The sequence below is a fragment of the Psychromonas ossibalaenae ATCC BAA-1528 genome (assembly GCF_000381745.1).
Lineage (GTDB): Bacteria > Pseudomonadota > Gammaproteobacteria > Enterobacterales > Psychromonadaceae > Psychromonas > Psychromonas ossibalaenae.
Map to the genome: position 1 here is coordinate 1 of NZ_KB906991.1, position 57,671 is coordinate 57,671.

A 57,671-nucleotide genomic window follows, 5' to 3' on the forward strand; every position below is an offset into this window, starting at 1 on the left:
GAAAAGTGCGCTTGGAAAAGCCGTCAGTTACAGCATTAATCAGTGGCCTAAGCTGGTGCAATATATTAATGACGGTCAATTATCTATTGATAATAATCGTGCAGAGCGGGCGATCAAACCATTTGTTATTGGTCGTAAGAACTGGTTGTTTGCTAATACTAAAAATGGAGCTGTAGCCAGTGCGATTCTTTATAGCGTTATCGAAACGGCGAAAGCAAACGGGTTAATGCCCTTTAACTACTTAATGCACTGCCTTGAACAGTTATCAAATCAGCCAGATGAGATAGATTCGCTCTTGCCATGGAACGTAAAACTCGAGCCAGTGTAGTTGGCCGGACGCTTACTAATCATTTACCTCTACATAAGCGAGCAAAACTATTGTGCCACTATAATGTTCATAGAAGGATGCCAATTATTTCACTGATTTTTGCCAGAAATATGTCATGAATTGTAATGACAGGGCATTATAAAAAGTTAACTTAGATAGAAGATAGGTTGACTGTTTTCTGTGACACATAGAAGCACATACAGCCTTAGAATTTTTGTAGTATTTATCTGTTGAGGTTACCCCCATAGTGGCTTAGCAATATATATGAGGGCAATTTTTCTATTCCCAACTTAACTATCCAATCAAACAGTTAAGTTGAAGTCAGGTTAGATTTATAAATACCTAATCAAGTCAATGCAGACTACATGTCAGTGCTGTGCTTACGATTATCACTTGATCTTACCAATACGTCCAAAGCGTACTGCACTCGGTATCCAGGTTGGTAAAAATCCGTTCGCATCCCGATCAAGCTCAAAGCTTATCCAAGTAAACACGGCTTTACCTACTAAGTTCTTTTCCGGAACAAAACCCCAGAAGCGACTGTCCTCACTATTATCACGGTTATCGCCCATCACAAAGTAATGACCTTGCGGAACAACCCACTCATACTGATAGGTTACGGTATCCTGCTGCTGGAAATACCTGCTGATACGCTCACCCGCTATCGGAGTGATTAATATTTGATGTTCAGTTTTTCCTAAAACTTCATTGTATATTTTCTGCACTCCTCTTTCATCGCTAAAGGTTTTATCTTGTAAAAAGTGAGTATCCAATTTTTTGTAGGATCCACATTGCTCTTTCGCGCAGTTGGACACTAAATACATCTGCTTATCTTTATAAACGATACGATCTCCGGGCAGCCCAATCACTCGCTTGATAAAATCTATACGAGTGTCTTCAGGGTATTTAAAAACAGCAACATCACCGCGTTTAGGTTTACTTGTCGGAATAAGAGTATTGTGCCAGAGTGGCTCCTTTACACCGTAGGAGTATTTTTCCACGAGAATAAAATCACCAATCAACAGAGTTGGCATCATCGAACCCGACGGAATCTGGAAAGGTTCATACAAAAAGGAACGTAATACAAACACCACAGCTATTACCGGAAATAGAGAGCGTGCATTTTCTATCAGAACATTCTCAGGCTGAATATTATTCCGCATTTTCTCATTAAGAGGCTCCCCAACCTGAGCTCTCTGACGCGCTTTATCACGCACAGGGGCCCATCTGACTTTATCGATGACCCAGACAATACCGGTGAAAAAAGTTAAAATTACTAATATTAGTGCAAACGTATTTGCCATTATTAAATCCTTTTAAATTGTTGTTAATTCAATTGACTATGTAGGCAACAAAAATTTGACTTAGTTCGCTATGGTATTAATTAATATGATTTTTAATGATCTGCTTAAATGTAGCTATTGACTGTAGTGTTTTAGTTAAAATGACCACGCCATTAGCGTTGTTATGATAATAATTTCTATGGTGGTTGGTGATCCAAAGCGCTTTAGTAATTTTCTGGTATGGCTATTATTCTGTTCTATTTAGAAGCCATGCGATAATACGTTTCCTATATCGTCATTAAAATTGTGCCCAAAGATGGTAAATGCAGAAGCATCATTTCAATAACTTTACAAACAGCTAGCTGTGTATCACAACCTGTTTAAGCGGGTAATTATGAGCTTTTCTTCTATCATTGCTTGTTTCCACGTTGTTTGTTGAAATAATTAAGAACTTCAGTTTTCAATTTTTCATGAAAAGCCTCTCGATCAAATCCATCGGGATCTTGTGATGGAGAAAAGTATTTATTTCGCATGCTCTCTGGGAATGGTGCAAGAAAAGATAAGTGGCCGGCATTTTCAACTGTTTTTAAAGTGATGAGCGCTGGGTTCTTTACGTTTTGTTTTATCAGGTCGGCTTGCCAATAAGGTGTGAGAGTGTCGTGCTCCGCTGAAAAAAACAAAATGGGCAGATTGACATGGTTGAACGAATCAGGCTGCTGGAACCATGCTGCAGCTGGAGCAAAAAGCACAAGCGCCTTAACTCGTTGATCGTTAACAACTTCGACTTGTTTCCTTTCTATCGACCAGGGAACAGCCCCTGCGACGGCAAGCGCAGTGCTCCCCCCCATAGAATGTCCGATCATAAAAATCTGTCGAGAGTCTATACATTCCATCAACTCAGGATCACAGAGCAATGTGTCTGTGACAAGACGTATATGTCTTGTACGCAAGGTTAAATTTTTATTATGTCCTTCAAGGTAATTGTCGTTTCTGTTATTACCATGATGTTCAGGCATCGCCACAATATAACCATTTTCTGCTAAATGCTGAGCTACTATCCGATAAAGCAGATGTGATCCACCGCCGCCGTGGGATATTATCACCAGTGGAAAATTACCTTTTGCCAATTTCCCTTCGGGGCATACATTAATACTATAGGGACCAATCTTTATATCCTGAGAATTATCTATACTCGGATATAAAATCCAAGACTGGAAATTGATATTGTTGATTTCATCTTGTATTTTGATTGTTTTGCTTCCAGCAGAATAATTCATGTTACTAATTATCAAAATAATTTCCTCTAATAATGGGTCGTTCATAACGCCCACTTAAGCGGGCAAAAATTGTTGGCTATAATTGTGTAGCAAAGCGGAACGTAGCCAACTTTTTGTTCCGTTTAAAGTGCTTATGTGCTGGAGCTGACTGCTAGGTTGCTCCCTAAATAAACAAAAACGGTAGCCGCCGCTTCATCGAGTAATACACTAACCAGGCAATGGATCTGCCGTCACCTGATATCAACTTGCTATTTTAGCGGCAGATAGATTTCAGTTAATAATTCACATTCGTCTACTTCATGAACAAAGTTTAGGTAGCGGAAGAAGCATGGAAAATCTCTTAGCTCTTTTCCACTATCCGGCAGCCATTTTTGATACAAGTAATACAGGGTTTCACTAATAAGATCATGACTTCCCTTATGTAGAGCAACGGCACAGCGACCTTCTGGTATTACCCCTGATTTTATTCCATAGACATTTTCGGGAACTTCACCTTTATGGGTTCCACATATATCAAATCGAAACTCTTCATCTGGTGTATCATTTGGATCTGAGTAAGGTATACCGAACGTCTCGCTTGTTTTAATGGGTGATAAGCCAGTTGTTTTTCTCCAGGCAATAAATTTTGCGACTGTCTCAAAAACTAATCGAGGACTGCCTTTATGCTCAATCAAAGCGACATCTCTCTCATTGAAGTCTATTATTTTTACTTTCACAGCACTTTTTCTGTTTATCGGTGGATTAAATTCATATTTTGAGTACCAAGATTGCCACTCTGGCCGATTCCTAAACAGGGAGGGGGACTGTCCAAAAATTCTAGAAAATGCACGTGAAAAAGCTTCTGGACTCTCGAAATGAGCTTCATAAGCAATATCGGTAATACTGTATTCTGGTTCAAATGCCAACCTAAATGAAGCTCGCTTCATTCGTGTTAAGCGAACAAACTGAATCGTACTAATTCCCATGAATGACTTAAATATGCGGTGAAAATGGTACTTAGAGCATGCGGCTGTGTCACTCAACAGCTCTAGAGAGAGGTCTTGATCTAAGTTGCCATTGATAAAATCACACACTTTTCTTATTCGTTCTTCATTTTGTTGAACTACTTTCATTTTCTTCTATTTGCCTCTCAATTCAGAAATCCCAGAAATGATACCTATGGATAAAGAATAGTTCCTGATTGAAATTGCGATATTTATGTAGCCCTGTCATGCTTCGTTCCTCGACTTCATTTGAACTATTGGTTTAATGGTAGGATTCTGAGGGACTAGTGTATTAGTGCATAAAGTTTCATAATTGCAGCATGGAACAGTCAGGTATTCCTGCAGCACAACGCTCGCTTATTCCAGGCGGGGCTAATAACTCTCGAATCTTTAACTAAGCAGAACCTTAAAACACCTTATAAAACGATAAAATATGATCAAATATGATCAAATACATTTAGTCACAACACTCTCAGAAGTGATACTCGTTTCTGTAAATATGATCTAGATAGCAAAAACGCAAAACCCGCATATCGCCACAATTAAAACAAGGTTATATGTACTATATTAGGTTTATCTTATGTAGGTTTTGCTAATCTACATTGAAGGCTGCACCGTTGAGCGTTAAGTCGCCTTATCCAGAGTGAATTTTCGTTGAATTAATCAACAAAAATTCATTGATTTGGTGAGCTCAATTGATCGAGAAGGGATCTTGTTGTAAGGCTAATCTCATGAATAAACTCCGCAATACTATTTTGATTATATTGTCTGCTGTTAGTGTCATGCCCATTGTGAGCATTGCATCACCTCCTGCCGCGCCTTCAATGGAAGATCGTGAAGTATCGAGCGTTGCCGGCACTGCGGATCACTCACAATTTGAAGTTTTGCAGCAGGAATTCGATTACGCGCCAGATGTAACTGAAGCTTGTCTTGAATGCCACACCGAAGCCGCCAAACAGGTCCATAAAACCTTCCACTGGACTTGGAAAAAAGAAGTGGACGGCGTTGAAATGGGGAAGTCAAAAAATGCATTTAACAATTATTGTGTTTCTGCTCTTGGCAATGAAAGCTGTACTCAATGTCATGTAGGTTATGGCTGGCGTAACAAAGAATTTGAGCTGGATGCAGAAGAGAATGTCGATTGTTTAGTGTGTCACGATAAAACCGGCACTTATAAAAAATCGGCGGCGATGTCAGGGCACCCGTATTATGAAGACACTAAAGTTGGGGCCAGAATTGAAAAAGCGGTTGATTTGAGTTTTGTTGCTCAACATGTTGGCGATCCTGGGCGCGAAAACTGCTTAGCTTGTCATGCCGTTGGCGGAGGCGGCAACGGTGTGAAACATGGCGATACAGACCTTTCGCTACTCAACCCTGAGTTTGCACTCGATGTACATATGAGTCCTGATAAACTCAACTTTACCTGTCAAAACTGCCACTCAGCGGATGATCATCAAATATCTGGACGTTACTACGATAGAAAATCTTTTATCGATTATGAATTGGATATGGGCCGAAGCGATCGTGACGGCAGCAATGTTTCTTGTGAATCTTGTCATAGCAGTACGCCGCATAATGATCGTGACATAGATAACCACACCGCTAAAGTAGCTTGTGCATCTTGTCATATTCCAGAAATGGCACGCGGCCCTTATCTCACCAAGTTGTCATGGGACTGGTCGACAGCAGGTGATCTAAAAAACGGCAAGCCGTATTCTATTGATGAAGAATTTGACGGCGTGACCCATCATGCCTACATGAGTAAAAAAGGGACCTTTACGTGGGGACGAAATGTTGTGCCGGAATATCGCTGGTACAAAGGTGAGCTTAAACAAATCACTTTCTTAGATAATATTGATCCAAGTAAAGCGCCCATCGATATCAATCCACCCACTGGCGGCTACCAGGATCCTAAAGCGCGTATCTGGCCATTCAAAATCCACCGAGGCAGACAGCCTTACGATACAGAGTTGAATCATTTCCTGCCGATTAAACTGTATGGAAGAAAAGGGACGGGGGCATTCTGGACCGAGTTTGACTGGCCAAAAGCGCTAACCGCAGGGGCCAGGTTAAACGACGTTGAGTTCAGCGGTCAATATGATTTTATTGAAACTAACGGTTACTGGCCGATCAAACATATGGTCGCACCAAAAGAGCAGGCACTTGAGTGCGAGGCATGTCATGGTAGACCGAGCCGTTTACAGGGGCTCAATGATTTCTACTTAGTAGGGCGTGATCGTTACAACTTGGTGGAATGGTTTGGTGTATTAGCTATTTGGGGAACGCTTGGCGGGATGCTGCTGCATGTAGGTTACCGTGTTGTGAGTGCATATCGCAGAAAGTCTTCTTCACAAGTTCAGTCATAGAAAAGGTATCAAGATGAAAAAGACAACCACGCTTTACAAACGTTTTGAACGTTTCTGGCACTGGGGGCAAGCATTGTTGGTAGTTGCCCTGATATTTACGGGTTTAGAGCTGCACGGCATTACTTCAATTATTGGTTTTGAAACAAGCTCTCATCTTCACCATATTGGAGGATTTGTATGGACTGGATTAGTGGTACTGATTTTTACCTGGATATTGACCACAGGAGAGTGGAAGCAGTTTATTCCTGATATGGATGGCATTGATGGAGTTTTACGTTACTACCTATATGGCGTATTTATAGGCGAAGCACACCCTCATCATATGACAGCGGAAAACAAGTTTAATCCATTACAGCGTATGACCTATTTACTGGTGTTATTCGGCTTAGTGCCGCTGCAGATTATCACCGGATTAGTTTTCTTTTTCTTTCCTGAAATACGCGCCGCAGGTGTGATTGAACATATTGGATTTGTGGCGGCAGTTCATACATTCTGTGCCTATGCAGTCATCGCCTTTTTGATTGTTCATCTATATATGATCACTTTTGGAGCAAAGCTTTCAAGCCACCTTAAGAGCATGTTGACAGGAAAAGAAACGCTTGGAAAATAATTATATAAAGTAAACGCTTAGGTGGGGGACCACCAATAATGGATCAACGCAGAGAGGTACGGGACATGAAAATAATACTCACGGCATTGCTGTTAATGTTTTCTATTAATGCATCTGCCGATGCCACTAAAGGACAAGAATATTACTTAGAATACTTAAGGCCTGTTTTTGGTTATAACGGGCAGGAATTTGCATCTCAATACTTAACAGTGGAATGGAAACGTTACTTTAAAAAAGACGCAAGTAGATTTATTAAGAAATTTTCCAAAAAACATCCTGAATCGGCCGCGTTTCTTGCCAGTGAAAAATTTCAGGAAATAGCGCCGGATATTAAAGATTTTGCTATGAAATATGCAGCAGACAGCGGTGAGTTGGCAGCATGTGATTAACGGTTATTAGGAGAAATTTTATGTGGAACAAAATCATTATTGTCTTGTGTTTAACGATAATGCCTTATTCGCTTCTTGCTGCTGAAGTAGTGGGAAAGGTTCAGTCAATTTCAATAAAGGGTAAGGTCATTAAATACCTAAACCCCAAGACGAAAGAAATCAGCGTGATTAAGTTTAGCGATGAAACGGTACTTGAAAGCGCAGAAGATTTTAAAGATCTGACGGTCAATACTAAGTTCAAGGCGAGTGTAAACGAGCAAGGGGTAGCAACTAAAATAAAACGGATCCTGGTTAAGCTGCCGCCTGAAAGAGTGATCAACACTGAGGAACTTGAAACCCTGATGGAGGGGAGCGGTCCTTACTTTTTAGGAGATGCTCGTCCGGCTAGAATTTATAATTTAGGTCATATTCCAACAGCGATGCCAACCCCTGCTTCAGCACTTGCGAAAAACCTTAAGTGGCTGCCTAAAGACAAAACAACGGCAATTGTTTTTTACTGCGGCGGCGTAACCTGCCCCCTAAGCCCAAAAGCGATGAACATCGCAATGAAGAAAGGCTACACCAATGTACGCGCTTATGTGGAAGGTTATCCTGCATGGAAAGAGGAGGTTTATCCTGCTCATGTTAATGCCGGCTGGCTTTCAAAAAATCTTGATATTCATCATGTGATTCTGGACGTTCGTGACGTGGCACCTAGTTTCATCAAAGGCTCTGCCCATATGCCAGCGTCGACGCTGGCTGCTATGCATGCAAAATGGAATCAAGATAAATATCCAGTGAAAAAACGTTTAGTCATGGCAGTACGTGATAAAAAAGCGCCTATTGTTATTATTGCGAATAGCGATGACAGTGATGAAGCGATTGAAGCTTATGAGATATTAACGTTTTGGAAATATAAAAATGTAACCATTCTTAATGGTGGTTTGGACGCATGGTCTGGGCCGAAAGAGACGGGCAGGATAGCAGACACTCTGGAATATGTGAAAAAACCGATAAAAGGAGCGGTGCAAGAAAGTGTGTTTGTAAAAGCTGTGTTAGAAGGCGGAGCAACCATCCTTGATGTGCGTGATACAGAGGAAGCTGCCACTGGGCGTCTTGCGAAATCGGTACACATTCCACTTGATGATTTAGGTAAAAATTTATCTAAAATTCCGAAGGGTGCTAAGGTGATTGTGCACTGTGCTGGTGGTGCTCGGGCCGCATTAGCCTATGAGATTCTGCTTAAATACGGATACACCGATGTGGCATTCCTTAACGACTCATTTGAAGCAGTGGTGAAGGAAAATAACATTACCTTGTTGTAGTCAACCCATCTTGTTCTACTTGAATGGGTGGTGTCTGAACGGCACAGCCCCTGATTAGGTGACAAAGGTAGTCGCCAGGAAGGTAAAGTAACAACAGTTTGAATATGCGTATCTTTTTGGATCTGTTTGTGTGACAAATGGTACTTCAGAGGCAATGGTTGTTCCATTTGTTAATAAAGAGATTATGAAAATCCCTTTTGAGTAAATATCAAAGGCTAGTGACATTCATACCCCGTCATCTTAGTGACTAGGTAAGGGGGATAGATGATGTTTTGCGTTGAGTTTTAAATCGTTAGTAAAAAGTTGGGATGTCGCTAATTGTTTTCTAGCTAAGATTCATCGTTTTTTCATTCAGGAGATAAACTGAGTCAGATTAACTTTAACCTGACTCAGTCTGCTTTACTCAGCAATGAGGTAATGCCTCGTTACTGATTGATTACGGGTCAATAATTAGGCTTTTATTGCTGCAATATCCTGCTCGATAAAAGCCTGCATTAACTGACAAATTCCCTGGTAAAAACCGGAGTTACTCACCTTTGTGGTTGCCGTTACAAAAAGCCCCAGCCATGGTAAAACCGACTCTTCGATAAACGCTACTTGTGTTTCACTTACCTCACCTCCATCCTGTATGATCAGGTTACCGAGGTAGTCAAGCTGAATGGCAATATGGTCAGCAGGTTCATTAAAAGTCGGATCAACCGCTAAACCCTGCTTTTTAAATATCGCCAGCATATCGTGATGAGGCTGCTCAAAGAGTTGTCCCGTTTCCGATAGATAAACAGATGCGTAGGGTGGTGCACCTTTTTTTGCATCCGTTAAAAACAGCTCACTAAAATCAGCAGCTAACTCTAGCTCAGGTTGTTTAACTGCTAATACCGTTAATAAAGCGGATTTAATCTGCTTAACCGGCTTTTCAAAAACCGCTTCTTCGGCTAATTGATCTAATAACTGCAAACCTTCACCAGAGAAATATAAAGCTAACTGCTCTTTATCCAGCTCTTTAGTGAGCAAGGTGGCAAACCACCAGTACAAACTTGCGCGTGATTCATTAACCACTGAAATATCAGTATCCATCATCGCTTAACTCGCTTCTATTGGGCCAGAAAATGCAGTAACAGCAGGTGCCTGACCTTGGAATTTTTCATATTGCACTTGGCAGGTATTCGCACTGGTTGCCTGCGCAAGCTCTGAGGTTGGTATGTCCTGTGTTAAGGTATTTGGATCGCCATAGGTATCAAGTGAACCTATTTTCTCATCAAGAGGTGCATACCATGCGCCTTCTTCAATACGTGCAACACCTGTCGGGAAATTATCAGAGATAACTGCACCCGCGAGTAATTGTCCGCGTTTATTGAATACGCGTACTAAATCACCATCATTGATGTTACGTTTTTTTGCATCATCACTATTGATATATATAGGCTCGCGGCCTTGTACGGTGTAAGTTTCACGGAACGCTTGTGAATCACACATCTGCGAGTGTAAACGTTTATTAGGGTGGCAAGACTGCAGCCAAATAGGGTGCTTATCTGAACCTGGACCGCCGTGTGAACGTTCTGACTTCTCAAACCACATTGGATGACCTTGGCACTCTTTGTAACCATATCTATCAATTTTACGGCTAAATATTTCGATAAATCCTGATGGTGTACCTAATGCATTAATTTCAGGGTCTTCTCTGAAATCTGCTTGGCGAGTCCAATCTTTACCTTTACCAAAATCAACAAAACCTTCTTTCCAGAATGTTTTAAAGTCTGGCATTGGGAAGTTGGCTTTATTCGATTCTACACAGTCGCTGTAAAGCTCTTCAACCCATTGCATCTCTGTTTTGCCGCGTGTGTAATCTTTTTCTTGACCAAGCTTACGCGCAAGCAGCGTAAATATTTCGAAATCTGTTTTAGATTGAAACAGGGGATCAACCAATTTCTGCATAGCAATAATGCCGCGTGCACTGTAAGAGCCATAAAGATCTAAATCATTACGTTCCCATTGCGTACAAGCGGGTAATACAATATCAGAGAAACGACAGGTTGCAGTCCAAGTAAAATCAACCGAAACAACGGTTTCTAATTTATGAAATGCTTTTTTCATGTTGTTACGGTCTTGGTGATGATGCCAAGGGTTACAGCCTGAAAATACCATCATTTTAAGGTCGGGCAGGGTAATTGTTGCACCATTCGTTTGGATTTTTTTACCCGGCTCTAATATACAATCTATCCAGCGCGCAACAGGAATCGTACTGCTGTAACCTTTAAAGTCTTGATTTTTGTGGATACGATTTTGTGGTTTATCAGGGTTACGCGGGAAACCACCGGGGCCTGCTGCACCAGTTGAAGATACACCCACGGAGCTGTAATGATGTGCGTAACTGATGCCGCCGCCCGGTAGGCCAATCTGGCCTAACATAGTTGCAAGTACCGCGGCCATCCAATAAGGCTGCTCACCATGCTGCTGACGTTGAATGCTCCAACCCACCATAATTTGAGTGCGTTCTTTAACAATGGAGCGTGCAAATTCGCGAATATCATCAGCTTTAATGCCGCAAATGGTTTCTGCCCATTCAGGTGTTTTTTCAACTTTATCTTTTGTCTCACCTAACAAGTAAGGTAGAAAATCTTCAAAACCTAATGCATAGGTTTCGATAAACTTTTTATCGTATAACTCTTCTTTGTACAGCGTATGTGCAATCGCCAGCATAAACGGTACATCGGTTTGCGGGTTAATGTACTGCTGCTCTGAATTTAGGTAATCTTGAGTTTTAGTGACAACCGGATCAACGCTGATCACGCGGATCTCTTTATTAGCAATTTTCTCTTTTAATTGCTCAAGATATTCAAATGATTCGTGGGTTTCACAGTTCCAGCCTACTTGTAGGTTTTTAACTAAATCATTTCCCCACAATACAATGGTTTTACTGTTTTTAAGAATAAGCGGCCATGATGTACCTTGTGCGTAAACTTCAGTCGTACCAAGTACATAAGGCATAATTGTTTGCCCTGCACCGGTTGAGTAGTCTCCCACTTTGTTAACCGTATAACCGTGCATCGCAATAGCACGTGCCATATGATTACCACATGAATGTACTTGGCCTGTTGAACGCCAGCCGGTGCTGCCGGCATGAATTGCCCATGGACCATACTGAGTCTGCATGCGCTCTAGTTCAGCATGGAAAAGCGAAATAGCTTCATCCCAGGTGACACGAATAAAGCGGTTGTCTCCACGTTTAGTCGTATCACTTTTTTCACGGTTTAAATACCACTCATAACGCACCATAGGGTAACGGATACGAGATGGGCTATAGATAATACCTTTGATGCCGTTAAGCATCTCGGTTGGGTATTTATCGGCTTCAAATGCTTTAATTTCTTGCACTTTACCGGCATAAACGCGGGCGCGGAATGCGCCCCAGTGTGAGCCTGATATTTTCCAGGTCCCTTTTGTTTCTGCTGCCGCCGCTTCTGCGACTTGTAATAAACCAGGGCCGACTAATACCGCTGTACTGGAGACCATCAAACCTTTTAAAAAACTACGTCTTGAAATTGACATGAGACCTCCTAATTAATGTGCTTCATCTGAAAAATCAGATGAATGTTTTTGTAGATATTTAAGCACTAGGGCTTGCGTATCGCCATCTAAGTTTACAAACGACAACATACCATTGAACATGCCTGGCCAAGTGTTGCTGTCAAAATGGCCTTCAGCTGGCTGGGTATGACAAACACTACAACTTGTGTCGTAAGTCGTTTTTGCAAAGGTCCATAAAGTATCGCGCGACTCGGTTAATGACTTATTATGCATCCACAGTTCTAGGCTTACTTTCTGCCATGGCAATCCAGTTAAATTATCTTCTTTAGTTTCACCTTTCTGCATGTATTGATCGCTTTGGGCAACTTCTTTGGTTAAGTACCCTTCGTTAATATTCATCGCAAAATCTTCAAACATCACGCGGCCGAAACCTTTGGTCTTACGCCATGTGTCGATTTCAACTTTAATTGCATCACCACTGACTTCAAGTATCTTTACTTCTGTCGCTGCATTTAGCTGTCCAGCTTCAGTGGCCAAACTTTTATCGGTAAATAGCGGCAGTTGACGAACGCTGTAATAGTTTTCACCTTTTTTATAACCCGAGGTTGCCATTGCTTCTAATTTAGCTAATGTGCCTTCACCAGACTCCATATCTTCAGGTAATTCATGGGCAATACCTTTATGACAATCGACACAGCTTTGATCGCGTTCTGCCGCCATTTTCATCTGCACTTGTGCTCGTTCAGACATGATTTCAAAATCCATGCTGTCGTAATTATGGCAGTTTTTACACTCTAATGAGTTGTTTGCAGAGAATCGATCCCACTCATGCTGAGCAAGTTCGCCGCGTTTATCCAGGAATTTTTCGCGTGTATCTATGGTGCCGAATACCGCTCCCCAGACCTCTTTTGACGCCTGCATTTTACGTGCAATTTTATCCGTCCAATTATGTGGTACGTGACAATCAGGACAAGTTGCGCGAACACCAGAGCTGTTTTTCCAATGTACAGTTTCTTGTAGCTCGACATAAACATTTTCTGACATTTCGTGGCAGCCAATACAAAACTCTTCAGTATTGGTGACTTCAAGTGCGGTATTAAAACCACCCCAGAAAATAATACCCGCGAGAAAACCGCCAATGGTGAGGAATCCAAAACTTAAATGGACGCTTGGTTTACTGACAATCTGCCAGAACCGTTTAAATAGTTTATTCATAACTAGACCTTAGTAATGAGAATAATGAAAAGGTAAAAAGAAAAAGGGCTGCTGGTGTGTTTAACCATGACCAGGAGGGCCCATTACAAACATTTGTAAAAACCAAACGGAAAATCCATATCCACCAATAGCGAAAAGGCTTAAGATAGGAAATAATAAGACAGTTAGCATTAAAAAAGTCTTCCATTCGGAAATGCGTGTTATCTGTTCTGATTCTGTTTTTTTATTCGCCATAATGATTCCAATGTCGTGTAGTTATGATAATAAAAGTTAATGGATTGAAACTTCTGTCATTAATTAGAGCAATTAGTGTAATAACCGCACTTTAACTAAGTGATATGAATAACGATGAGGGGAGAAATGTCAGTTTGCGTAAAATTGTGAAAAAATATGAACAGAATGGCGGCGACAAAACGGTTTGTTGTTTTCATACATATTTATAAGTGCCTACTGCAAGATTGATAATAATCAGAACAATTATTTTTGACGGCGTTATCATAGCGGCCAGTTAAGTTAGATGAACACAATATGTAAAAATGTTATTAGATTTTTCGATAACAAGCGAATAGGAAGTAAAGCTTGAACGGTAAACATATTTTAGTGGTTGAAGATGAAGCGATAACGCGAGCCAAGTTGGTTGGTTATTTTCAGCATTCGGGTTATCAAGTGAGTGAAGCAGAAAATAAAGCTCAAATGAATGCGGTCTTAGAAAATCATCACATTGATTTAGTCATGTTAGATATTAATCTACCGGATGAAGATGGTTTGATGATTACGCGAAATTTACGCAGTCAGTCGACTATTGGTATTGTACTGGTGACGGGGCGCAGTGACTCAATTGATAAAATCATCGGCTTAGAAATGGGGGCGGATGATTACGTTACTAAGCCGTTTGAATTAAGAGAGTTATTAGTTAGAGTTAAAAATATTCTATGGAGAATGTCTCTTACTGAACAAAAGCCTGTTACCGCAGCAAAAACGGTTAAAATTGAAGAGGATGATCTGTTTCGCTTCGGTGAATGCTGTTTTGATATTCCAAAACGTAAATTACTTAAAAACAATATTCCGGTAAAATTGACCAAAGCTGAATACGACATGTTAGTCGCTTTTGTGGCTAACCCGAGTCGAGTGCTTAGTCGCGATCGATTACTTAACCTTATTGATCATCGTGTTGATGCGCCCAATGATCGAACTATCGATGTGCTTGTTCGAAGGTTACGTAATAAAATTGAAGATAATGCAAAAGATCCTCAGATTTTCATTACTGTTCACGGTGAAGGTTATTTCTTTGCTTCAGATGTAAGTTAGTTGCTGCCAACTTCATAGGTCGGTTTAAAGTGACTCGGTGATAAAGAGTGCTCAGCATTAAATTTATTTATAGTATTCTGGTCGATGGAAATTATTTCAGGTGCTTGTTCTACATTTAATGCTCCCGTTTGTAAATAATCAACTGCTTGATTGATAGCCATTCTACCTTGCAGTACCATTTGATCTGAATTCGCCATTAATATTTTTTTACGTTTGATACCTCGATAGACACCATGGCTAAGATAATGACTCAGAATTTTAGGCCGCTGCTCTTTAGATAATTGTGCAACTTCACTAATCGCCATCTCTGCCATCACTGCATTACCCGCTAAATAATCGATATTTGAATATTTTTCCAAGGTGTTTTTTAACAAAGAGAATTGAATGATTTTTTCATTTAACCCGTATTGTATTGTCACTATTTCTATATTGCTGTCTGCTAAGGCCGCTTGTAAACCTGCCGTAGATTGTGAACTGCCGCCACCCGTTTTAGGACCTGGGAACCATGCAAGTTGAGCCGTTTTTTGATGAGACTGCATATTGTGATATTTAACCAGGTACTCACCCAGTTTATAGCTCATTTGATACCAGGAAACACCCGTTCTTCCGGTAATGTTTTGTGTGGAAATTTCATTGACGAGGGCAAAAATGGGGGTTTTTTGGTTTACCTGTATTAATTTTTGATTCAATTGTTCAAAATTGACAGAACCAACTAATATAGCACTTGCCTGCCAGTGAATACATTGTTCAATCTGTCTTAATTGTTCATCGGTATTTCCATAACCACCTGCTTCAAGGACTTTTAATTCAATTGATCTTTGTTTTGCTTGTTCAGTCATGCCAAAATTGATACTTAGCCAGTAAGAATCTTTTAGGTGTGGATAGACGGCGCAAATTTTGATAGCAGTTACTGGTTGAGGATTGACTGGTCGAACGCTGATTGGTTGAGGGCTGTTATTTGTTATCTGCTCAGCAGAGTGAACTGCGGATGAAAAACAAAAGAAAAAACTTATCATTGTTAGTGGTAAAACTAAAAATATTTTCACAAAAATCAACTCTATTTAAAGATTAATCAGCCGTTCAGTATAAGAGGATATTACATTGCACTTTCGTCGAAGTATAGGTAACAAGCTATTATTTGCCTTTAGCTTTGTAGCCGGTCTGCTGCTTTTTGTGAGTATCGTTGCTTGGAATGGACTCAGTCTTATTGCCAGTACCGGCGATACGATCACACGGCAAACATTACCCATACTTTCAAGTGCTCGCGAACTGGCAAATATCAGCTTACAAATTACTCATGCCGCGACGTTATTAAAAAACACCACTGATGAAGCGCAGCGAAAAGAAAATAGTCTGCAGCTTAAACAACTTAACTTAACGATTGAAGAGGAATTTACCGCACTTGAATTACTTAACATTAATAATAACAATTTAGTCTACTTGTTAGCGCTTAAAAACGAAATTAGTCAAAACATTGAACAACTTGGTAACTTTTCAAAAGCTAAAATTACCAATAAGAAGCAACTGGATGAAAATTTTGGGGTAGTAAAAACGTCTGTACATGCACTTTCAGTGTTGTCTCAATCACAAGTCGCCAATGCAAGTACTTTTGCATTAGTACGTTTATCTGGGCTTTATGATCTGATAGAGCAAAGCAATAAACTTGTGCAGGCGCAGCAGGAGATTGATTTAATTATTGAGGATGATTTAAATCTACTTGATAAAATGTCAGCGCTGGAACGCCATGCTTTAGAACTCGAGCAAATAGCGAACTTAGTGATGTCTACAGGGCAATATCAGCAGTTAAATGAGCTTGCTAAGCTAAAAAACAGCCACTTGCAGCTGATACACCAACTGGTTGAAGCAATTTCTGATCCCTATAGATTTAACCTGGCGCGTTCAGCGTTGAGTCAGCTAAAATTATTTGATGACTTTATTGCTGACCAACAAAGAGCCATTGATTTAGAACAGCAGCAAAATCAACTGCATCAGCACATTTCAACGCAGTTAGATCAATTAAATCAAGGCATTTTAAGCTTAGTTAAGCGCCAAGGTGAATTAGCCAAGCAAACCAGTTTACAGCATCAAAAATTGGTTTTCTGGTCACAAAACGTTTTCTTAATAACGACCTTAATCTCACTTATTGTTATCGTATTCGTGATGTGGAAAGTGGTATATCAAGGCATCGTTTTTAAATTACAAAAACACACCGATGCAATTGAAAAACTGGCTGCAGGCGATCTTGAAATTACCGTAGCGTCATCTAATGATGAAGAGTTAAAGCATATGGCTGATGCCCTAGGTGTTTTTCGAGAACAGGCCATTAAAAAGCAGCAGCTTGAAGTTGAACAACAGCAGACAGAAAAAGAATTACGTCTGCACAAAGACAACCTAGAACAACTGGTCGGCCTTAGAACTGAGGAGTTAAGCCAAACCAACAAAAAATTAAATAATGAATCTAAAGCACATGCCGCCGCTAAGCTGCAGGCTGAACAAGCTAATAGGGCTAAGTCAGTATTTTTGGCGACTATGAGCCATGAAATACGCACACCAATGAGCGGCATGATTGGTACTTTAGAGCTTTTAGCCGATACAAACCTTACTAACGATCAACAAAAGTACGCTGAGACAATTTTATATTCAGGGGAAAGTTTGCTTGAGATCCTTAATGATATTCTTGACTATTCTAAAATAGAAGCGGGTCATATTGAGCTTTCTTACCGTGCTGTGGATTTAGTTAAATTAGGTCAAGATGTAATCCAGTTGATGCAGGCTAGGGCGGTAAACAAGGGCTTACTGTTACGTTTTGAAATGGGGCTGAATATTGAAATCTGGCGTCATGCTGACCTTGGAAAGTTACGACAAGTATTATTGAATCTGATTAGTAATGCGATTAAGTATACGCAGCGGGGAAGTATCGTTTTATCTATATCTGCCAGTAATGAGAACAAGACAGGCTCATCCGAGATTACCTTTTCAGTAACAGACACAGGCTGCGGCATTGCTAAAGATAAACAAGCACTCGCATTCGAAGCATTTACTCAAGTGGAAAATTTACAAACTGCAACAGGTACAGGCTTAGGGTTGGCAATATGTCAGCATCTGGTTAGTGCAATGCAGGGGAGTTTATCTCTGATAAGTGAAGAAAATCGAGGCAGCTGCTTTTCGTTTACTATACCTGCTGATAAAGCCTCCACTGAGGCGGTTCAGGCACAACAGGTAGTAACCATGCCGTCAAATGCGCTATCACCAAGCTATAACGTTTTAATCGTCGAAGATAATGAAATCAACCTTGATGTTGCGTGTGCTTTAGTTAATAAGCTTGGACATCATGTAACTGCGGCTAAAAATGGGACTAGCGCACTTAAGTACATGTTAGAAAGCAACTATGACTTAGCCTTGCTTGATATCAACTTACCCGATATTGACGGCGTTACGCTCTGCAGGCAGCTCAAAGCGATGGCTAAAGAAAAACAGCATGCGCTTAAAACGATTGCAGTGTCTGCTCATGTTTTTAATGAAGATATTACCAAGTTTATCGCATCAGGTTTTGATGGTTTTGTCGCAAAACCCGTGCAGATGAAAAAGCTAAAACCAAGTGTTGCCCAAGTCATGTTAAACGCTGCAGGTTTGATTAGTCAGCCCCTTGAAAAAGGTAAAACGGCGAGTGAACCCGTCAATGAAAGTAATACTAGTTCAGCATCAGAAGCTAACCCGAACAACGATTTTTCAAAAAATGAAAATGACTATCTAAATTCGTTATTATTCGATCTTGATATCCCTAACCAGGATATCGAGTATCTAGGTTGTGAAAAAGTAAAACAACTTGCTTTGTTATTCTGTCAGCAAGTGGAAAGTGAATACAACCGTTTTTCCACGCTGTCGGCTCATCAACAACAAAAAAAACTCCATAAACTCAAAGGTGCGGCTATCGCTTTAGGTTTAGTGAGATTACACCACTTATGTGAGCAGTTAGAGTCACATTGCCAGACTGAAGCGCTTAATAATAAGCAGCTGCATAGACTCGATGAATTAATCACTCGGTCATCTTTTGAGCTTAATCAATACGCTAAAAATATTTAAATAAGTAAAAATAAATGTAAGGTTGTTGTAGTTATTTTCGGGAAATCGCTATGGGCCTTTATTAAGACTGCAACATATTGTAACTGAGTAATATTTACCGCAAATTTGAAGTTTCTAAGTCATCACAAGACGGTAATGGATGCTATAAGGTTAAGATATCTTATGTCATTGTTTTTGAAGGCTTTGGGGAGTTTTATTAGATGTATGAGGATGTTACTGAAAAAATGGTGCTCGCTACTGGACTCGAACCAGTGACCTACGCCATGTCATGGCGGCACTCTACCAACTGAGTTAAGCGAGCATTATTTTTTGTATGCTGATCAACGTTGCAGAACAAGAAAATGGTGCTCGCTACTGGACTCGAACCAGTGACCTACGCCATGTCATGGCGGCACTCTACCAACTGAGTTAAGCGAGCGTTATTTTCTTTGCTGTTGAAAGCGAGATGATTTTGCTTTGTCCTCGGTAAACTGTCAATAGTTCTTTTAAGTTTCTGGTTCGTTTGATGTTTTTTTGCACGTATCGGATAAAAAACTGTTAAGTTAAGCAAAAGTGATGGTTTTTTAACTTAACAGCTAAGTGTTGCTGTATACCCTTTATTATGGGGCGGGTGTTTAAATCTCATCAAACTGAGATTCTAATTCACTCATTTTTTCTTTATCGTTTAATAATTCATCGAACTTCTCATTACTCTTGTCCCAGACCTCATTACTTTTATCTTTTGCATCATCCCAGATTTGATCGCCGCTTTTTTTTCCCTCGGACCAAATCTCTTCGGAGCTTTTTTTTGCAGAATCCCATAGTTCAGTTGAAGCTTCTTTACTCTCTTCCCATATTTTTTCACCGGAGTCTTTACCAGCTTTTAGTAGATCTTCTCCTGCTTTTTTGCCCTGTGCCCAGGCCTGATCTGTAGATTCTTTTGCTTTATCCCAGTTATCCGGTGTTTTTTCTTTTACTGACTCAGCTGACGGCGCTTTCTCTTCGGCAGCACTTTTCACCGGTGCTGCTTCGGCTTGTTCTGTTTTTTGAATTTCAGCGGACTCTGGCGCTGTTTCAGTTTCTTGAGCATCGCAGGCTGAAAGCGATAATATTAACGGGCTTAACATGACAAGCGGGATATTTATGTTCATAACTAGTGTACCAATGGCGAAGTTGAAAAGAATAAGAAACTTAATTTTGTGCTGATTTGTTTAGCAGTCAGCCGCATTTGTAAGTGCGTTGTTTATGTTAGTCTCTGTTATTGTTGATTGGTTCCACAAACACTGGTTTTACAGTGATTTAATTTGTGTTGTGCTTGAAATTCGAAAATCATTCGACTACTGTGTAAAAAAACAGTCACAAATGAAGGCTTAATGAAACTTTATATTGCTGAAAAACCAAGTCTTGCACGTGCTATTGCGGATGCGCTGCCTAAACCACATCGAAAAGCAGACGGATGTATTCATGTTGGTAATGGTGATGTGGTCAGCTGGTGTATCGGACACTTGTTAACACAGGTCGATCCTGAAGCTTACGATCCTGAATATAAAAAATGGAAGTTTGAACACCTGCCTATAATTCCTGAAAAATGGAAATTAAAATCGACTCCCCGTACCAGTAAGCAGCTTGCAGTATTAAAAAAACTGATTAAACAGGCTGAACAGCTTATTCATGTTGGCGATCCTGATAGAGAAGGGCAGCTGCTGGTGGATGAGGTTATCCACTTCAGTGGTGTTAAAGGTAATAAACTTAAACAGACGCAGCGGTGTCTGGTGAGTGATTTAACTACCAATGCAGTTAAGCGCTCGCTACAACAGTTACGATCTAATCAGGAGTTTGTCGCTCTGTCTACTTCAGCACTGGCAAGAACCCGGGCAGATTGGTTATATGGTTTGAATCTGACTCGTGTTTATACACTGCAGGCGCAGAAGTCGGGTTATAAAGGGGTTATTTCAGTCGGTCGAGTACAGACACCATTATTGGGACTGGTAGCAAGACGGGATCAGCAGATAGAGCAGTTTGTCAGTAAACCTTTTTACGAAGTACTGGCATCATTAATTACTAATGCTGAGAACGGTGCAGAGACGTTTACGGCAAAATGGAAACCCAGCGAAGCGTGTGCTCAGTATCAGGATGAAGAGGGGCGTGTTTTAATAAAAGGGCTTGCTGAGAATGTTGCAGCTCGAATTACTAATCAGCCTGCGGTAGTGAAGAGTTTCACCGCTAAGAATAAAAAACAGGCGCCACCGCTGCCTTATAATTTATCTGCACTGCAGATTGATGCTGCTAAACGTTACGGCTGCAGCGCGCAGCAGGTTTTAGATATTTGTCAGGTTTTGTATGAAAGATATAAGTTAATAACTTATCCTCGTTCGGACTCGCGATATTTACCGCGTAATCATCACAGCCAGGCAAAATCGGTTACTCAGGCCATTTCACACAATGATATATCTCTACAACAAGCTGTGGATAACATTGATTTGTCTATTAAGGGACGCGCCTGGAATGATAAAAAAGTTGATGCGCATCATGCAATTATCCCCACGGACAGTAAAAAGTCGTTAAGCAGTTTAGATAAAATGTCTCAGAATATTTATAACCTTATTGCCCGCCAGTTTCTGTGTCAGTTTTATCCAGATTATCAATATGCAGAGTGTAAGGCTGAGATTGAAATTAATAACGGTTTGTTTATCAGTAAAGCAAAATCAAAACTCAGTGACGGCTGGAAAGTCTTATTTGATAAGCAGGAAAAAGATACATTTCTACCCAAGCTGACTAAGGGGCAGAAGCTGCTTTGTAATAAGGGGGAGGTGATCGAGAAGAATACTCAGCCGCCTGCATATTTCACCGATGCAACTCTTCTGGCCGCTATGAGTAATATTGCCCGTTATGTTAAAGATGCCGAGCTTAAGAAAATACTGAAAGAGACCGATGGATTAGGTACGGAGGCGACAAGAGCAGGCATTATTGAGCTGTTGTTTAAGCGGCAGTTTTTACAGAGAACGGGCAAAGTCATTAAAGCGACGGAAACTGGACGTAAGCTGATTGACAGTTTACCTGAAATGTTGACTTTGCCGGATATGACTGCGCAGTGGGAGATGCAGTTGAATGCGATCAGTGAAAAATCGCAAAGCTATCAGGGTTTTGTGCAGCCGCTGCAGGGACAGTTAAAAAATATTATTGAGAAAGCGATTGCAGACGGACCGCAGGCACTGACTAATTTACCCGCAGGTGTGAATGTGTTTAAAAAGAAAAGAAGAGTCAAAAGAAAGAAACCTTAGGGCTGTTTGTTATTAATGCTTTGCGGCTATCGTGCATACATTTCGTTTTTAGTGCATCAAAACGAGCCGCTCAGCAGCATGCCCCAATAGGCGTTAATTTCAATTCCGATGGCTCGTTTAAAAAAAGCAAAAAAACTATAATAAAATGGGTGTTTTTAAGTTAAATAGTGGATTTTTGATTGATGTTTTTATGTTGAATGTGAGGCGGGATTATAAAGTATGCAGTTTTCAGAACTGCGCCTCTGTTGTAAATGCCGTTAAGCTGATTTTAACATCGCTTATGCTTATGCATAAATTCAAACCCGCCGATAGTGCTTAATTCTTTAGCAGTTGTTTTTATCGTGTCATTTCAGCAAAACAGCCTGCTTGCTTGTCTTTTAAACAGTAAATTTATTTGTGAAATTCTTGATTAGACTGCTTATGTTAAACTGTTATGATGCACTTATAAAATGAGAGCTGAAACGTAATGCTAGTATAGAAATATTGCAAAATATCTATTACTACCGTAACCTTTTTATCCAATTTCAGAGCTTCTTGCTCACAATAAAATGAAAAAAACATGACGACAAAAATAACTCTGTGTGATGATATTTCTGAGCAGTTTGATTCTCCGGCATATCAGCTGCTTGAAAAAATAGGTGAAGGTGGTTTCGGGCGTGTTTATCGGGCCATACAGGTTAATACCGGACAGATTGTTGCTATTAAATTTTTGTCGATCGGTGCTGAGTTTGATTTGTCTAAAAGGACTCGTTATATTGAACGTTTTCAGCGTGAAACGTTACTAGGCAGCCGCCTGCAGCATCCTAATATTGTACGTTTGCTGGATAAAGGTAAAAGTGGGGAGCTTCTTTATGCAGTCTTTGAGTTTGTAGAGGGGAAAACCTTAAAACAAACATTACTCGAGTCCGGTACGCTGATGCCCTCTGATGCCGCCGCCGTTATGTCTCAGGTTTTAGATGCCCTTTCTCATGCGCATGAGCAGGGGGTTATCCACCGCGATATTAAACCCGCTAATATTATCCTTACTAAAACAGGCGCCAAAACACATGCTAAAGTATTAGATTTTGGTATCGGTACCTTTGTGAATGAGGCTCGTTTAGAAGATCATAAAAGCATCACCTTGACGCAGGAAACGTTAGGTACGCCTTCCTATAGTTCCCCTGAACAGCTGCGCGGGGAGCCACCGACAGTAAAGACCGATCTTTATGTATGGGGTCTTGTCTTTATCGAGTGCCTGACCGGGCAGCCTGCGATGTCGGGATCTAATCTGGCATCGGTTTTTCATAAGCAGCTCAGTCAGAGCAATGTACCTCTGCCGGCCGCTATTGTCGGTCATCCGATTGCTGCTCTACTGCGGCGGGTATTACAGAAAAAGGCACATGAGCGCACGGTTAATGCGCGAGAGTTATATCAGGAACTTACGCAGATTAATTTTTCTAATCTTGTCGGTGATATGGCGGCACCCAAAGAGCACCGCAGTGAACATTCCACAACTGTACTGCGCAGTGATTTTGACGAAACCGTTATTCATGATAGTGCAATGCAGTACAGCAGCTTAACAGAGCGTAAACAGATAACTGCATTGAGTATTAATTTAAGTGTGCATTCGGTAACAGATCAGGTGATTGATCATGAAGTGGCTGATGCACTGCACCGCGATCAAAAAAACCAGTGTTTAGATACGGCAGTGCGTTACGGTGGTTTCCATGCCGGTACGCTGGGTGATACGCAGTTGTTTTATTTTGGTTACCCTGCGGTGAGTGATAATGATTCTCGCCTGTGTGCGCGCACCGCCCTGGATATGATCAGTAGTTTACGAAAACGTAATGCCCTGCTTAAAAACAGTCAGGGAATACGGATGGAGATCCGGGCCGGCATGCATACTGGTTTAGTTACCTGTTATGCAGATGCGGTGCCGGAAGGAGATACACCTAATATTGCTATGCAGCTTGCGCGCATGGCAAATTGTTGTCAGGTACTGTGTTCTGACAGCAGCCGCAATATGCTCGAAGGTTATATTAATTTTGAACCTCGGCAGAGCTGCATGCTGGGCATCGATTCTACTGAAACGGCTCTGTATAATTTATCTTCAGAGCGTCACGTTGAAGCATTTGGTTTTTTACGCGGCACACAGAATAATAATGTCTTTATCGGCCGGGAAGAAGAACTTAAGTCTCTAGACGCGCTGCTTTATAATCCTGAGCTGGATAATACATCCAGCATACTAAGCCCCAATAAATTCGCTCATGTTTATGGTGAAGCTGGGATTGGTAAATCACGTCTTATATTTGAATTAAGAAACCGCTGTCCGCAGATGTTTCATTATGGTGCGCAGTGTCTGCCTGAACAGGTAAATAATGCCCTGTATCCTATTTTAAATATGCTTAAATATAAGTATTCATTAGAAGCTCTAACACAGTCTGGCGCGGTGAATAAACTTATTAACGTGCTGAATCATATACAACCGCAGAGTGCGCAGGAAACGGTACCTGTGCTTTGCTCGTGGTTAGGTTTACCTTTACCGGAAGGGTTGCCTGTTTCTCCTCTCAGCCCGGAACTGCAAAAACAGGTTTTATTTGCAGGTTTAGCCGCCTTATTGATCAGCCCTGACCAAGTGAAGGAAACTCAGCCGAATTTATTTATCTTTGAAGATATGCACTGGGCGGATCCCGTCAGTATTGAATTTGTTGCTTATTTGAATCAGGATCAAGGATTTATTGATTCAAGCGATGTGTTTATTACGACGTCTCGTCTGCCTTTACCTAAGTTGTTAAAAGCTGCTGATTTTGAATTAATTGAAATAGGCAGATTATGCCAGGCTAAAACTCGTGAATTTGTCATTAACCTTTTTGATAACAAAAAAGTATCCAGTCATTTATTAGATGTCGTGGTTTCCCGGACTGATGGTATTCCGCTGTTTATTGAAGAACTGGTTAATATGCTTAAGCAGAAAGGCCTGACACAACATTTAAATGGTATTACTGACTTTACGCACGCTGAAAATATTGATGAGGTACCTAATAGCTTACGTGACTCCCTGCAGCAGAAACTTGATGCATTAGTATCAGCCAAAGAAACAATACAACTGGCCGCTGTTATCGGCCGCGAGTTTGATTATGCTCTGTTTGCCAGCGCTTCAAAGCGAAGTGAAGCACAGCTGCAGAATGATTTAACTGAATTATTAGAAGCTGAGCTTATCTATCTGCAGCGAAAGGTTGCCGGAGACAGCTACATTTTCAAGCATGCTCTGGTAAGGGATGCTGCGTATGACTCGATTCCATCTGCTGCTTTAATCGCACTTCACAGCCGTGTAGCTGATGCGCTGAAAACGCATCCGGAAACAGCAGACATGGTGGTGGCGGAGCATTTAGCTAATGCACAGCGTTATGCTGAAGCTATCGCACTTGGGTTATCAGCAGCTCAAACCGCATTAGCTAAGTCGCTTAGTCAGAGTGCGTTTGATATTGCGAATAAAGCACTTAACTGGAATGAGTTACGGGAAGACAGTGCAGAAAAATTTGAATCCTCGCTGCACTTATTAGCAGTGACTCTACCGGCAATTATGATTGTTTCAGGCATGGGGGCGGATAGTGTCGGCGAAGAGATAAAAAGGTGTGAAATCGCACTACAGGGCTTGAAAGATTTACCTTCCGGTTCATTAACACAAGCGCAGATGGAACTTGAAAGAAGCAGTAAGTTTGCATTAGTTGGTTTTTATAATGTGCGCTCCATGCGCCGCAAGGCAAGAGTAACCGCTGAAGAACTGCTTAAGCAGGCGATGTTTTTAAAAGATGTGGAATTCGAAATAGCTATCAGAAGTATTTTAGGGCAGAACTATTATATGGAAGGCATGTATCTACAGGCCAAAGAGACCTTGGAAACGGCTATTGCTATGTATGAACCGGAAAAGCATCAGGGGTTAGCGGTTAAATACTCGCTCGAGCCGGAGTCTTACTGTCGAATGACGCTGGCACTAGCCTTATGGAAATTAGGCTATGCAGATCAGGCTGTAACCACAGCTAAAAGTGCCCATGAGCGGGCGACTGCAATAGGTCATACCGCATCGGTTGCGATGGCAAATGTATATCTTGGTTTGATCGGCTACTTTCGAAAAGAGCCTGACTTTATTCTTGAAGTTTCCGAAAACAATAAAAAAATGTGTGAACGTTATCCGGACATGGCCTGGTGCACATTATTTTTGAAGTGTCTGGAGGAGTGGTCGAATAAATCTACGCTGCATACGGAGCCGTTTATTGCACAAAAGCGCGCTGAAAACGAGCTGTTTGCAATGACCTTTTACGAAGCGACACTTGCTGAAACTAAAATCCAGTTGGGTGATATCGAACAAGCACTAGAGTTATTAAGTGAAAGCATTAACTGGTGCCATAAAACCGGAGAAACGATTGCATTGCCCACTCTTTACCGCATTCGTGCACAAGGTTATTTAGCTTCGTCTAAATATGATACGGATGCTGCTGTGAACGCTTTAAAAAATGCTGTTAATATTGCACAAAAACAGGGCTCAATTGCTTTAGAGTTAGACGCCTGCGTGGATCTTTGTATGTTCTATAAACTTGAACAGCAGTTCTCTAAGGTCGTTGAGTTACTGGGACCTTTATTAGCTAAATTTAGCGAAGGTTTTGAAACCACAGTTTTTCAGGAGGCAAGTTTATTATTAGCAGACTGCCGTGAAAACCAGAAAAAACATGAGTACACAGCTTAATTATTTTTTAAGAATTTAAGTTTTTCTTTTTGTCCGATGCTGATCAGCGCCGGGCACTTGCTTCTCTCATATACCTGAAATGCATTTACTAATAATTTACATTTATTTGTATTGTTTAAGGGTGCTGAAAAGCTAATTCCATAAAAGTGTTTGAAGACAAACGCGATACTGATAAAAAAAATCATAAAACCTGTCTGTTAAAGGTATTTATTTTGTGATAATAGGGTGAAAAAAATGACTGGGTAAAGTAATATCGGTGCTCGATAGGGAAATGTTATCAACGAGATTTATTGAATTTATAAAACAGCAGTTTAATAATTTCTCATATTGAGCAAACCTGCGTAGATGTTCAAATGGAGTGATGATAATTCTATTTTTTAGGTTGTTCGCTGAGTGTTTAAATTAATATTACATAACTACAAAGGAAACTTAACATGTCAGAAATAATGCAAACCAGCCTGCCGGGTGATGAACACGTGATTTTGGGTCTTAAGGACGATGAAGAGTGGAAATATGCCTGGGCAAGAGCTGTCGCTAAGGCGTGGGAATGTCCTCAATTTCGTGAACTGTTATTAACAGATGCTGAAACGGCTGTACGCGAGTTCGGTTACAAAATGCCGCTTGGCACAAAATTGAAAGTTGAAAACTATGCCGGAGATAACGCATTCCAGGAAGAAAAAGGTTTGAACGGCTGGGCACATTTTAAAAATGAATTAGCTTCAGAAGTGATCATGGTATTACCGCCAACGCCGCAGTTAGAGAAAAGAGCAATCGCTTTAGCTGACTACCAGGCTACAGGCAGAACTTACCCGTTCTCTACAATCTAAGTTAATTACTTTTATACCGAGTTTTAAGGGACATTTGTCCCTTTTTTATTATCGAAACACTGCTGACCCTATTGAACTTATAGCATTCCGCATAAATATGTTACCAATATTACTGCTTAAAGTTACGTTAAGTTCGTGGTGTTAAATACCAATAGCTAGTGCTCAATCAAACGCCTCACTTCCATTAATTTCCCCTTTATAATTTCAGACGCATCTGCTTATGCGCATTGCTATTTTCTGCCTAATTATTAGCATTATTTTATCTATCAGCATACTGCTGACAGCAGTCAAAAACGGATATGTTTTCTTGATTATATAAAGTGCATCAGCGCCGTTCATTACGTGTCTGACATGCGAAGTGTTTAATTAGTGCTGCTGTTATGCATTTAAATTTGTCGTACCAGTGTAGCTTTTCATTCTAATTAAACTAAGCTTTGGCTATTGTGTTTTTGTGATGGGTGTGTTTTTACTGTGAATTTTCAGGGTGATAGAAATGAAAACTTGCATTTGTTGATTTAGTTGCTGGTATCATAATTAAACTCGCTCTGTCAAACCCTGCTTTAATCTTGAAAGTGAGATCTGAAACGCACTGATGATACCGTTTATCCGCATTGATACATTGAAAAACATCAATTACTGCCGTAGTCTTTTTAGTTGATTTCATAGCTATATGCTCACTAAATAATGAAAATAATATGACTAGAGAAGCAGTTACTAACGATAAAATCGCCGCGCAGTTCGACTCGCCTTCATATCAACTCCTAGAAAAAATCGGTGAAGGTGGTTTCGGCCGTGTTTACCGTGCCAGGCAGATTAATACCGGGCAGATTGTTGCTATTAAGTTCTTATCAATCGGCGCTGAATTTGACGAGTCTAAAAGGGCGCGTTATATCGATCGTTTTGAGCGGGAAACTTTACTGGGCGGGCGTCTGCAGCATCCTAATATTGTGCGTTTATTAGATAAAGGAAATTGTGCTGATCTGCTTTATGCGGTATTTGAGTTTGTAGAAGGTAAAACCTTAAAACAGACGTTAGCTGAATGCGGCACCCTGCTGCCTATTGATGCTGCTGAAATTATGCGCCAGGTTTTAGATGCATTATCCCATGCACATGAGCAGGGGGTCATTCACCGAGATATTAAACCAGCCAATATTATTCTTAGTAAAACCGGTGCTAAAACACACGTTAAAGTACTAGATTTTGGTATAGGTACCTTAGTGGACGAAGCGCGGCTACAGGATTATAAAAGTATTACCCTGACCCAGGAAACCCTAGGGACGCCTTCTTATAGTTCTCCCGAACAGCTCAGAGGGGAGCCGCCGACGGTCAAAACCGACCTCTATGTGTGGGGCTTAGTTTTTATTGAATGTCTGACCGGACAGCCTGCAATGTCGGGCTCTAATCTGGCATCGGTATTTCATAAACAGCTTAGTCAGGAAAATGTGCCTCTTCCGGCAGCCATTGTCGGACACCCGATTGCCGCTCTGCTTCGCCGCGCCCTGCAGAAAAAAGCACATGAGCGCACGGTTAATGCCGCCGAATTATATCAAGAGCTTACCCAGATTAACTTTTCTAATCTGGTGGGGGATATGGCAGCTCCCAAGGAGCATGCTGTAGAGCACCATACAACAGTGATACGTGCCGATTTTGATGAAACCATTATTCATGAGCAGCCGCTTAGTTTTACTTCACTGATCGAACGTAAACAGATTACGGCATTGAGCATTAATTTAAGTGCATATTCAGCGGCTGATCAAGCTGTTGATTATGAAGTGGTTGACGCACTGCACCGAGATCAAAAAAACCAGTGTCTAGATACGGCTGTTCGTTACGGCGGTTACCATGCAGGCACGCTGGGTGACACGCAGTTATTTTATTTTGGTTATCCTGTCGTAAGTGATAATGACAGCCGTTTATGTGCCCGCAGCGCATTGGATATCATCAGCAGTTTACGTAAACGCAATACCCTGCTTAAAGTAACGCACGGTATAGAGCTGGAGCTTCGCATCGGTATACATACCGGTTTAGTCACCTGTTATGCAGATGCGGTACCGGAAGGTAATACGCCTAATATTGCTATGCAGCTTTCGCGTATGGCCTGCTCTGAGCAGGTGCTTTGTTCAGATGCAAGTCGTAAAATTCTTGAAAGTCATATTGAATTTGAGCCAGTTCAAAGTCATGAGCTGGGAATTAAGCGCACTGAAACTGCTGTTTATAAAATGGTAGCAGAACGAACTGTAGAGGCGTTTGGTTTTTTACGGGGAACACAAAATAATCATGCTTTTATCGGGCGTACTGATGAGCTTAGCCGCTTAAACGATCTTCTTTGTAACAAGGGAGTTGAAAGTAACAGCAATAATAAGCTCGCACATATTTATGGTGAAGCGGGAATAGGTAAATCACGTTTGATTTTCGAGCTGCGGAATAACGCGGCCCATATGCATCATTATGTAGCGCAGTGCCTGCCGGAGCATGTTAATAACGCTCTGTATCCTATTTTGAATATGCTTAAATATAAGTATTCACTGGAGGCGCTGACACCTGAAGCGGCTGCTCAGAAGCTAAGCTGTGAAATAAATCAGATAGAGCATCTGCAGGCTAAAGATGCGTTACCTCTGCTTTGTTCCTGGTTAGGTTTCCCCTTGCCGGAAGAGATGGAAGCATCGGTGCTCAGTCCGGATCTACAGAAAAAGGTATTATTTACAAGCTTAAGCGCTTTGTTAGTTAATCAGGATCAAAGCACTGCTTCGCGCCCGAATTTATTTCTTTTTGAAGATATGCATTGGGCAGATCCTACTAGTATTGAGTTTATCGCTTTTTTAAGTACCAATGATGCATTCAGCAGTTCTAATGATGTGTTAATTAGTACATCGCGTCAGCCGTTACCTGCTTCATTAGGGCAGGCCGGATTTAATTTAATTGAACTAGTAAAACTCTCTAAGCAGGATACGCGTGATTTTGTTCGTATTTTATTTGATAAACAGAATGTTTCGGCAAGTTTACTCGATATTGTTGTAACCCGTACGGACGGTATTCCTCTGTTTATTGAAGAACTGGTCAACATGCTTAAACAAAAAGGGCTGGTACATCATTTAAACGGTATTACCGATTTTGTAAATGCCGACAAAATAAGTGAAGTACCTAACAGCTTACGCGACTCGCTGCAGCAGAAACTCGATGCATTAGTATCTGCAAAGGGGACTGCACAGCTGGCCGCTGCTATTGGTCGTGAATTTGATTATAACTTGTTAACTGCCGCCTCAGAACTGGGGGAGTCTCAGCTGCAAAATGATTTAAATGAACTGATAGATGCAGAGCTTATTTATCTGCAGCGTAAAGTAGCTGGTGACAGTTATATCTTTAAGCATGCGTTGGTAAGGGATGCCGCTTACGAGGGAATAAGTTCCCATGCGCTTAGTCACTCTCATCTTCAAATAGCTGATTCATTAGAGAAGTATTTCCCTGAAGTTGCAGAGAAAGAGCCTGCAATTGTAGCGCAGCACTTTGCATCTGCAGAAAAATTTTCGCAGGCAGTTTATTATGGTCTTCGGGCTGCAAAACAATCTCTGCAGGCGGCTGCATTTTCTGAAACAGTATCTCAAACTAAGCAGGTGGAATTATGGCTCACAAATTTGAGTGAAGAGGATCAGATTGACAGTAAACTTGAATTGAATGAGATTCTAACAACGGTGAGTATGCATACTGACGGCTGGGCATCAGATCAGATTAAAGAATATACCAGCCAGTCCATTGAGTTATTAAACTCGAAGCAAGGTTATGAGAAAAAAGAGCTTATTAAATACTTGTGGTGGAAGATTATGCAGAGTCTTGTGGCTGGAGATCGGGAACATTTGCCCGAAGTCGCTCAAGAAATTGAAGAACTGCTGGATGTAGCAAGTCCATCAGATAAGTCCGCTATTTTGAGTATTTTAGGATATTACTATTACACAGAAGGATGTTGTCAAAAAGGAAGAAAATTTCTTGAATCAGCAGTTGATTATCATTCTGAAGTAGATCAAGACCAGGAGCATTTTAAGACTTATGGCTGGCATAGCGCTATTTTTTCTTTAGCCAGCTTAGCGCGAGTCTGCTGGGATATGGGGGATACTGATTTAGCGCTCAACTATGTGGAAAAAGCGGTAAAAAAAGCGAAAGATGCCGATGATATTGGAACTTTAGGCATAACATTAATGTATGCAAGTATTGTCCATCAATACAACAACGATAAAGCTTCATGTTTAACTACTGCAGAAGAGTTAGTAACTCTGTCAAATGAATACGATCTTTCCGTCTTTGCCGCTTATGGGCGTTTGATCTTTTCATGGGCTGCTAATGATGACAGTAAACAGCTGCTGTCATTGGAGGAGCTGAAAAATTATGGCTCTAGACATGCAGTCGCTTATTTCTCTTCATTAATCGCCGATATCTATATATCACATGGTGCTGTAAATAAAGCAATTGAACGTTTGGATGAATGTATCCATTTATGTCAAACCATAGGTGAGCACTATTACGAAGCACAGCTGTACCATCGCAGAGCCCTGTGCCGTGTCCATTATTTCCCTGAACAAAAAGAATTAGCAAAAAAAGATTTTCAACAAGCTTTGATGCAGGCGGAAAAAGTAGGTGCTTCTTATGTTGTTGAAAAAGTGAAGCATGATCTAACGGCAATTTTTAATGATAATTAAGGACAATAATAAAATGACTAGAGATAGAACAGAAACAGAAGTACCAAGTTCAGTTGCAGACAGAATGATTAATTTAAGACTATTACATTTACGAGAATGTGCAGAAATTTGGTCTGAAAGTGACAATATTGAAGACTTTATTAATGAATGTAATGGAAAAAAAATAGATTTTCGCTGGCAGGATCCATTAGATGAAACATTGTTTGATATAAAGTTTAAAGACAAAGGCTGGGTAAAATATTTAAAAGCTTTTGGTCCCAGAATAGCAGAAGCTCCAGTAAAAGAGGGAAATCCATATTTGTTCTGGTACGAAGGTATCCCTCCATTTTATAACCCTGCAAATAGTTCAATGATGCTGCAGCCTTTTATTAATAACCGTATCATTGTAAAGGTACCAAAAAAACAAAGGGTGAAGTATATTGAGAATGGCCTACTCGTTGAAAGTAAAGAGTATTTAACTGGATTTCAACAAGCGATAGCCCTTACTAGCTTTGCCGCTGATGATCCTGCTGTATTTTCTGCCAAGCAGAAATCCAATCAAAACCTCACATATAAATCGGGTGCAGAGACCATGTATACTCTGGCTCTTAGTGAAAAAGAGTATAATATCGATACAGGGCTCTTTGTCGGTGACTCTGGACGATATAGTGTTTATTTCTCAGTCGCTTATAAAGAATACCGGAAATTATTCGATCTGCCGCCTATTGTACCGCGTGATCCTACGCAGTTAATTCCTGAGATACTTGCACCGGAACAACCAAAGAAATCATTTAATTTAGATAATGATAGTTCTGGTTTATATTTTTCAATCAGTGCTGGTATTCGCAATTTATTAACAACAATGTGGACGGAAGATTCAATTTGGAATTTAGTCATTACTGAAAAAGAGATGTTTGATCAGCATAAACCCGGGCAAACAGTAAAGTTAATCAATGAACTGCTTGATACAACCTATCCGCTGCATTTTGATTTCGTGCTCATGGAAGATGAACATGCTCATTATATCCTTGATAAAAATACCGGCAAAGGATCTTGGAAATGGATGTATGATGATGAATTCGTTGGTAAATTTAAGGAGGGTAGTGATATTAAGGCGGGAGTGCCGTATTCAATTTCAAAACTCCCGTTACAATTTATTGAGTATACAATACCTACACCGCCTCAAAATGAAGGCATGGCTCCAATAGCATTAATGAATTACGATGTGGATGATTATGGAATGCCTTTCACTTGCTAACTCTGTAATTTGATGATTTTTCTGCAGTCCTGATATAGGGCTGCAGGAATACATTAATCCAGCAAAAGTTTTCTTAAAAACCTTAATAGATTGATTTTAACCAGCATAAAGGATCAGAGACTTTTTCAGATTGGTAATAAATCAACATCTCTTTTTAGTAATTAATCTACAAATCTATAACTATCAAAAAGGTAACAGAAATTGATTATTTTTGAACAATATTATGAATGGCATCCCAAATATTCAATCAGCTCTCTCTATAATAATTATGTTCGTGTATTAGCCGATTTTAATCATAATATTTTGAATATTTCATCTGTTACAGCTTTAAATGAAATACTGATTAATGCTAAAACATTAGATGAATTAAGTCGAAAATTTCCGGTAAATATTATTTTACAGCTGCATCAGCAGCTGCAGGCATTATTAAGCGCAGGATATATTCGTGTACGAGATAATAGTACAGATGATGTTACTTACCAGCTGCCCGATTTTTCCCAAAAAGCATTGCAGATAATTAATAAACATCAATCACATGAAATAACAGTACTATCTCAATGTAATTCTTTAGAGCCTCTTTTTAATGTATTCAATCAGCTTGATATCACTAATAAATGTAATGTTGTGATAGTTGATGATTACCTGGATCCTCGCCTAGAAACAATTAACCAAAAGTATCAAGACAGTAAACAGGACTGGGTTTTAATTAAAGTTACTGGCGACCAAACATTTGTCGGGCCGCTGTTTAGCACTGAAAATCAGACAGCCTGCTGGCAGTGTTTAAACCACCGTATGCGCATTAATAATGCACTTCGATGGATAGAATATAATAACGATTCAGACTCTTTAATTGAAGATGTACCGCTAGAAACGAGTGATATGGCGACAAAGCCAGTACCAATAAAGTATGATGCAGAACTTATTAATAAGCATATCACTCTGTTAATACCAAAATTACAACAGCTGCTCGTTGATGAGCTCCAAAATTGCTTTTTCGAAATAAACACTGAGCGTGCTCATCAAGAAAGCCATCCGGTGATTAAACGTCCACAATGCCCATGCTGCGGCGATCAAGATTTATATAAGAAGCAAACCCGGCTGCCAGTCAAGTTTCAGCAGGCTAAAAAAATGTTTAACATCGACGGGGGCGTACGCTGTGTTGCTCCAGAAGAAACATGTGCTCTTCTCAAAACTGTTATAAGCCCTATCAGCGGATTATTGAGTCACTTTAATACGGTATCTAAAACAGGAGAAAACCTTAACCAGATTTATCGCAGTGGATTTTTTCAAGTTCCCCGATTAATCAATACATTTACTCACAAATTATCCAATGCTACTTTTTTATATACGAGCATGGGCAAAGGTATTGCTGCGGAACAGTCACAAGCCAGTGCATTAAGTGAAGGTATTGAACGTCTTGCATCGCAATATCAAGGTGATGAAGTTGTCTTTTCTTTAATACCTCCCGAGAATAATCCTGATTATATACTGCCGCAGCAGCTGAGTCCTTTTACAGACAAGCAATACAAAAAATTTGCAACAGAGCAAAATGCAGAATATCAGTTATATGCAGCGGAAAAGTACAATGCAAATACTCCCTTAAACTGGACCCCTGTATGGTCATTAACTCGCAATAAACAATGTTTTGTTCCCCTGAGTTATTGTTACGCACACACGCCGTTTGAAGATCATAAATTCAGTCGTTTTTATCATAATGGTGGTGCAGCTGGAAATACGTTAGAAGAAGCCGTGCTGCAAGGTTTTTTAGAGATTGTTGAAAGAGATGCTATTGCAGTTTGGTGGTATAACAAATTACAAAAGCCTAGTGTCGATTATTCAAATATGAGTGATGCACTGCTCAGTCAGTTAGCACACACGTTAGGTGATGACTGGCAATACTGGGCAATTGATTTAACCACTGATTTTAATATCCCGGTCATCGCAGCCGTAAGCCAGCATAAATTGGAAGGCAAAGTCTGCTTCGGTTTTGGCTGCCACTTAAATCCCTTTATAGCTTGTCAGCGGGCATTCACGGAACTTTGTCAAATTACAGAAATAAGAAACAGTAATACGGCGCCATTTGATTTTGATCTGATTAAACAAGACAACTACTTAGCAGCCAGCAGCAAGCCGCCAGTCAAACTCGAAGAGTATGCTGTAGAAGCTAATGACGATATATTAGATGATATTAATTTATGTATTAAAAGGGCGTCTCAGCTAGGGCTTGAAACGCTAGTTTTGGACTATACCCGCCCAGATATGATACTCAATACGGCTAAAGTAATTATCCCTGGAACTTGCCACCTGTTTCCCTATTTTGCCGCTGAGCGACTTTATAATGTCCCTGTAAAAATGGGCTGGCTTGAAAAGGCAAACAGTGAATCTGACTTAAATCAGCAGGCGCTGCTGATTTAGTGATAAAACACATTCTTACCAGAAGATTCTGGCGCCCGCCAAACAATACTAAGTAAAGTGAGGCCATTATCATTGAGGAAATTTAGCCTTCCTTACCCTATGAAATGGGGACATTGAATGTGGTTTCTACTCTACATTAGGCATCAGTCCCATTTTTCTGCTATTCGAAGAAGATCACGGTTTTAGCAGCCGCTGCTCGAAGCTTTTCCTGCGTGCAATATTCACTATTTTGATTGGATAAAGCGACAGTCTGAATGGAATCGTGATGTTTATTAAGTGCATGTCTGACAAAAACTTCAGTAGAGAATATTGCAGGTAAAAGTCAAAAAATAGCCCCGCAGTGCTGTACTCAAAGTTAGATTTTTTATTGATTTATTAAAAATTAGTTGAATTTTAGCCCCTTAATAAAGATGTGTTAACTTGTTTATAGCGGGTTAGCTGCTTGCGCGTCAGTGTTGCCTATTAAATGGCAGCAATGTTTTTTCAGCAGTAAATTTCGCTTAATAATTCCCATGTTACTGCATAGACGGCAGTTAGTTTGAATTGTAAATTTTTCGATGTTTTTCTTTGTTGTTATTTTTCAGGGAGATAGTTTCTCTGTGAAAATTTTCACCATTTTAATAACTTGAATAAATTATTAATTAAACCTGCGGTAGCAAGTTCTCGTTAAGCTGCTATTATAATATCAAAAGTTAGATCAGAAACGCATTGCGGGTAGTGTTTATGAACATTGGTATATTGAAAAAAGTCAATTACTGTCCCATCCTTTTCATTTGATTTTATACCGACATGCTCACAAAATAATGAAGGTAATATGACTATAAAAGCAGTTTTTAGCGATAAAACCTCCGAGAAGTTTGACTCTTCTGCATATGAACTACTCGAAAAAATAGGTGAAGGCGGCTTTGGCCTAGTTTATCGTGCCAGACAGATTAATACCGGGCAGATTGTTGCCATTAAGTTCTTATCAATCGGCAGCGAATTTGACCAGGCTAAAAGAACACGTTATATCGATCGTTTTGAACGGGAAACATTACTTGGCGGACGTCTGCAGCACCCCAATATAGTACGTTTATTAGATAAAGGTAATTGTGCTGATCTGCTTTATGCGGTATTTGAGTTTGTAGAAGGTAAAACCTTAAAACAAACATTAGTTGAATGCGGCACCCTGCTGCCTAGTGATACGGCTGAAATTATGCGCCAGGTTTTAGATGCATTATCCCATGCTCATGAGCAGGGGGTTATTCATCGAGATATTAAACCGGCCAATATTATTCTTAGTAAGACAGGGGCCAAAACACACGTTAAAGTATTAGATTTTGGTATTGGTACCTTAGTCGACGAAGCGCGGTTACAGGATTATAAAAGTATTACCCTAACCCAGGAAACCTTAGGGACACCTTCTTACAGTTCGCCCGAGCAGCTCAGAGGCGAACCGCCGACAGTAAAAACTGATTTGTATGTGTGGGGCTTAGTTTTCATTGAATGCCTGACCGGACAGCCGGCAATGTCGGGATCTAATCTTGCGTCGGTATTTCACAAACAGCTTAGTCAGGAAAATGTACCTCTTCCTGCCGCCATTGTCGGGCACCCGATTGCGGCGCTCCTTCGCCGGGTCTTACAGAAAAAAGCACATGAGCGCGCAGTTAATGCCTCAGAGTTATATCAAGAGCTTACCCAGATTAATTTTTCCAACCTGGTGGGGGATATGGCAGCTCCAAAGGAGAAGGCTGCTGAGCACCATACGACGGTGATACGTGCAGATTTTGATGAAACTATTATTCATGAACAGCCGCTTAGTTTTACTTCGCTGGTCGAGCGTAAACAGGTAACTGCACTGAGTATTAATTTAAGTGCGTACTCAGCGGCTGATCAAGATGTTGATTATGAAGTGGTTGATGCACTGCACCGCGACCAAAAAAACCAGTGTCTGGATACGGCTGTCCGTTATGGCGGTTACCATGCAGGTACGCTGGGGGACACACAGCTATTTTACTTTGGTTATCCTGTCGTAAGTGATAATGACAGCCGTTTATGTGCGCGCAGTGCACTGGATATCATCAGCAGTTTACGTAAACGTAATACACAGCTTAAAGCGACGCATGGTATTGAGCTGGAGCTTCGCATCGGTATCCATACCGGTTTAGTCACCTGTTATGCTGATACGGTACCTGAAGGTAATACGCCTAATATTGCGATGCAGCTTTCTCGTCTGGCGGGATCTGAACAGGTGCTTTGCTCTGATGCAAGTCGAAAAATACTTGAAAGCCACATTGAATTTGAACCTGCTCAAAGTCATGAGCTGGGGATCAAGCGCACCGAAACACCTATTTGCAAATTAGTCGCAGAGCGTACTGTAGAGGCTTTTGGTTTTTTACGAAGCACGCAGAACAATCATGTATTTATCGGGCGAGATGAGGAACTTAGCCGTTTAAAAGTGCTGCTCAATAATAGAGAGGCACAAGACAATAACCAGAGTAAACTTGCACATATTTGTGGTGAAGCGGGGATCGGTAAATCCCGTTTGATTTCTGAGCTGCGAAACAGCGCCTCACATATGTTTCATTATGTGGCGCAGTGTCTGCCGGAACATATTAATAACGGCCTGTACCCTATTTTGAATATGCTTAAATATAAGTATTCATTAGAAGCGCTGACACCAGAAACTACAGTACATAAACTGCGTAACCTGATAAATATATCTGAGCCGCTGACTGAGCAGCAGAGCTTACCCGTACTCTGTTCCTGGTTAGGCCTGCCTCTACCTGAAGACATCGGCATTTCGGCGCTCAGTCCGGAGCAGCAGAAACAGGTGTTATTTGCAAGTTTAAGCACTTTATTAGTCAGCCAGGACTCACGTACGACTTCGCAGTCGAGTTTGTTTCTTTTTGAAGATATGCACTGGGCAGATCCTACCAGTGTTGAGTTTATCGCTTTTTTAAGTGCCGATAATACATTCAACAATTCTAATGACGTGTTTATTAGTACATCGCGTCAGCCGCTGCCTGGTTCATTAGCTGATGCCGGGTTCAATACAGTTGAGTTAGTTAAATTAGGCAGAGCAAAAACCCGTGAGTTTGTTCGTATTCTGTTCGATAAGAAAAACATATCGGCAAATTTATTAGATGTTGTGGTCAGTCGTGCTGACGGTATTCCGCTGTTTATCGAAGAACTGGTAAACATGCTCAAACAAAAGAATCTAGTACAGCATTTAAATGGGATTACTGACTTTGTTCATGCCGATAAAATCCACGAAGTACCTAACAGCCTACGAGACTCACTGCAGCAGAAACTTGATGCATTGGTACATGCCAAAGAAACAGCACAGCTGGGAGCTGCCATTGGTCGTGAGTTTGATTATGCACTGCTGGCTGCTTCCTCAAATAGAAGCGAAGCTCAGCTGCAGACTGATTTAGTTGAATTAATTGAAGCTGAATTGATCTATCTGCAGCGAAAAGTTGCAGGTGACAGTTATATCTTTAAGCATGCCTTGGTAAGAGATGCTGCTTATGACTCAATTATCCCTGCTGCATTAGTACAAGTTCACGGCCGTGTTGCGGATGCCATGATAACGCGGCAGTCAGCTGCACCTATGGTGCTGGCTGGACATTTAGCAAATGCGCACCGTAACCGTGAAGCGGCTGCATTAGGCTTATCCGAATCGCAGAATGCATTAGCTAAGTCTCTTAGTCAAAGTGCATTTGAAATCGCTCGAAAAGCGATTATATGGAATGAGAAGCGGGCAGACAGTGCCGCAAAATTTGAGGTCTCACTGAATTTGTTAGCAGTAAGTCTCCCTGCGATTATGACGGCAGAGGGAATGGGATCGGCTAAAGTTGGTGATGAAATAAAGCGCTGTGAGTTCGCGCTTAAAAACTTAAAAGATGTCTCATCAGGTTCGTTATCTGAAGCCCAGATTGAGCTGGAAAGAAGAAGTAAATTTGCATTAGTGGGTTTTTATAACCTCAGATCGATGCGGACTAAGGCCCGCTTACTCGCTGAAGAGCTGCTCGATCAAGCTGTAAGTATGGGAGATATTGAGTTTGAAATTGCCATCCGCAGCAACCTCGGACAGTGTTATTACATGGAAGGTAACTACCTGAAAGCTAAAGATGTCTTGGAAAGAGCCATTGCTATGTACGATCCCGAAAAACATCAGGGGTTAGCTGTTAAGTATTCGTTAGAGCCGGAATCATTATGCAGAATGACGCTTGCATTGTCCTTGTGGAAACTAGGTTATGCCGATCAAGCTGTTGTCAGCGCGAAAAAAGCACATCAAAGAGCGGTTCAACTTGGTCATTTCGCTTCCGAAGGAATGGCTAACATATACCTTGGTTTAGTGGCATATTTTAGAAGAGATCCTGATTTTGTAATTGAAACCTGCAATGAGAATGAAATTTTGTGCAAAAAACACCCCGATATGGCTTTCTCTATGCTGTTTTTGAAATGTTTAGAAGAATGGGCAAATCAAAGTACAGAGAATACAGAGCAGCTTATTTCCCAGAGACGTCAGACAAAAGAGTTATACGCTATGACCCTTTACGAGGCCATGCTGGGGGAAACCAAGATAAAACTGGGGGATGCTGACGGTGCTCTGCAGATATTAGGTGAGAGTATTCAATGGTGTAATAAAACCGGAGAAACGCTGGCTTTATCTACTCTGTATCGTTTACAAGCCCAAGGTTACTTCGCATCTAAGTCCCATGGAATATATGAAGCTGTTAATGCACTAGAAATGTCGATTAATACAGCTAAAAAACAAAGTTCTATCGCATTAGAGTTAGATGCCTGTCTGGATCTTTGTAACTTATACAAGTTAGAAAATAAAACCGATAAAATTTCGGGCTTACTAAAGCCGTTATTGAATAAATTTAGCGAAGGTTTTGCGACAAAAGTTTATCAGGAAGCTAGTTTATTATTAGCTGAATATCGGTAAACCTGTCAAATAGAGCAAAACTGGATTATTTCACAACCACAGGAAGGAGATAGAAATGCCAGAAATAATGCAAATTAGTCAGGTCGGAGATGAGAACACTATCATGGGCCTTAAGGCCGATGAAGAGTGGAAGTATGCCTGGGCAAGGGCTGTAGCGAAAGCATGGGAAAGTCCTGGGTTTCGTGATCTGCTGTTGACTGATGCGGCCGCTGCGTTAAAAGATTTCGGATATACAATGCCGCAGGGTACCAAACTAAAAGTCGAAAGTTATGCCGGTGACTGTCAGTACCAGGATGAAAAAGGCTGTAACGGCTGGATGCAGTTTAAAGACGAATTAGCATCTGAAGTTACAATGATTCTGCCGCCGACTCCTGATTTAGAAAAAAGAGCCGTTGCGTTAGCTGACTATCAGGCAACGGGCAGAACATACCCGTTCACATGCGTTTAACTCGTTGACTGTTTAGAAAATAAAGGGACTTTTGTCCCTTTATTTTATTCAAAAACAGATCTTAAATTTTCAATTTGAGTTATTTCCGGATCAAAAGGATAAAGCCTGATTTTTCCTTCATGTTTATCATCTAATGCTTGTAGGCATTTCAGCACAAAGAACTTTTCATTGTTTATCTCTTCTATGGATAAAATCTCAACACGCATGTTGTTATTCATAAATGTCGGCCCTCTAACTGCACGGGCAATACTGGTCGCTTTTTTTCGCGCCTCCTGAAATACTGCAACAGTTTTTGCAAGTGGAATCTGGAAACAGCCGTTAGGATCTGTGTCTGCCTCTACAAACATGTGGTAGGGAAACATGCCTAACTGTACCTGCGTATCCCATAACTCAGTCCAGTCCTGTGCGCTGTCATTAATGTTTTTCACTATCGGAGCCTGACAGCGAATAACGGCACCGGTTTCCTGGATTCGTCTGATAGCTTCTTTTACCACATCGGTCTGCAGTTCATTAACATGGGTTATATGTGCCATGATAGCGACATGTTTGCCTTGTGTTTTCAGATATCTAAAATAATCAAGCAGCTCATCCGCATCTTTATCCGTGGTAAAACGGAAAGGCCAGTAAGTAAGCGATTTGGTGATAAAGCGGATCACGTCCAGGCTTTCTACATTAATCAGCGGATCAGTAAATTTTTTGACTTGTGAAGTGGTCATAACCAGCGGGTCTGCACCGGTCATAAAGATATCTTTAATGTGCGGATTATCGCGCAGAAAAGCAATCGGTGTTGCCGGATCTGAATAACTGGTTTCTGGAAGAAATTTGCCGCGGGTATGATGGATCCATCTGAAACAATAATTGCACACTGCATGGCATGTTTTTACTGCCGGTGCCGGGAAAAGGTACAGGTTGGTTGGAAAAGTATGGTAGAGACCAGGAATAATATCACCGTTACATTTAGGGATTCTATCTTCATCAAGAGCAACTGCAGGCCAGATTTTCTGCTGAACCATGTTGGATACCATATCCATCTCTAATGCACTTGCACCGTCCTTAATCATTCCTGATAATGTTTTAAAATCAAATGCACTTATCATATCTTTACGTGGAAATATAAGCTGGTATATGGGATCGTCAGGCAGGTTTTCCCAGTTAATTAAATGCTCCGCTACATAGTTATTTATTTTAAACGGCAATACCTTAGTTAATACATCAAACTCGTTGCGCAGCGTTTCTGACATATTCAGATAATAGGGTGTTTTTTTGAAAGAGATTTGAGAGTAAGCTTGATATTTCAAATTTGACCTGCTTAATAAGTTAAGATTTGTTTGACGTTAACATAGCAATATCAGCCATTCAAGCCGCTGAACAGGAAATATGCGGATAGTAACGGATTTTACGTTTTAGCTGTTTTTATGTGTAAATTCAAACACAAGGCAACGGGCTGCTGATACATACCCGTTAGACCTTCACTTTCACGGCTAGAGCCTGTTCACCTCACGACTTGCTGATTTTTTGCATCTTGAATGATAACGGGTATAAGTCTCATTGTTTAAAACTTTATTGTGCTGGCGGTTGTTTTTGTCCGTTGAACAGTAAATAGTAGTTTAAACACAGTTGATAAATAAAAAATCAAAATATATAGATAGGTATTAATGTGAACGAAATTTTAAGCTGGCATCCTAAATTTAATGTGTATTGTTTAGATAACCTGGATCTTTTATTAATTAGTGAGTCCGATAGTTTTTCTCTGCCTCATACAAACTTCGCACTGTTCAGTAAGTTCGACGGTGTAAAAACCGTTGATGAAATTATCGCAGAAACACCCTTAGCTATGCATGAAACTGCGGATTTTCTCTATCAGATAGACAACTTTAAAAAACAACAGCTGCTTGTCGATAAAAACTATGCACAATCTGCCGCTTATATTAATTATTACACCAATAACAGCACTCTTATTGCTCAAGAAAAAAGTTACTCGCTGTTAAATCTTTGCGCGTTAAGCAGTGAGAGTTTGGAGCCGTGGGCGACTTTGACTGCTCAATTGAATCTGCCGGAAAAATTTAATTCATCATTGTGTTTTATACTGACTGACAGCTTCCTTAATCCGGAAATTATTAACCAGTTACCTGAATGTGAACATATTTGCTTAATTAAAGTCTGCGGTGAGAAGATCTGGTTAGGACCGCTTTTATCCGCAGTGAATGCTGCTGAATATTTAACTGCGCTGCAGTCACGTCTGAAGCATAATAATCCGACGCTGACTTTAGCAGAGTCGCTGTTTCCTGAGCAGAGCCTGTGCATTCCCTATTGCGAACAAGATAGACTGTCTGATGCCCAGCTGCTGCACATTACTAATGAATTAAGTAAGCAGCTAAACGGCCGGCAGGATCAGATTGTAATTATTTCGCCGGCAGCACAGCGGGTGGAATATCACCCTGTCTGCTTAGCTGATAATCATCAACAGGCTTTTTCTGAGCAGGTTAACTCAGCCGTTAAACTGCAGAACTGCCCGGTTAATTTCAATATTGACGGCGGCTCCCGTGCGGTTGCTCCTGAACAGACGGTAGCAAGTATTAAACCTTTTATCAGCCCGGTCACCGGCCTGATCACCCATATTCAGGTTTTAAAAGAGTGTAAAAATGACCCGGTAAAAATATATTCCACAGCATTTTTTAAAACACCTGCGCTTAAAGATTCATGGAAATTAGATCAAAGCAGTTTTGTACACAGCTGCATGGGTAAAGGTGTTTCTCATATGCAGTCGCAAGCTAGTGCTTTGTGTGAAGCCATTGAGCGTTATTCTTCACATTATCAGGGAGATGAACCGCTGCATCTTTCTGTAAAATCTAAGCTTGATAAACGTAATTATGATTTTCAGCAGCTGGTTCCCTACAGTCAGAAGCAATATAAGAATTTTACTGACCAGAATCATAGTGACTCATTATTAAAGCAGGCCGCCATACCTTATCAGGATCAGGCAGTGCACTGGCTGCCGACCTGGTCTCTTAGTGAACAGCAGCAGGTTTACCTGCCGTTGACCCATTGTCTGGCTAATATTCCCTTTAAAGATGATCAGTTCGCGCGCTGGCATTCGAACGGCTGTGCTGCTGGAAATACGTTAGAGGAAGCAGTCCTGCAGGCGCTGTTTGAATTGATTGAACGTGATGCTGTCGCTATCTGGTGGTATAACCGCACCCCGAGACCTGAGTTTAATATGGCGCTTATTGACCCGGAGCATTTTAGTTTATTGGATGCGACCTTATCAAAGGAGCATGATTTTTGGGTACTGGATTTAACCCATGATATTGAAGTCCCGGTGATGGTGGCTGTTGGACGTAATAAACAAACTCAAGGCTTAAGTTTTGGTTTTGGCTGCCATTTACAAAGTGAGCTGGCTGCACAGCGTGCACTGACTGAGTTATGTCAGCTTATTCCGATTCGTGATCAGAACGGTGCGCCTTTTGATTTTAATGCTGTTGTTGAACATCCGTTTCTATTTCCGGGAAATTTCCCGGCAGTAGAAGGTGACGATTTTAACGCTAGCGGTAATATAAAAACGGATATTGAAAATATTGTTAATAAATTAAAAGAGCTGGATTTAGAAACCTTAGTACTTAATTATTCCCGTGAGCCGTTACCGATTAAAGCAGCTAAAGTATTTGTGCCCGGGCTCTGTCATATCTGGCCGCAGCTGGCTAACCCGCGCTTATATCAGGCGCCGGTTGATTTAGGCTGGTTAGAAAGTGCCAATACTGAAGATACGATTAATCAGCAAGCTTTGTATATTTAGCGGGTAATTATACCCATGTTACTTCAAGATGCTTTGTCAGGCACTAGCTCGAATACCAGAGCAAGGAGTAACATGAGGCCTTTCGAGCGATTAACTCCGTTAATCCTCTATCGGCAGGTGTAAATGCAAGCATTTACACCTTGAATGGTAATCCCTTTTCGATTGCAACACAGGACTGGTTTTCGAGCTGGCGCCCCGTAGGGCAAGGCAAACTGCACCAATTTGCGTTGTTATAAAATCTCTATGTAGAATAACTATACTTCAATTTCATGCCTAGCATATCGGCACAGTTTGTCTTGCTGACTTTGCATCTTGAAGTATCATGGGTATATATATGTGCGGTATTATTTTTTATCATTCTGAGTTGAATCGATGTAACTGTGAAAAATTCAGCAGGGCGTTATTGTCGCTTAAGCACCGCGGTCCGGATAATGATGGTTTGTGGTTTTCAGAGAGTAAAAATCTGGCCATCGGCCACACTCGTTTAGAAATAAACGGCAGCAGCGATGCTTCACAGCCGATGCACAGTAGTGACGGCAGTATAGTGATTGCTGTTAATGGTGAGATATATAATAACCGCACAGATATTGAAAAACAGGGCATTACTTTCACTACTGAAAGTGACAGTGAGTTTTTACTGCATCAATTTATGCTTAAAGGCCCTGCCGGGCTGGCTGAGCTTGACGGTGAGTTTGCTTTTGTGGTGCATGATAAAAAGGCCGGGTGCTCCTATTTAGGACGAGACCGCTTTGGTATTAAACCATTATTTTACAGTTTTTCTAACGGTCAGCTGCTGGCCGCTTCGGAAATTAAGGCACTTTTAGAATATGGCGTAGAAGCTAAGTGGAATAAAAACTACCTGTCGGGTACAGAGTACTTTATTCATGATGCGCTCGAGACTTTTGTTGAGGGGGTGTACGCAATTCCGCCCGGTCATATCCTTAAGGTTTCAAACCGTGGTGTTGAATGTTTACCTTATATCACTAAATCACCGCTTAATCCGTCATTATTCGAAGCGCAGCCGATTTCATTTTCTTCGGCGTGCACTGAATTTGAAGATTTATTATTTAACGCGATTGATAAACGTTTAATAAAAAAATGCAGTAACCACACTTATTTAAGCAGCGGTATCGACTCTTCTGCGGTTACTGCGATGGCGGCTCGTTTAAGCGGCTCTATACACTCCTACAGTATAGGTTTTGAAAATCAGATCTTTGATGAAAGTAAACTGGCCTCGCAGTTCGCCCGGGAAATTGGTGTAACTCATGAGACAATAACAGTGACCGACCAGATACTTGCTGATAACTTCTGTAGTGCGGTCGTGCACAGTGAAATGCCGATACCGAATATTAATGTCGCGGCAAAATTTCACCTTAGTAAAGTATTATCACAGGCAGGGCATAAAACAGTATTAACCGGAGAAGGGGCTGATGAGTCTCTTCTCGGTTATGGTTTTTTCCGTCAGGATCTGACTCAGTCTTATGTTGATGTGGAGAAATTTCCATCGAGCTGGCAGCCTCATTTATTACAGGTGCAGAATAAGCTTGGTCTCATGCCTACTCAGGCCGTACATGCAACGCCAAATGGTTTGTTATTAACAAGCTTACGAAATAATGAACATCTGATTAGATCATCATTTGCTTCTTTTAGTAAATTTGAACGTACTGTTACCGAGCATCCAATTGAGCTTTCACAAAAACTCCATTATCAGTCAGTTTTTCAAACCTATAATTTAGGCGCGCTGGCAGATAGAACCGAAATGGCCCATGGCATAGAAGGGCGCCCGCCGTTTTTGGATAATAAGCTGGTGGAGTTTGTGCACAGTTTACCGCTGAGTTATAAGTTTGACGGGCAGGTGGATAAGCGCCTTTTACGCCAGGTGGCCGGAAAATTTATGCCTCAAAATTATACGCAGATAGAAAAAAAAGCTTTTATCAGTGCGCCTGCGAGTTTAAAGAGTCGAGGACCCTTAGCGTCATTATTTCAAACTCAGTTTTTAGATCTGAACTACCTTCCTGATTTTTACAATAAAGACAAAGTACGAAGCTTGTATTTACAAGCATTAACGATAAGCCCCGACAAACAAGCGTCTTTAGATCCTGTTTTTATGCATTTAAGCAGTCTAATGGTGCTGCAGGAACGATTTGGGTTAACTTTGTAAATCTGTAACCATTTAGAATACAAGTGTTTGTAATTTATTACATGTAATTACACCTGTTTGTTTCAGCTGCCGGGCTGAAATTAACAGGCTGGAAATTTGTTTGTAATAGATTTGTCATTGCAACGTCATAACATTTTTATATAACTTAATACAACTGTTTGATTCTAGAAAAACTTGCTCACAGCCCGGTAGGCATAATACTAATAAATGAGTATCGTCGCTGCCATATTATCAGCAAAACTAAATTTCTGTTATTCAGTCAAAATCCGCGTGTAATAAGGTGTAATAGTTTTTATCACCTCTTACAGCTAATCTATTTGGTAACAGTTTCCTTACTAGTTCAACGTTTTAATTAAGGTTTGAAAAGGTAAGGTGACGATCAAGGAGTTTGCTAAAACTTGAAAGCAGTTCCAGAGTGTTAAATTTTTTACTGAACCTGCCTTTCGATGATGTACTGGAGTATCAGAATATGGAAGACCTGAACTTACAAGATGATTTAACTGGACTTGATAATCGTAATCAGTTTTCGATATCGTTTAAAAATTCGGTTAAGAATAGTCAGATACAATGCAGAAGTTTCTCCTTATTAGTGCTCGAACTAGATGGATTTGAGGGGATTAACAAAAAATTTGGACGTCAGTCTGGTGATTTAGTATTAACCAGTTTTGCTAAAATTTTATCTAATTATATTCGCTATAGAGATCAGGTATTTCGTTATGGCGGAGATCAATTTACTATCATATTAAACGATGCAGTAATAGCTTCGGTTCCTCAGATTATCGAGCGTATTCAACAGGCAATATCAGAAAGTCCTTTGTTGTTGGAATTTAATATTTCATGCAATATCGGTAGTGCCAACTTTGAGAAAAATGATAATCTGGATACGTTATTTGAGCGGGCAGATCACGATCTATTTCGCGCTAAAAGCAGATCTCATTTCAAACTAGCAGCCTGCAGTGCGTAGTTTTATAGTAAAAAACGTTAATTGGTGAAAAATTAAGCACAAATTCGGCATTTGAGTGTAATAGAGTGTAATGGACTTTTATTATTATCTCTTTAGACTCTACTTAAAGGAATTTGGAGACCAAGCAGTTATGACAAAGATTATAAATACCGATACTGGGGAACAAGTTATTTTATTGATCCAGCATGTTTTTGGACGCCACCCTAGTACATCACACACAATACTAATCAACCCCGATGCATCACGCATGCATGCGACTATTTTCTGGGATGGTGAAGAGTGGCTGCTTCAGGATTCCAGCAGCAACGGTACTTATATAAACGGTCACGCGGTTGTTCGTGGTACTAAACAGCGTCTGCATAAAGGTGATCAAATCCATTTTGCCAGTCTGTTTGGTGATACCTGGAAGATGCTTGATGCTGCTCCACCGAAAAGTTTGTTAGTCCCGGTTACTGCTGGTTTAGGCACCATTGAATTAGATCATTTAGCGGTACTGCCGAGTGAAGAATCACCGGAAATTACCATGTATCAGTCTCCGAACGGTCACTGGGTTTGTGAAAGTCAATCGGGTATTTCTATATTAAAAACGGGAGATCTGGTCGGCTGTCATGATCAGACATGGCGTTTTATTGAAGCCCGCGCCAGTGAAGAAACCGTATTTATTGAGTCAAGCGAACTGTCAACGTCACCGCAGATTGGCATTTACTTTGATGTCAGCCAGAACGAAGAACATGTTTCTTTCAAATTGAGAATGGACGATCATGAGTATGATTTAGGACAGCGCAATCATCATTATTTACTGCAGCTTCTGGCTCGTAAACGTATTCATGATATGGAAACTGGAGTCAGCGAAACTGAACAGGGCTGGATAGATAAAGAAGAGTTAAGCAAGATGCTTGGACAGAATGAAAGTCATATTAATATTCAGGTTTATCGTTTCAGAAAGCAGGTTGTTAGTATTCTACCTAAGTCATTCAATTTGCCGCAGGCGATTGAGCGACGCAGTCGAGAAATTCGTTTTGCCTATGAGGATATTAAAATAACAGGCGGTTCACAAATGACGGATCTCGTCTAAAGTTACCCATTCGGTGCGTGAGAGTTTTTTAAATCGCTCGCGCATCGTTTTTTTTATTAGCAGCGGTGGTGTTGCCAGTTTATATTCACCGCCATAAAAGTTACCCATTCGATGCGCGATAGTTTATAAGCGCTCGCGCATCGTTTTTTTTATTTCAGTTATTAGCGGTGGTGTTCTCAGATTACATTAACCACCTTAAAAGTTACCCATTCGGTGCGCGATAGTTTATAAGCGCTCGCGCATCGTTTTTTTTATTTCAGTTATTAGCGGTGGTGTTCTCAGATTACATTAACCACCTTAAAAGTTACCCATTCGGTGCGCGAGGTTTATTAATTCTCGTGCACCGTTTTTTTTGTAAATACTATCTGCGTTTATGTTTACGCTTTCTTGATTTTTTCTTTTCAACTTTATTCTCTGCCTGCTCTGCCATAATTCTGGCAACCTCGACTTTTTCTACAGCTGCCATTTCAGGTGTTTCTACGCTCAACGAGCCAAGTGCGCCTGAGCGCAGTTCATTTAATAAAATTGTTGAGACCTTATAGATATCAAAGTGTCCGCCAGCTCGTAAACAGCCGCGGCGCAGGGCAATTGCTTCCATTAACTCATGATCGCTCTGCGGCAGCGTCTCCAGCTCATAACGCTCTTTTAAGCGTGCCGGGTAATTTTCTAAAAGGTATTCGGCTGCGTAATAGGCGATATCTTCATATTCGATGGCGGTATCTTTTATTGCTCCGGTGACGGCAAGGCGGTAACCTGAGTTGACGTTTTCAATTTTCGGCCATAAAAATCCGGGAGTATCCGTAAGCATAATGCCGCTTGGTAAACGGATTCGCTGCTGGTTTTTGGTTACCGCCGGTTCGTTACCTGTTTTAGCAATAATACGGTCCGCTAAGATATTGATAATAGTGGACTTACCCACATTAGGAATGCCCATGATCATCGCGCGGATCTGTTTGTCTTGGCTCAAACGATTAGGTAACATCTGCTCACAAAGTTTAGTGATTTGGTGTACTTGTTCTATCTTACTGGTTGTGATTGCAAGTGCTTTAATACCTTCTTCTTGCTCCATGTAAGTGATCCACTTCTCTGTGATCTCAGGATCGGCAAGGTCAGATTTATTTAACACTTTAATACAAGGCGTTTTTTCTCGGATTGAAGCAATGAGTGGGTTTTCACTGCTGTAAGGGATACGCGCATCTACCACTTCGATAATGATATCAACCTGTGGTAAGACCTCTTTAATCTCTTTGTGTGCCTTGTGCATATGCCCGGGAAACCATTGAATCGCCATATTTGAAATTACTCATTTATTAAAGAATCCGGCATTTTAACAGGGATTGTTATGCTTGTGGCACTATTTTAGTGTTTGCGGCTTCACTGTGTATCTTGTTCAAGTTAAAATAGATGTTTCTGTCATGCTAAAAGAAGAACAAGATGGCCTATATACCAAGTAATTATAAAAGTGTAGAAAGTGATTATCGCGATAAAGCGTTGAAATTATTCCCGTGGGTATGCGGTAAATGTGCGCGTGAATTTGTTTACTCTAATTTAAAAGAGTTAACGGTTCATCATATGGATCATGATCACAGTAATAACCCTGCTGACGGCAGTAACTGGGAGCTGTTATGTATCTATTGTCATGATCATGAGCATGATAAATACACGCAGGCAGATTTGTACGGTAGTACAGTTGAAGCGGGTGATGATGAGCAGGCAAGTGCTACTTATAATCCTTTTGCTGACTTAAAAAGTAAAATGAAAAAATAACTTCTACAAATAAAAGCTGATACTTATTATGAGTATCGGCTTCCATTGTTTTGTTAAAATATTGAGGCCGCCTGCGAGTGTCTGCCGCTCAGCCAGTCCTGATAAAAAGCCCAGCCGTGTGAGTATCGGTTGCAGGCGTATGGGTAGGGTTGCCTTTTTACACCGTATATATAAGCATTATTTGGCTGACAATAAAGACTTAATGCCTTTTCATAACTTCCCTGATAGGACTCATAATCAACAGTTCCGCTCGCAAATTTATCGCTTAACTTCTGCAGTGCGCTTAACGTTTTTTCATTTAAGCCGTTTTCTCCGTCATATTGACCGACTGCCTGCCAGTTATTACTGCTGATTGCATGCTGAACCTGCATTGTGGTGCAGGCGGATAAAGAAAGGGATAACATTAATAGGAAAGAATTTTTTAACATATCGCTGCCGGCCCGCTAGAGCTAATGATTTACTGCCTTAACTATAAATGAGCTGTCGCTAAATATCTTCTCTTTCAATAGAGATAACCACTCGGCGGTTCTGCATACGTCCTAAAATATCGCGATTATCTGCTACATGGTGTTTTTCACCAAAACCTGTCACTTTAATTTTCTCATCATTCAAGCCTAGCTGTGCCAGATACTCTTTTACAGAAGTCGCGCGCTGCTCTGATAATTCCTGATTGTGGTAACGGGCACCGTAACTGTCTGAATAACCTGAAACAAGAATAACGCTGATATTTTCATCATGCTTAATATAGTCGCCGATCATTTTCAAACGCTTCTTAGAAAAAGGAGTCAGTTTTATGCCGTTTTTGTTGTATTTAAGTATGCTGTAAGCGATATCATCAAAGTTATAAGGTAAAAGCTGGTCAATACAGTTATTAAAATCGTCATAACTCTTCAAGAAATTGATTGATGATAAACCGACGCTGGTGATCTGCTCATTGTTGTACCAGTCGTTGAAATAAAAAGTGGGGAACTGCCCAGACTCTAATTCATTGAGCATCTGCCATGCACTTTGGCGGGTAACATAACCGTCAAACTGTTGATAGAATTTGACTGTATCAATCTTTTCAGCCGGGCTTCCTGCCCGCCATTGTGGAGGTACAGACTTTAACGTAGCCATGCGTGTTTTCGGCATTGCTTTTTTACTATGCAGTATAAAATCCAGATTAACCTGTTTACTGGCTTTAGCCTCAAAGTGAGCTTGCCCGTAGCGGGGAATAGGATGCTCGAGAGTGCACTGAATAGGCGTAGAGCTGGATATATACCATAATGAGTTATCCATATTAGCCTGGTAGCTTTTATTCAGTGCATAAGCATTATTGAGACAGAACATCAGTGCAGTTAGGATTATTTTTTTCATAATTCAGCTCGTTAAATTAAGGCGTCCTATCTGATATCGGCCGCAGTTAAATAATCTTTAGTTTAAATTCAACTGTTTTATCTGTTTTCTGAACTTACTGCAGAGCTCGCATTTACAGTTGGCTTGGGTATAATCGCCATTCTTATTTTGACCTTAGAGTAAACTATGGAATATTTACTGGCTGCGCGTTTTCGTGGTTATTACCCTGTTATTATTGATATTGAAACTTCCGGCCTGAATTCTCAAACAGACGCGATGCTGGAAATAGCCGCTATCATGCCGGCAATGGATGAGCAGGGGTATTTGTATTGTGCTGAGAAGATTCATTTTCACGTACTGCCTTTTGAAGGTGCTAATTTAGATCCAAAAGCACTGGCATTTACAGGTATTGATCCTTTTAACCCGTTACGCGGGGCTGTTGACGAACGTGAAGCATTAACAGAAATCTTTAAATGTGTCCGTAAGCACCAGAAAAACAACGGCTGTAACCGCTCTATTCTGGTGGCGCATAATGCGGCGTTTGACCAGGGATTTATTAATCAGGCTACACAGCGCTGTAATTTAAAACGAGTGCCGTTCCATCCTTTTGCGAGTTTTGATACTGCCTGTATGGCTGGATTAACGTTAGGGCAGACAGTGCTTGCTAAAGCCTGTGAGCAGGCAAAAATACCCTATGATAATAATGAAGCCCATTCCGCTTTATACGATACTGAAGTGACAGCAGAGCTTTTCTTTTATATGGTTAACAAATGGAAAGCTTTGGGCGGCTGGCCTGTTTAGAAATGATTTGGTTATACAATAGAAATTAAAAAAGGGATACCGAAGTATCCCTTTTATATTTATAAGTGACTGAATATAAATTACTCTGCAGCTGCCGTCTCTGCTTTTGCAGCCGCTTGTTCAATGATAGGCTTTAATTCACCCTGTTGGAACATTTCTAAAATAATGTCACAACCGCCGATTAATTCTCCGTCAACCCATAACTGCGGGAATGTAGGCCAGTCAGCGTATTTTGGTAATTCAGCGCGGATATCCGGATTTTGTAAGATATCAACATATGCAAAAGGGTGGCCGCACTGCATTAATGCTTGTGATGCCTGTGATGAAAAACCACAGCTAGGTAGTTTTGGTGAGCCTTTCATGTACAGTAAAACTGCATTTTCGCTGATTTGGCTTTTGATTTTGTCTAAAGTTTCCATTGTATAATCCAGTTAGTATTTTAAATGATTGTACCCAAATTTAACCATTAAAAAAACGTTATAAATATTAGGGCTAATAAAAACAGCATACCACAAATAAACGTTGACATAGATCAATTTCTTACCGAGAATTAAATCACACAAATGCTTTATTAAACGGACAAATGACTATAAATTACTTTATAGTTATTAAGTAATTACATTCTATTGAGGATTAAAATCATGGCTTTTGAACTACCTGCTCTACCTTTTGCTAAAAATGCATTAGAACCTCATATTTCGGCTGAAACACTTGAATTTCATCACGGAAAGCATCACGCAACATATGTGCAGAAATTAAACGGTCTTGTTGAAGGGACTGAACTGGCATCTAAATCTTTAGAAGAGATTATTAAAACAACGCAAGGGCCGTTATTTAATAATGCAGCACAAATCTGGAACCATACCTTTTACTGGAACTGTCTGGCACCGAATGCCGGCGGCGATCCATCGGGGGCAATTGCTGATGCGATTACTAAAGATTTTGGCTCTTTTGCTGAGTTCCAAGCTGCCTGGAACGACAAAGCCGTTAATAACTTTGGGTCTTCCTGGACCTGGTTAGTGAAAAAAGCAGACGGTTCTTTAGATATTGTTAACACATCAAACGCGGCTACACCGCTAACAGATGAATCGGTTACTGTACTGCTAACGGTTGATTTATGGGAACACGCCTATTACATCGATTATCGTAATGTTCGTCCTAATTATTTAAACGGATTCTGGGCATTAGTTAACTGGGATTTTGTAAATAACAATTTCGCTTAAATTAGTTTGACTGCAAACTATAAAAAACCTTAATGGCGGCATTAAGGTTTTTTTATATCAGGCGTTAGGTTTATTACTGTCAATTAGTCTTGGAATCAGCGTTGCTAACCGGTAATAGGCCGCTTCTGCTCTTCTGAAAAAGAGCGCCATAATGATTGTACCTGCAGTAAAAGACAGGATTAATAATAACAGCATGGTCGAGAAGCCTTTTTCCTGGTAGTTATGAATTAAACTTAAAATATTCTCCTGCTCAAGAGATATTCGAATATAACCAATCTTTTTATCCTCATTATATAATTCTGCAATATACGGAATAACGCCTTCTGCACTGACGCCGTCTGAATCATTAATTTTTAACAGTACCTGCAGAGGCAGAGAGTTTTTTGACTGGTAAAGTATCTGCCCTAAATTATCATAAACGGTTGCATCGCGGACAATCGGGTCATTACTTAAATCATCAATAAGCAGCTGCAGATCTTTTATTTTATTTTGCGAAAGGTAACGGGTCGCTTCAGCCGCCGCTAAATTGGTTAAAGAATATGAAAATTTTTCTGTCTGCTGATAACGCATCTCATTTGAGGTGTTTTCAAGCATGGCAATCTGATAAAGGATGACAGCGCACACAATAATTAGGCCGCTAATTTGGCATGTACGCAAAAGATAATACATTTTCTTGTTCATTTATTCTTATTCCTTAAGAAGCCGCGGGTAAAACTTGCAATGCTAAAATGCAATAGTTATCGTGTGTGCGATTCATTTAATTCAAATACTCAAGTCTTATTAAACTCACCGTTAGGTGGGCAGGGTATCTATAAGCATAGGGATTGTACTGTGAAAACTAAAGAAATACTTCAAGTTCCTTTAAATTCTCAATCATTAATTCAATGGAGAGATTATTTAAAACAACAAGTTAGCGGATTAGAACATTTGTTTTACCAAAATGGGAAGTTAATTGAGCTGCCGGATTATGATTTTAATCAGCAGGCTGAACTGATTGTAATGGGGCGCTCATTCACCACTGAGCAGTTAAGTAACCTTTTGATATTACTGGTTAAAAATGGGGTTGATAGTGTTCGTCTGCATAAACCGGAACTAATTGAAAATGTAACTGTAATGCGTTTTGCATTAGGTGCTTATCCCGATTCTCTTAAAGTTGTTATTGATGCCTTCGCAAAACACAATCAGCTGGATTTTGCTTTGATGGCGTCTTTTCCTGACTGGAATCAGCCGGGTTTAGTTCTGATGGATATGGATTCAACAACCATTCAGATTGAATGTATCGATGAAATTGCTGAATTATTCGGTGTCGGAGAGCAGGTGTCTGCTGTTACTGCTCTGGCAATGCAGGGTAAGCTGGATTTCAATCAAAGTCTGCGTACCCGTGTCGGAAAATTAGAAAATGCGCCTGTTTCGATACTACAGGAAGTGGCTGACAATATGCCTTTGATGCCGGGCTTAGAAGCATTAATCGCGGGACTTAAAGCTGCCGGTTGGAAAGTTGCTATCGCCTCTGGTGGTTTTAACTATTTTGCCGACCGTCTGAAAGATGACCATGGGTTTGATGCTGCCGTTGCCAATACATTAGAAATATCTGACAGCCGTTTAACCGGAAAAGTAGTGGGGGAAATTGTTAATGCACAGGTTAAAGCGCGTACCTTAGGTGAGTTAGCTGAGTCTTATGGTATTCCGCTTTCACAAACGGCTGCTATTGGTGACGGTGCAAATGATCTGGTTATGATGGACGCCTCTGCGGTGGGGATCGCAATTCATGCTAAGCCTATTGTGCAGGAGAAAGCGCCTGTTTCGCTTAATCATTTAGATCTGCAGGGCGCTTTGTGTATTTTGAGTGCGTCAAGCTCGCTTAGATGGTTTTAAAAAGCAGTGTCTCGTATCTTAAGCACTTTATAAGTGCTTAAGTTGAATCTCCTTTAACAGCGTCTAATATATCTTTACTTCTGTCGAATATTTCGATCATGGCGTGAACCGCCGTTAACTCTTCCTCAAGTTTTTTGGTTAAGTGAATAGCGAACCGGGATATGGCGCGAATTTCAGGTTTAATGGTTGATAAATCAGGTTTATCTAATGCACTAAGCCGGTAATGCAGCGCGTAAAATGTCGATTCCTGCTCACTCTTAATTATAAAATCTCTTTTTTCCTGCTCAGATTTAAAGTCATTATCAAGTAAACTGTGTATCTGCCATTGTTTATCTACGGTCTGCACTGCGCGAACATAAATTAGCGCCTCTTTTGCCAGCGGTTCATTTTCCATATTTTTAAACGGCTCTGCTATCAGACGCTCGTAGAGTAAATTATTTGCCAGCGGGTAGTAATTTAGTTCAGCAGGATTATCACTGCACATGGAAAAAAGTTTGTGAAGAGGGTGATCGACGCTGTCTATGGCTGCAAATCTAATTTTAGGGCGTCCGCCTTCTTTACCGATAAAGAAAACACAATTAGTTAATGCTTCCTCTGAAATTTCGATTAAACGCTTGGATGCAGGCTGTTTAGGCGTTGTTAATGGTAAACACTTAAAGTGTTTGGCATTATTTTTTATTAATAACGAGAAAAAAGAGTTTGTCACTTTCAGGCTGTCTGTTTCGCAAACTTGTAAATGCCAGCTGTTATTTGGGCCTGCGCAGACCACCTGATAATGCAGATGATTTAATGCGAATTTCTTAGATATTCTTTGTAATTCCTTTAAATTGATAGTTACTTTGCTTCCAACTGCCATTGAAACAATTTTATCCAGCTGAATTCTCAGACCTGATAATGAGAAGTTTAGAATTTTTCCCTGGTAGTTCGTGCCTTTGTCATTTAGTACTAACTGACTTTCATAAAGATAACGTTCCTCTTTTCTTCTCTCGGTTGAAAACAGGGTGAATATATGTGCTTCGTTATCTTCATTCTGTATATGAACAAATTGGTTTAAGGTACTTAAGTCATATTTGTCAGTTGTGTCGTTGACCGGCTGCGGATATGCCTTAGTTAACGGCTCTAATATGGCAATATGGGTGACACGGTTAAACTCTGCAGGTACAGGTTCGGTTATGTCGTAACTGTTGTTCTGATTCTGCCGATACTGATATTCTCGCAGTGTCAGGTGATAAACTTTCCAGCTGCTTTTACTTTGTCCGTAGCTAATAAATAATTTCTTTAAATCCTTTTCTATCAACTCTTCTTCGGTTGCAGATAAAAAGTACTGTCTGCCGCCGCTAATATGGGTAAAACAGTAAAGTGTACTGGTCGGCTGCTGCATTTGTGCCAGCTGCTTAGTCAGGCGTAATTCATTAAATAATATCGGCAGCTGGCTGTTACCTTCACAGGTCCACTCATTAATTATTTTTTTA

At 40.6% G+C, this 57,671-nt stretch carries 39 protein-coding genes and 2 tRNA genes (1 of these 41 running past the window's edge); 23 read left to right on the forward strand and 18 right to left on the reverse strand.

Features of this window, described 5'->3' with window-relative positions; all coding sequences use genetic code 11:
* Positions 1–328: IS66 family transposase (locus G327_RS24635; RefSeq protein WP_019615191.1), on the forward strand; the 328-nt coding region annotated here is incomplete at its 5' end.
* A 389-nt stretch (positions 329–717) separates the two neighbouring features.
* On the opposite strand, the gene lepB is transcribed toward G327_RS24635, so the two are convergent.
* From lepB to G327_RS0112865, 3 genes are all read right to left on the reverse strand, one after another.
* A complete protein-coding gene (gene lepB / locus G327_RS0112855) occupies positions 718–1,632 on the reverse strand; it encodes a signal peptidase I (RefSeq protein ID WP_019615192.1) in 915 nt (304 codons plus the stop codon).
* Positions 1,633–2,021: 389 nt separating this feature from the next.
* Positions 2,022–2,933, reverse strand: a complete 912-nt coding sequence (locus G327_RS0112860) for an alpha/beta hydrolase family protein (RefSeq protein ID WP_019615193.1) — start codon at positions 2,931–2,933, stop codon at positions 2,022–2,024.
* Positions 2,934–3,136: 203 nt separating this feature from the next.
* Positions 3,137–4,000, reverse strand: coding sequence for an AraC family transcriptional regulator (locus tag G327_RS0112865; RefSeq protein ID WP_019615194.1), 864 nt, complete (start codon positions 3,998–4,000; stop codon positions 3,137–3,139).
* 602 nt (positions 4,001–4,602) lie between these two features.
* On the opposite strand from G327_RS0112865, the gene G327_RS0112870 reads away from it, so the two are divergent.
* The 4 genes from G327_RS0112870 (at position 4,603) to G327_RS0112885 (ending at position 8,540) form a co-directional block, all read left to right on the forward strand.
* Positions 4,603–6,237: a tetrathionate reductase family octaheme c-type cytochrome gene (locus tag G327_RS0112870; protein ID WP_019615195.1), complete on the forward strand. Its 1,635-nt coding sequence runs from the start codon at positions 4,603–4,605 to the stop codon at positions 6,235–6,237.
* Positions 6,238–6,250: 13 nt separating this feature from the next.
* The gene (locus G327_RS0112875; RefSeq protein ID WP_019615196.1) at positions 6,251–6,847 is read left to right on the forward strand and encodes a cytochrome b/b6 domain-containing protein; all 597 of its coding nucleotides are present in this window, start codon (positions 6,251–6,253) and stop codon (positions 6,845–6,847) included.
* Between the two features lie 65 nt (positions 6,848–6,912).
* A complete protein-coding gene (locus G327_RS0112880) occupies positions 6,913–7,236 on the forward strand; it encodes a hypothetical protein (RefSeq protein WP_019615197.1) in 324 nt (107 codons plus the stop codon).
* Between the two features lie 20 nt (positions 7,237–7,256).
* A complete protein-coding gene (locus G327_RS0112885; RefSeq protein ID WP_019615198.1) occupies positions 7,257–8,540 on the forward strand; it encodes a rhodanese-like domain-containing protein in 1,284 nt (427 codons plus the stop codon).
* Positions 8,541–8,990: 450 nt separating this feature from the next.
* Here the strand turns inward: G327_RS0112885 and torD are convergent, their stop codons facing one another.
* Genes torD through torE form a run of 4 tightly spaced genes read right to left on the reverse strand, consistent with a single transcriptional unit; the run spans position 8,991 to position 13,514 of the window.
* Positions 8,991–9,617, reverse strand: a complete 627-nt coding sequence (torD, locus tag G327_RS0112890) for a molecular chaperone TorD (protein WP_019615199.1) — start codon at positions 9,615–9,617, stop codon at positions 8,991–8,993.
* A 3-nt stretch (positions 9,618–9,620) separates the two neighbouring features.
* Complete coding sequence (gene torA, locus G327_RS0112895) at positions 9,621–12,086, reverse strand: trimethylamine-N-oxide reductase TorA (protein WP_019615200.1); 2,466 nt, start codon at positions 12,084–12,086, stop codon at positions 9,621–9,623.
* 12 nt (positions 12,087–12,098) lie between these two features.
* Complete coding sequence (torC, locus tag G327_RS0112900; protein WP_019615201.1) at positions 12,099–13,280, reverse strand: pentaheme c-type cytochrome TorC; 1,182 nt, start codon at positions 13,278–13,280, stop codon at positions 12,099–12,101.
* A gap of 60 nt (positions 13,281–13,340) precedes the next feature.
* Complete coding sequence (torE, locus tag G327_RS0112905; RefSeq protein ID WP_019615202.1) at positions 13,341–13,514, reverse strand: trimethylamine N-oxide reductase system protein TorE; 174 nt, start codon at positions 13,512–13,514, stop codon at positions 13,341–13,343.
* A 345-nt stretch (positions 13,515–13,859) separates the two neighbouring features.
* Between torE and torR the strand changes: the two genes are divergently transcribed.
* Positions 13,860–14,588 carry a two-component system response regulator TorR gene (gene torR / locus G327_RS0112910; RefSeq protein ID WP_019615203.1) on the forward strand — a complete coding sequence of 243 codons (729 nt, stop codon included), beginning with the start codon at positions 13,860–13,862 and terminating at the stop codon, positions 14,586–14,588.
* Here the strand turns inward: torR and torT are convergent.
* Positions 14,585–15,634 carry a TMAO reductase system periplasmic protein TorT gene (gene torT / locus G327_RS24640; RefSeq protein ID WP_033298275.1) on the reverse strand — a complete coding sequence of 350 codons (1,050 nt, stop codon included), beginning with the start codon at positions 15,632–15,634 and terminating at the stop codon, positions 14,585–14,587. The genes torR and torT overlap by 4 nt on opposite strands.
* A gap of 55 nt (positions 15,635–15,689) precedes the next feature.
* Between torT and torS the strand changes: the two genes are divergently transcribed.
* A complete protein-coding gene (gene torS, locus G327_RS0112920) occupies positions 15,690–18,671 on the forward strand; it encodes a TMAO reductase system sensor histidine kinase/response regulator TorS (protein WP_019615205.1) in 2,982 nt (993 codons plus the stop codon).
* 225 nt (positions 18,672–18,896) lie between these two features.
* Here the strand turns inward: torS and G327_RS0112925 are convergent.
* From G327_RS0112925 to G327_RS0112935, 3 genes are all read right to left on the reverse strand, one after another.
* A tRNA-Val gene (locus G327_RS0112925) sits at positions 18,897–18,972 on the reverse strand.
* A gap of 41 nt (positions 18,973–19,013) precedes the next feature.
* Positions 19,014–19,089 (reverse strand) — tRNA-Val (locus G327_RS0112930).
* Between the two features lie 196 nt (positions 19,090–19,285).
* Positions 19,286–19,801: a hypothetical protein gene (locus tag G327_RS0112935; protein ID WP_019615206.1), complete on the reverse strand. Its 516-nt coding sequence runs from the start codon at positions 19,799–19,801 to the stop codon at positions 19,286–19,288.
* 222 nt (positions 19,802–20,023) lie between these two features.
* Between G327_RS0112935 and G327_RS0112940 the strand changes: the two genes are divergently transcribed.
* From G327_RS0112940 to G327_RS0112985, 8 genes are all read left to right on the forward strand, one after another.
* Positions 20,024–21,931 (forward strand): DNA topoisomerase III, encoded by a 1,908-nt coding sequence (locus G327_RS0112940; RefSeq protein ID WP_019615207.1) that lies wholly within the window; start codon positions 20,024–20,026, stop codon positions 21,929–21,931.
* 559 nt (positions 21,932–22,490) lie between these two features.
* Positions 22,491–26,654, forward strand: coding sequence for a TOMM system kinase/cyclase fusion protein (locus G327_RS24645; protein WP_019615209.1), 4,164 nt, complete (start codon positions 22,491–22,493; stop codon positions 26,652–26,654).
* A 434-nt stretch (positions 26,655–27,088) separates the two neighbouring features.
* Positions 27,089–27,481, forward strand: coding sequence for a BMA_0021/BMA_0022 family TOMM bacteriocin (locus G327_RS0112960; RefSeq protein ID WP_019615211.1), 393 nt, complete (start codon positions 27,089–27,091; stop codon positions 27,479–27,481).
* Positions 27,482–28,176: 695 nt separating this feature from the next.
* The gene (locus G327_RS24655; protein ID WP_019615212.1) at positions 28,177–32,169 is read left to right on the forward strand and encodes a TOMM system kinase/cyclase fusion protein; all 3,993 of its coding nucleotides are present in this window, start codon (positions 28,177–28,179) and stop codon (positions 32,167–32,169) included.
* 13 nt (positions 32,170–32,182) lie between these two features.
* A complete protein-coding gene (locus G327_RS0112970; protein ID WP_157601111.1) occupies positions 32,183–33,406 on the forward strand; it encodes a hypothetical protein in 1,224 nt (407 codons plus the stop codon).
* Positions 33,407–33,607: 201 nt separating this feature from the next.
* A complete protein-coding gene (locus G327_RS0112975) occupies positions 33,608–35,821 on the forward strand; it encodes a TOMM precursor leader peptide-binding protein (protein WP_019615214.1) in 2,214 nt (737 codons plus the stop codon).
* An 814-nt stretch (positions 35,822–36,635) separates the two neighbouring features.
* On the forward strand, positions 36,636–40,757 hold the full coding sequence (locus G327_RS24660) for a TOMM system kinase/cyclase fusion protein (protein ID WP_019615215.1): 4,122 nt from the start codon (positions 36,636–36,638) through the stop codon (positions 40,755–40,757).
* A gap of 55 nt (positions 40,758–40,812) precedes the next feature.
* The gene (locus G327_RS0112985) at positions 40,813–41,205 is read left to right on the forward strand and encodes a BMA_0021/BMA_0022 family TOMM bacteriocin (RefSeq protein ID WP_019615216.1); all 393 of its coding nucleotides are present in this window, start codon (positions 40,813–40,815) and stop codon (positions 41,203–41,205) included.
* A 44-nt stretch (positions 41,206–41,249) separates the two neighbouring features.
* On the opposite strand, the gene G327_RS24665 is transcribed toward G327_RS0112985, so the two are convergent.
* Positions 41,250–42,503 (reverse strand): hypothetical protein, encoded by a 1,254-nt coding sequence (locus G327_RS24665; RefSeq protein ID WP_019615217.1) that lies wholly within the window; start codon positions 42,501–42,503, stop codon positions 41,250–41,252.
* Positions 42,504–42,862: 359 nt separating this feature from the next.
* On the opposite strand from G327_RS24665, the gene G327_RS26095 reads away from it, so the two are divergent.
* From G327_RS26095 to G327_RS0113010, 4 genes are all read left to right on the forward strand, one after another.
* Positions 42,863–44,998, forward strand: coding sequence for a YcaO-like family protein (locus G327_RS26095; protein WP_019615218.1), 2,136 nt, complete (start codon positions 42,863–42,865; stop codon positions 44,996–44,998).
* 334 nt (positions 44,999–45,332) lie between these two features.
* Positions 45,333–47,159, forward strand: coding sequence for an asparagine synthase (glutamine-hydrolyzing) (asnB, locus tag G327_RS0113000; protein ID WP_019615219.1), 1,827 nt, complete (start codon positions 45,333–45,335; stop codon positions 47,157–47,159).
* 415 nt (positions 47,160–47,574) lie between these two features.
* Positions 47,575–48,123 (forward strand): GGDEF domain-containing protein, encoded by a 549-nt coding sequence (locus G327_RS24675; protein ID WP_019615220.1) that lies wholly within the window; start codon positions 47,575–47,577, stop codon positions 48,121–48,123.
* Between the two features lie 130 nt (positions 48,124–48,253).
* On the forward strand, positions 48,254–49,198 hold the full coding sequence (locus G327_RS0113010) for an FHA domain-containing protein (RefSeq protein ID WP_019615221.1): 945 nt from the start codon (positions 48,254–48,256) through the stop codon (positions 49,196–49,198).
* 361 nt (positions 49,199–49,559) lie between these two features.
* On the opposite strand, the gene ylqF is transcribed toward G327_RS0113010, so the two are convergent.
* Positions 49,560–50,489, reverse strand: a complete 930-nt coding sequence (gene ylqF / locus G327_RS0113015; protein ID WP_019615222.1) for a ribosome biogenesis GTPase YlqF — start codon at positions 50,487–50,489, stop codon at positions 49,560–49,562.
* Positions 50,490–50,632: 143 nt separating this feature from the next.
* Between ylqF and G327_RS0113020 the strand changes: the two genes are divergently transcribed.
* Complete coding sequence (locus tag G327_RS0113020) at positions 50,633–50,965, forward strand: YajD family HNH nuclease (RefSeq protein WP_019615223.1); 333 nt, start codon at positions 50,633–50,635, stop codon at positions 50,963–50,965.
* A 53-nt stretch (positions 50,966–51,018) separates the two neighbouring features.
* On the opposite strand, the gene G327_RS26100 is transcribed toward G327_RS0113020, so the two are convergent.
* Complete coding sequence (locus tag G327_RS26100) at positions 51,019–51,393, reverse strand: DUF2799 domain-containing protein (protein WP_019615224.1); 375 nt, start codon at positions 51,391–51,393, stop codon at positions 51,019–51,021.
* A gap of 58 nt (positions 51,394–51,451) precedes the next feature.
* The gene (locus tag G327_RS0113030; RefSeq protein WP_019615225.1) at positions 51,452–52,321 is read right to left on the reverse strand and encodes a flagellar protein MotY; all 870 of its coding nucleotides are present in this window, start codon (positions 52,319–52,321) and stop codon (positions 51,452–51,454) included.
* Positions 52,322–52,486: 165 nt separating this feature from the next.
* On the opposite strand from G327_RS0113030, the gene rnt reads away from it, so the two are divergent.
* Complete coding sequence (gene rnt, locus G327_RS0113035) at positions 52,487–53,101, forward strand: ribonuclease T (protein ID WP_019615226.1); 615 nt, start codon at positions 52,487–52,489, stop codon at positions 53,099–53,101.
* Between the two features lie 80 nt (positions 53,102–53,181).
* On the opposite strand, the gene grxD is transcribed toward rnt, so the two are convergent.
* Positions 53,182–53,520 carry a Grx4 family monothiol glutaredoxin gene (gene grxD, locus G327_RS0113040; RefSeq protein WP_019615227.1) on the reverse strand — a complete coding sequence of 113 codons (339 nt, stop codon included), beginning with the start codon at positions 53,518–53,520 and terminating at the stop codon, positions 53,182–53,184.
* A 222-nt stretch (positions 53,521–53,742) separates the two neighbouring features.
* On the opposite strand from grxD, the gene G327_RS0113045 reads away from it, so the two are divergent.
* Positions 53,743–54,324, forward strand: a complete 582-nt coding sequence (locus G327_RS0113045) for a Fe-Mn family superoxide dismutase (protein ID WP_019615228.1) — start codon at positions 53,743–53,745, stop codon at positions 54,322–54,324.
* 57 nt (positions 54,325–54,381) lie between these two features.
* Here the strand turns inward: G327_RS0113045 and G327_RS0113050 are convergent, their stop codons facing one another.
* Positions 54,382–55,005 carry an AhpA/YtjB family protein gene (locus G327_RS0113050; RefSeq protein ID WP_019615229.1) on the reverse strand — a complete coding sequence of 208 codons (624 nt, stop codon included), beginning with the start codon at positions 55,003–55,005 and terminating at the stop codon, positions 54,382–54,384.
* Between the two features lie 150 nt (positions 55,006–55,155).
* Between G327_RS0113050 and serB the strand changes: the two genes are divergently transcribed.
* A complete protein-coding gene (gene serB, locus G327_RS24685; protein WP_019615230.1) occupies positions 55,156–56,199 on the forward strand; it encodes a phosphoserine phosphatase SerB in 1,044 nt (347 codons plus the stop codon).
* A gap of 37 nt (positions 56,200–56,236) precedes the next feature.
* On the opposite strand, the gene G327_RS0113060 is transcribed toward serB, so the two are convergent.
* Positions 56,237–57,671 carry the 3' portion of a PilZ domain-containing protein gene (locus G327_RS0113060; RefSeq protein WP_019615231.1) on the reverse strand. It continues 905 nt past the right edge of the window, so only the last 1,435 of its 2,340 coding nucleotides appear in the window; the start codon falls outside the window, past its right edge; it ends in the stop codon at positions 56,237–56,239.

Excerpts from the sequence above, each read along its gene's own strand:
- G327_RS24660 (WP_019615215.1), top strand. The coding sequence starts at position 36,636 with ATGACTATAAAAGCAGTTTTTAGCGATAAAACCTCCGAGAAGTTTGAC.
- G327_RS0112985 (WP_019615216.1), top strand. The coding sequence starts at position 40,813 with ATGCCAGAAATAATGCAAATTAGTCAGGTCGGAGATGAGAACACTATC.
- grxD (WP_019615227.1), bottom strand. The coding sequence starts at position 53,520 with ATGGAAACTTTAGACAAAATCAAAAGCCAAATCAGCGAAAATGCAGTT.
- torE (WP_019615202.1), bottom strand. The coding sequence starts at position 13,514 with ATGGCGAATAAAAAAACAGAATCAGAACAGATAACACGCATTTCCGAA.
- rnt (WP_019615226.1), top strand. The coding sequence starts at position 52,487 with ATGGAATATTTACTGGCTGCGCGTTTTCGTGGTTATTACCCTGTTATT.
- G327_RS0112875 (WP_019615196.1), top strand. The coding sequence starts at position 6,251 with ATGAAAAAGACAACCACGCTTTACAAACGTTTTGAACGTTTCTGGCAC.
- G327_RS0113020 (WP_019615223.1), top strand. The coding sequence starts at position 50,633 with ATGGCCTATATACCAAGTAATTATAAAAGTGTAGAAAGTGATTATCGC.
- G327_RS24655 (WP_019615212.1), top strand. The coding sequence starts at position 28,177 with ATGACTAGAGAAGCAGTTACTAACGATAAAATCGCCGCGCAGTTCGAC.
- G327_RS0112880 (WP_019615197.1), top strand. The coding sequence starts at position 6,913 with ATGAAAATAATACTCACGGCATTGCTGTTAATGTTTTCTATTAATGCA.
- G327_RS0112870 (WP_019615195.1), top strand. The coding sequence starts at position 4,603 with ATGAATAAACTCCGCAATACTATTTTGATTATATTGTCTGCTGTTAGT.
- torA (WP_019615200.1), bottom strand. The coding sequence starts at position 12,086 with ATGTCAATTTCAAGACGTAGTTTTTTAAAAGGTTTGATGGTCTCCAGT.
- torC (WP_019615201.1), bottom strand. The coding sequence starts at position 13,280 with ATGAATAAACTATTTAAACGGTTCTGGCAGATTGTCAGTAAACCAAGC.
- lepB (WP_019615192.1), bottom strand. The coding sequence starts at position 1,632 with ATGGCAAATACGTTTGCACTAATATTAGTAATTTTAACTTTTTTCACC.
- G327_RS0112885 (WP_019615198.1), top strand. The coding sequence starts at position 7,257 with ATGTGGAACAAAATCATTATTGTCTTGTGTTTAACGATAATGCCTTAT.
- G327_RS0112960 (WP_019615211.1), top strand. The coding sequence starts at position 27,089 with ATGTCAGAAATAATGCAAACCAGCCTGCCGGGTGATGAACACGTGATT.
- G327_RS0112940 (WP_019615207.1), top strand. The coding sequence starts at position 20,024 with ATGAAACTTTATATTGCTGAAAAACCAAGTCTTGCACGTGCTATTGCG.
- G327_RS0113010 (WP_019615221.1), top strand. The coding sequence starts at position 48,254 with ATGACAAAGATTATAAATACCGATACTGGGGAACAAGTTATTTTATTG.
- G327_RS24645 (WP_019615209.1), top strand. The coding sequence starts at position 22,491 with ATGACGACAAAAATAACTCTGTGTGATGATATTTCTGAGCAGTTTGAT.
- G327_RS0113050 (WP_019615229.1), bottom strand. The coding sequence starts at position 55,005 with ATGAACAAGAAAATGTATTATCTTTTGCGTACATGCCAAATTAGCGGC.
- G327_RS26100 (WP_019615224.1), bottom strand. The coding sequence starts at position 51,393 with ATGTTAAAAAATTCTTTCCTATTAATGTTATCCCTTTCTTTATCCGCC.
- G327_RS0113045 (WP_019615228.1), top strand. The coding sequence starts at position 53,743 with ATGGCTTTTGAACTACCTGCTCTACCTTTTGCTAAAAATGCATTAGAA.
- G327_RS0112935 (WP_019615206.1), bottom strand. The coding sequence starts at position 19,801 with ATGAACATAAATATCCCGCTTGTCATGTTAAGCCCGTTAATATTATCG.
- G327_RS0112860 (WP_019615193.1), bottom strand. The coding sequence starts at position 2,933 with ATGAACGACCCATTATTAGAGGAAATTATTTTGATAATTAGTAACATG.
- asnB (WP_019615219.1), top strand. The coding sequence starts at position 45,333 with ATGTGCGGTATTATTTTTTATCATTCTGAGTTGAATCGATGTAACTGT.
- ylqF (WP_019615222.1), bottom strand. The coding sequence starts at position 50,489 with ATGGCGATTCAATGGTTTCCCGGGCATATGCACAAGGCACACAAAGAG.
- G327_RS0113030 (WP_019615225.1), bottom strand. The coding sequence starts at position 52,321 with ATGAAAAAAATAATCCTAACTGCACTGATGTTCTGTCTCAATAATGCT.
- G327_RS0112865 (WP_019615194.1), bottom strand. The coding sequence starts at position 4,000 with ATGAAAGTAGTTCAACAAAATGAAGAACGAATAAGAAAAGTGTGTGAT.
- G327_RS0112970 (WP_157601111.1), top strand. The coding sequence starts at position 32,183 with ATGACTAGAGATAGAACAGAAACAGAAGTACCAAGTTCAGTTGCAGAC.
- torD (WP_019615199.1), bottom strand. The coding sequence starts at position 9,617 with ATGATGGATACTGATATTTCAGTGGTTAATGAATCACGCGCAAGTTTG.